Consider the following 51,830-nt stretch of genomic DNA (forward strand, 5'->3'; position numbering starts at 1 on the left):
AGCATGCGCGCCCACTGAAGTGGGGGAAGCCCAGCGTCGCTTTGCCTGAACTGGTTATGAGGATAGTTTGAACCTCTCCAAAACTTTTGCAGCCACTTGCCCCTGCCCGGCGATTGTATTTTCCGTGTGTTGCATTGGAGAGATCTCATCATCTTGATACCACATTCCCCAGCTTTCCTTAGCAGCATCATACTCTGTTTGGCTATCTCTCAGATATTCCTCAAAAAGTTTGGAGTCTGATCTACTCAAATAGAGCTTCAATTTATGGCCAACGGAATGAAGCTCTTTAATTAACCGCATGATCTCTTCGTCAGCTTCGTGAAGGCCAAGTCCAGACATCGAAAATTTTTCCTCATACTCACCTTTCAAATAATGGTCAGCAATAAAACGTACGCGAGAGACGGTTTCAAAGAATAGCTCTTTCGCCCACAGTTCCTTTTCCCAGCGCCATTCTCTACGTTTTAATCGAAATGGGAAAAATGAGTTTGTTAACCAAGCCCCAACCACCACGCCGAGAAGCGGCAATCCCATGAAGGGTAGAATGTAATTTGTAATGAGCGAAAGAAAACTATCCCAAGTCATAATTTCTCATTTCCAGACCTTCCGGCCATCCTTCATAACGCGAAGCGGCATAAAGGACATCCGCGTGACGCGTATTGTTATATATTGGCATCGCTAGGAATCGGGTTTACAGAAACCAAGGTCTTTTCTTCTGAGTCCCACGCCACTAAATACGGCTGCATTCGACTGCTTTTAGAAGAAAATAGCTTGGAAACGGAACTGGAACCGACACCGTCATTCACGAATTCAACCATGGCTTCTATATAAACTTGGGTAGCCTCATCAAACTGACCTTTATCCCAGCCAGTTTCATACAAGAACTTAACCCTCTCATTGCTCTGCCCAACACAGTAAAGGGCCAATACTAGGGAGTACTTGGTATCAGGTGATTTATTTTCGGATGTTGAGATCACCTGGACGCGATGTTTGGGATTTTCCCCAAAATACTTTTCATACACGCCCAGCAGTGCACGTTTAAGGTATCGGTAACAGTCTTCCGCCGCTTTATCACCAAGTTTTTTTACAAAAGCTACACCGAACACAAGCGCGATCGACGTAAACCCATACAAGAGCATCGAGGCCTGGGGACCGCTCTTTGGGATCTCGTGAATTTCCGCTTCATCACCGAACAAGGAAATTCCTGACCTCAGTTGATCTACAGCCTCTCTGTCTACTCCTTCTTCAACTGCAACATTCAGGATCTCCCTATTCACGTGTACCTCCTAAACATATAACATTTGGATAGTGGTACCCACGACCATCTCCCCAATGACCCACATCTCAACTTAAAACATCCTCAAAGCTTGTCAGAAAATCCCTTAAGGTCAATGAGTTCCGGACTCTTTCTGATCTACATTTCGAGGGAAAATGAGAGGAGCGACCACTATCTCATTTTCAAAGGCTTCGCCAACCTGCTGATTTAAAACAAAAACCTCGTTTTACAAATTCTTTACAGATCATGGTCACCGCGAGCATTTTTCCGGTTGCGCGAAAGCACTGTTTTGGGGTCCGCTCTATGGTCAATTCGATCATTTTTGAATGTCCGCTTCTGTTTAGGAGATTGGGGAGATCGGCCTGGTCGCAAAGCGAACATTCAGGCGGAGCGCAGAACCCCAGTCATTTGGCAAGGAATCACTCGAAAATCAAAGCCGCCCTCCCCCCTAGCTCAGAATATAGTGCGTCTCCTCGCATGCGACTGGTCACCTTATCTCGAATAACTCTACAGTCACCGTTCCGCAATTCCTCAGTCCAATTCCAACCAAAGATTATTTCCTAGAATCGATGAATTGCCCCCCAGATTCATGTAGCACCATCCAGACTCAGGTCTGAGTAGCCGAGATGCCGTGTGTGTTGGACTGGCTTGTAGAACGCTGACATTTCCCTATTGCCCCAGCGATGTATCTGTCTCCACTTGCGTCTTTACGAGTCCCAGGAGTGGCCTTTGACATTTTCTTGACAAAACCTTCAACAAGTTTTGACTGCCCACCCAATACCCTATGCGGAAATCTCCAAAAGCCTCAGTTGCATAGGTGCGACGGCCAGAATGAACAAGGTTTCCTTTAAACGAATAAGTGGATTTATTGCTGCTGGAGGAATGGCAACGCTATTCCATTGGGCGGCCATGTCCGGCTTGATTTTCCTTGGAATGGAACCAGTAGGGGCCACCTTTTCTGGAAGTGTCGTTGGTGCTGTTACCAATTACGGATTGCAGCGGGCCCTCGCTTTTCCAAATGCGCGACCACACATCCAAGCGGTCTGGCGATACATTTTCTCCTGTTCACTCGCATCTCTCCTGAACGTTCTAATTTTTTTCATTTTGCATCAACTACTTGAATTCCCAGTTGTTCCTGCACAGCTCCTAACCACTGTAGCTGTCGCTGCATTTAACTATGTTGTCTACCAAAGGCTGGTGTTCCATGAACAAACCTCTTAAGACTTCGCACGTACCGAATGAGTCAGACCTACTTTCTCTGGTAGTTCCGGTTTTCAATGAACGGTCGATGCTCCCCATATTCTTTGAGCATGTATTGCCAATCCTTGCGAGCCTGGATATACGTTCGGAAATTGTGGTTGTGGATGATGGCAGCGAAGATGGCAGTGCCGAATTTGTGAAAACGGTTATTGAAAAGAGGTCGAGCATCCGCCTGGTTAAGTTAAGCCGCAATTTTGGCAAAGAAGCCGCCTTGACGGCTGGCCTGGAGCATGCCCGGGGGGAGGCGGTGATCGTTCTGGATGCAGACCTTCAGGACCCACCTGAGTATATCCCCGAGATGGTCAGGAGCTGGAAGTCAGGCTTTGATGTCGTCCTGATGCAACGTCGATCGCGCGTAGGGGAGAGTTTTTTCAAGCGTTGGAGTGCACACCTTTTCTATCGTTTGCTTAATAGGACCAGTCGTACTGAAATACCAGTCGATACGGGTGATTTCCGATTGATGAGCAGGCGGGCGGTCGATGCTCTTCTAAGGTTAGGGGAGCGAAACCGCTACATGAAGGGGCTCTTCGCCTGGGTCGGTATGCCAACGACGATCATCGAATACGACCGGGCATTGAGAGCGGCTGGAGAAAGCAAGTGGGATTATCCGGGCCTGGTTGGCTTGGCTCTTGAAGGGTTGACCTCCTTTTCAGTGTCACCGCTCAGATGGGCAACGCTTGTTGGCTTGCTGGCCGCGTCTGTCGGTGGATTGTTCGGTTTATGGATCGTAGCGAAGGCGATAATGCTCGGAGATCCGACTGACGGTTATCCATCTTTAATCGCCCTCATCAGTTTTCTGGGCGGCATACAGCTGGTGAGCGTTGGCATCGTCGGTGAGTATGTGGGCAAAACCTACATCGAATCGAAACAGCGACCACTGTATCTGACCGAAGAAGTGGTCGAGAACCGGGAGGCTTCGAGCCGAGACCAAATCAGTAACTTTAGAGGCTTCAAGAATGCTAAAGCGATTTGAGCCCTGGTTCTGGGTACTGGCCGCCATATTGTTGAGTCGCTTTATCGGGATGGCACTGTTTCCCTTTGTGGATACGACAGAGCCCCGATATGCGGAGATTGCTCGTTTAATGGCTGAAACCGGGGACTGGATAACTCCCTGGTTCGAACCCGGAATTCCATTCTGGGGAAAGCCACCCCTGTCATTCTGGGCTCAGGCTGCTTCTCTAAAGCTATTTGGACTGTCTGAATTTTCCCTCCGGTTACCGGCATGGTTCGCCACGATTGGAATCATCTGGCTGACGTGGTGCCTTGCAAAACATGCGCGGGGTGCTGTGGTCGCGCGATGGTCTACTCTGGTGCTTTCTACCATGGCACTTACCTATATAAGTGCCGGCGCAGTAATGACTGATACATTCCTGGTTTTGGGAACGACCCTGTCACTGGTGAGCGTGTGGTTTGTGCTTTCAGGGCGCTCTGAGTACTGGCGCTGGTGGTTCTTCGTGGGCCTGGCTATCGGTTTGTTGTCAAAGGGACCGCTGGCTGTTGTATTGACGGTTACCCCCCTGGTGCTCTGGGCTGCTATTTTCAGGCAGCGGTTACAGCCGTTGAAAAAACTACCATGGCTCCTTGGTTCACTTCTTACACTTTTGATTGCGTTGCCATGGTACGTGCTCGCTGAACTGAAAACGCCGGGGTTCCTCAACTACTTCATTATTGGCGAGCACTTTAGCCGGTTTCTGGATCCAGGATGGGCCGGCGATTTATACGGTAGTGCCCACAACCGGCCTAAAGGCATGATATGGATATTCTGGCTTTGGGCTTCATTTCCGTGGGGGATCATTTGCTTGGTTGGCTTTGGATTTGCGGCAGCGAGAGGCACAACAAAGGGTATCTTCACTGATGCTGTTCGTGATGCCTCAACACTGTATCTGGTGTTTTGTGCGATAACGCCAATGCTATTTTTCACCCTGGCAGGCAACACGCTTTGGACGTACGTCCTGCCTTCTCTTCCCTTTTCGGCAATTCTGATTGCTGGATGGGTGTCGCAGCTCGATCTACGTCCTTGGTCCAGGATCAGGTCGGGGGCTGTTTGGCTTGCGCCCGTTCTCATCACCCTTTTTGTTTTCATCGGTGTTAGTGGCGTAAAGCCATTAAAAACCGAGAAGCAATTGATCAGCCGTTATGAGAGCATCCAGCGACAGGGAGACAGTCCAATTTTTTACATCGGTGAGATGCCGTTTTCGGCACGCTTTTATTCGTTGGGCGACGCAGTGGAAGTTACCTCAACAGAGTTCAACAGCCTGCTGGAAACTGATGGTTACGACAGGGTCTTTGCAGCGATACCAAATTATGAAGTGAATGAATTTCTCAATCGGCAATCCGCCGACGCTCAGAAGTTAGGGGAGAACAAAAGGTATCAGCTATTCTCTATCGATCTTCAGCCAACCAAGAGCCAGAATGGCATCGTTAGTCCCGAACTAAATTCGAAAAGTGGTTAACTACGATATGTTGAAATTATTGATCGTGGAAGATCAAGTCGACCTGGCGGAGAATATCTTTGAATATCTGGGGGAGGATCGTTTCTCGTTAGATTATGCAGCCGACGGTTTAACAGCTTTACACCTGTTGGCAACCCAAACGTATGACATCGTCATACTTGATCTGATGCTCCCCGGCGTCAATGGATTCGAGATTGCCAGAAAAATCCGAAAGGATCTTCACTGTCCCACCCCTATCATAATGATGACTGCCCTTAGTGACATTAATGATAAAGAAAAAGGTTTTGATGCCGGAGCAGACGACTATCTGGTTAAACCCTTTGAACTGAGAGAACTAAAATTAAGAATAGAGGCGCTTCACCGAAGACATGCTCCCCTTAAGCCAGTGTTGAAAGCGGGCGATATTTTGTTCAACCCCGGGACACTGGAAGCCGAATTCCATGGATTGAAAGCAGAGCTTTCAGGAACTCCTGCGAGACTGTTTGAGCTGCTCATCCGGGAGTATCCAAACTTTTTAAGCCATCAGTCTTTATGCGATGCCCTTTGGGGGACGGATGATGATTTTGAAGGTAAAAGTTTGAGAACGCATATTTACACTCTCCGAAAATCTCTCAAAGACAAACTGGGGCACGGGATGGTGAAGACCGTTCACGGTCGGGGATACAGGCTGGAACCACCCAATGCCGAATGAAAGCAGTTCATCCAAGAAGTCAGTGGCCAGCCGTCTTGCTAGGACGATTTTTATCCTCATTTCGGCGACGACCGCGATTGCCATGTTTGCCGTCGATTTCTTCATAGACGATGCGGATGACACCATACTGAACTTGGAATTGCGAGCGGATGCGGCGTTTTTCGAAGAGCAGCTCGCGGCAGGAACCTTTCGTCCGTTGGAAACACCCAGGCTGGAAGTGTTATTTCTGCCAGCTGGCGAATCAGAATCCGGACTTCCTTACTACTTCCAGGGGCTTTCTTTGCCCTACGCCGATGAGTTCGAGGAGAACGGTGTTACCAAACAAGTCATTGCTAGAAAAGTAGAGAAGCCCGCCGGCCAGCTCTACCTGGCACAGGACACTACAATCCTAGAAAGCAGGCAGGGGCTTATTCAATGGATTCTGCTTGGCATCACTAGCGTTATGTTTCTCGCAGCGTTTTTCATTTCCAGAGCCTCGGCAAATTACATCGTTCGGCCCTTGAAACGGCTTACTCATGAAATTCAGAGTATCGAGCCCTCCAAGAACATGCAGCGATGTCACAGCGACTACGACGACTCGGAGTTTGCCCACATTGCGGAGTCATTTAATCTGTTTCTCTCTGAACTTGAGAGCCACATTGAGAGGGAGCGCTCCTTCGTGAAACTCGCCAGCCATGAGCTTCGTACGCCCTTGGCGGTCATTTCCGGTGCTGTCGAAGTTCTCGAACAAAGAGGGGATCTTTCCGGAGCCAATCAGAAGACGATCGACCGAATCCGCACCACAACCCACGCAATGAAGGATGACATGGAAGTTCTTCTTGCACTTGCTCGCAGTGAAGATCGAGAAGAATCGAATCAACTATTCTCATTGTACCGGCTTGCAAGAGAGCTGATCGTTGATCTGGAGCAAAGCACTCCCGCTTATCGAGGCCGTGTCAAGCTTGAGGACGAAGACAGCGAGGCCATCTTTGCTGATCCGTCATTAGTCCGGCTGCTCTTACGTAACCTGATTCAGAATGCGCTTCGCCACACACGCTCGGGCGTTGAAATAACCATTAGGAAAGGAGAAATCGTCGTGCGCGATTTTGGCTCGGGATTGCCCCTCGAAAATAGGGAACAATTATTCAAACCTGACATACGTTCTTTGGGTGATAATCAAAAAGGCAACTTCAAGAATTCAACGTTTGGATTATTGATCGTTCGATTGGTGGCAGAACGTCTCGGGTGGACTCTGGAACTCATCCGGTCAAACAATGAAGGAACCTCCTTTCGAATTGTGATTGGAAATGCTGGTACTTAATGAAGAGACCGATGAAGGTACTCACCGTGTACAGTGAGCAATCGGACAAAGCTTCAGTTAAGTTGCTTATTCAGATGGATTTACTGATCAAGCAGACACGCAAATTGAACTTATATTTGTAGCTAGATTATTCCCGCGAGGCCCCAGAAGTTGATCGAAAAACTGAAAGCTGCTGCCTCGCGTGTCACAAATGATGCGTTAATCGTATATTTTGTGGCACGAGACCCAAATACTCCCCTATTCGTGCGCCTGCTTGCACTGGCTATCGCCGCCTACGCCATGAGTCCTATTGATCTCATCCCCGACTTTATACCGATCATCGGCTACCTTGATGACATCATCCTCCTTCCACTGGGAATCATGCTCGTCATCAAGCTGACGCCAAAGAATGTGATAGAAGCGAGTCGTTCGAAAGCCTCTGAAGTCATAGCCAAACCAGTTAGTCTCGCTGCGGCCGCAGCCGTTATTGTCATATGGCTTTCATGTGCCTCGGGTTTTGGCTTTTTGGTATGGAATGCCTCGGCGGGTCACTCATAATGTGTAAGGTGTGCAGCGCCTTGTAAATGAAACCGCAGAAAATTCGGTGTTCTTGGTTTTTTGTCACTACACCCCCACTTCATCGGCAGACGTTTTACAAACCAAGCTACCGGTCGCAACCGGGTCGATCGCAAGTTTCTGGGTACTCGAAGGTGTGGATTTCAGATAGGCGCAGAGGAAAGAAATGGGAGAAATTGGGTAGCTCTCGAATGTTCGCTTTTGTTTATGCAGCGGACAGATCGAACCGTCCGGTGGAGGCAGCAGGCCAGCACGGTCAGGGAGCGGTGGGCCTATAAGAGACAGATAGAAATTGATTTCTCTCGGCTCGGCAAGCCAAGCGCTCCACCAGACTAAGCTCTATTCCGAAAGAAGAAAAAAGACGCTAGGTATGGGGGTGTAGCCGAAGACTACACCCCCTACGTAAAGGATACTTGAGGCATCGGGGTCAAGGGGCCGAGTCCTCGCTGCGCTGCGGGCCGCACCAACCCCTTGACCCCGTGACCTACACTTCTGCTTCTACAGGTTTGGGACTATCCGTAAAATCGATTCTTCTTGCGTATAAGCAATTAGTTTTAGCTATTCAATTCGAGAGGAACGCAAAGGCATAACCAATGGGCTTAGGCATGGAAAAAGCACTCATTCTGTTAGCGGGCACAGTAATTGGCTGGCTGCTAAACACGTTGAAAGAGGCCTGGCTCAAATCGAGAGCAAAGAGCTGACATGTTGATTTCACGACGTGCTTCCTGTCGGTTCCGTATATCCATCACGATTTTGATGATCAAAAACACTGCGGTGATGGTCAGGACCTCTCTCATATCAAAAAACTCGAAAACGAAATCTGACAAAACTAGGCGCTCCTTCAGGGCATAGCATTAAAACTCTTCTTCTCTAAACCAGCGATACATCGATCTTTTTAGCTCGTCAGACAGATCTACAGATGCAATCCATTTTTTTACCTGTTCCGAATTGATAGCGTGATCAATGTCTTTGTACTGAACATTTGGGACAGGCTCTCCGATTTTGGAGAAGTGGTGTAGCAGGTCAAAAACCGCTCTACTCCAGTTTGCCGCAAGCGTTCCTTCTGGCGTTTCAGGAGCATAGCGCCGCAATATATCGGTGGCATCATATACCCCTTCACGCCCCAACAAACGGGCTGTAGATTCGATCTGAATATCTGACCACGTCCAGCGCTGACGATTAGCCAGCTGATGACTGTGCCAGCCTGGAGCCTCGCCAACTTCGTTGGGAATATTGAGAGCAGTGAGCCCGGTCACATAGACAAGCGGTCGGCGACGATGAGGGGGTAACCAGCTCCCTTCTGACCAGAGCTGCTCCCAGACCGTAGACTTCTCTTCTGGTCTCACACCCCTCGCCAAGATACTGTTGACTCGCTCAGCCTCGATTTTCTTCAGCTCGTGAATCTCTTCGATAGTCAGCGGCTCACCCTGCGGTTTCCGGTTGAGATATTCACGAATTTCGTTATTTGGTTTGTCGTCCATGAGTCAAACTAACCGTTGTAACAATGATAGCGCAGGTACTTTTTCACTTTCTCGATGTCGCCATCCACAATCGCATCAATAGGAGGAGTATTGCCGAACTCTCGATTTGGCCTAAGTGGCCACTGCAACGCACGCTCAAGGCTTTCTGAATAGATGCACTGTAGAGATTCATAAATCGAAAGCACCCCGAGAACCCTATCTTTGTCGTCTAAGATCTTCGCTTTCTGTGATGAGTCTAGCCCCCACGCATCGATGATCCGAGACACTACTTCAACGCGCCTTTCCCTGCTCACAGTATCCATGGTGCTCCTCCTTTTTCACTCCCTGTGCTGAAGATAGCATACCCACGTAACGTCGATTAGAGGATCGCCGCTATAAGCGCTGTTGCCAGCCCAAACCGTGTTCAAAAGACTGTAATGGTCCGCACCGGAGGCCGGTGCGAACTCGCCAGGGGCTGCTTGCTTGGAGATGCGGAGTGGAGATAAAGTAAGTTCGTAAGTAGGTATGTAAGGTCGAAAGTAAGTTAGGGTGTCTTTATTTCTTTATGTTCATCGATCTGTTTCTTCATTGATTCGATGCTCGCCTCAAGGTCTTTGATCTTTTGTTGCGCTGCCGTCAGTCTCTGGCTCAGGTCGTATCGTTCTTCTTCTTTCAGCTCGAACATCCGCTCGGTCGATCTGAGCTGTCCCTGAAGTTCAGCCTCTGCGTTTCTATGCCGTGCCTCCTCACGGTCCAACAGATTCTCTAATCGACGTTCCGCCTTTTCCGACACATCGGCTAACAACTTTTCAAAAACTCTTTCTACACTCGTTGCAGCGTCCTGAATAGGCCAAGATACGTCCATGGCAAACCTATCCTTGTCAGGGTCGGGAGTCTTCTTGAGCAATGATTCCTTTGGGTTTGCAGCTTCCTTTTCATTGAGGAAGGCATTCCAAATGTCGGCGATTCGTGATGCTTTACCGCTACCTAATATGTTTCTGATCGCATTTGGAGTTACTTCCTTACCTTCGTCCTGAAGCCGCTTTCCAGTCGCAATGATCTCCTCTTCGCTGTGCTTGGGCTTCCTCATATCGCACCGGTCTCCAGTAATAAGTAAGTGATAAAGTAAGTAAGTTAGCAATATAAATAGATGGATTTATCAGGATTGGCAACTACCAAATCTCGCAACACTGAACCTATGAACATTCACCCTGATCAGTTTGCAGATAGTTTATTAGGTTCGTCAGCATGGTCTTGCGGCGAAACGCCTTTGGTGGCGCTTTCACCACTCGCTCAAAAACGCTGGGATCACCGACTATGTGGACCTCGGAAACTGCTCTTGTGATCGCTGTGTAAATCCAGCTTCGATCCAATAAGTGAATGTCATGCACCAAGACGACGACTCGCGGGAATTGGCTTCCCTGAGCTTTATGGAGTGTCATGGCGTACCCCAAGCTAAGGGCATCAATTAAGCTTCCTTGCAGATCAACCCTTTCACCTGTATCCAGCATCACAGTTCCAATAACATCATCCACTTGCTCAATGCTGATTAGCTCGCCAAGAGACCCATTCTGCACCCCAAAACTGGGGTGATTCTCAGTGAACAAGATCTGATCATTCAGCTTCAACCGCAGATAGAAGTCTTCGGCATCCAGATTGAAGTTGAGCAATGGTGAGTCACCGTTAATCTTTTCCTGAATCTCTTCATTGATCTCTTTTACAAGATTGTTTGTTGGCGCGATTACGCGGGAGTCGCGAGGCTGCTGGACGTAGAGTTCGACAGCTTTTTCTTTAGCCAGTTGTGGGTCTAAAACCTCATGGAAGTAGATGTTGCCTGAACTGAGTGACGTCGGAACCTCTCCAGAGTTAATAGCCTTTGAATATTCAGGTATTCCGGTGCATCCCTCTTGGCGCTTGACGATATTTAGCATCGTATTTGGCACGTGTTCAGAGAGCACTAGGTCGTGCAAAATCTTTCCGATACCAATCGGTGGCAACTGGCTAGGGTCTCCCGTTAACACCACCTTACAGCTAGGATAGATGTGGTTGATGATGCGAAACATTGTCGGAAGATCGGTCATAGAAGCTTCATCGATGACCAGCATAGCTTTTTCATCGGTCACCGGGTCTTCTCGCAGGAACCGTGCAATGGTCATCGTTTGGTAGCCGACCGACTCATGCAGACGCATTGCAGCACGACCCGATAGGGCAACAGCGTGAATGCTGTATCCGAGACGATCAGCGGCCCTCAGGAAGGTCGCAAGTACTGTCGTTTTGCCAGTTCCGGCACCTCCGGTGATCGCACTAACGCCCTCGGTTAGACTCGTAAAAATGGCAAGCTCTTGCTGGCTGGTCAGCTCATAGGGCAGCTCGCCAATGACACCATTTACAATCTCTTCCTCAAACTCGGTGAGTGGCTCTCTGAAATTAATCAGGTGCGTTATGCGCTTCGCTACAGCCAACTCCTGGATGGCAGTGGCGGTGGCGTGAAAGCGTCCATCTTCGTGATAGAGGGCAGTATCCGGTGAGCTTTTCAGCCACTCAATACCCTCTTCTAAGTGGGAGGGAGCTTTAAGATAATCAGAAGCTCTTGTCTTTAGCTGACTCGCTTTGACCCACGTACTACCGTCACGCATTTTATCCTTGAGGGCCTGGATCATCCCGGCCTGGATGCGTTCTTTGGGATATTTTTCCTGTTCCCAGGCGTGTCCAAAACGATTGTTCAAGATGCTGTCTACGTCTTTGAAGTCCAAACCGAAATGCAGCAGCTTATATGGGTCAGCCTTGATCGCCTCAACAGTTCCAAGTCCGTGGTGCTTGAGAATTCGCTTTTGGACTCCGTGCGGTATTCTAGCTTTTGACATCCAGACGGTATGGCGAAGATTCGCGTACTTTTCGTAACCGGCATGCAACGCACGAATAGACTGTGTGGACAGTAGCTCGGAGAGAGCATCAAAGTCATTTGGGGTGCCAGAGGTCAGCATCCGGTGTATGTCTTCACCGAACATGGCCCATAGCTGCCGTGCCTTACCAGCACCTATGCCCTTAAATGCCTTGTCATAGCTGATAAATTGGATGAAAGCTTCTCCAGTATCCGGCAAGCAAAACTCTAAAGTATCAGGCTCCCGGTACTGATGTTCTTGAGTTCTGACCTTTCCGTGATCTTGGACATAAGCACGCCTGAAACCCTCGACACGCCATATCTGGCCAGGAGTGGGATCGACAGGTAAGTATTCCCGACTGGTGACGATATTCACATTGTAAGTTGCGGATGCAAGAGTCTGGTCCTCTCGAACGGGCACACCTCGGATCACAGTGGATTTCGAGCGCCGGAAAGGCACCTGCGTAACTCGAAACAACTGAGACGCTTGCGTTAACTCGGACATTTGAGAAACACCATCAAGCCATCAGTTACCGCATCCAACGTCTCTTGGCTCGATACCATCTTCGCCTTCAGTTCCTCATTCTCTCGACGTAGTCTTTCGACCTGCACCCTGAGATCCTGATTCTCGGCCTCAAGCTTTCCCAACCGACGATGATCCACGCCACTCCCATGTGCAGAGGCATCATAAAGCTTTGGTTTTGAGAGAGACTCCTCTCCTGCTTCAGTCAATGGAGGTAGCACGCCTCTCTCAGGTTTACGAAGCTCATTCTCCAAGTCTCGCAACTCGGCTTTAATATTCTCGTTTTTTTTGATCGCCTGGTCTGAAATGCCTGCTAGCTTTTTTATGTGCTGTCTGTTCAGGATGCCTTTAGGGGCGTATACGATCTGGCGGAATTCGTCATCGGACGTGGAGTTGACCCACTCGCGAAATTTTTCAAGATAGATTAGTCCCTGCTCTTGTGGGCTCGCCATCACGCCTCCTGGTTCTCAATCAACGTCTATTCCGACGATTAGACAACGGCTGATTAAGCATTGATTCTGTTAATCCATGCATATCAGCATTAGCCTGCCAGATCACAAATCGCGCATGCATATCCCGCAGAGCGCTCATAAGCTTTTGATTGTCGTTGGTCAACTTCTCGATGCGCTCGTTCGCCTCGTGAATATCGCTAACCCAACCAGGCTTCAGCGTAGGAGCTTTCAATGCAGCCTTGCGATTCTTCATCGCCATATCGACAGCGGGTAACTTCATCAGAGACTGCCGAACACGAACAATGCCTAGCTTTTCCTCGCATGCTTTCACTAGCAGTGGCCAGGTCAACTTTGGCTCAGACCATTCCTCAATCAATCTGATAATGCGTTTTTCATCCTTGTCGGTTAAATGCCCCATTTCTATACCTCGATCTCATCGAGCATTGCTGACACCTCATCCAGGGACGGCAAAGCCTCTTGATCATTCTTATCTTCGATGACCTTGGCATCGATGAGCCCTACCATCGCTGCCGCGTTTTTTGTCAGTGTCCAGCCGTTGTCGGCGTTCCATACGATATCGCCGTTTTCGAGTTCAGGGTTCTCTAAGGTCTTAATCAGGGCCTCACATTTAAAGAGATTAACACCCACTTTTTCCACCCACTCGGAAGCTCCAACTTCGTCGCGAGATTGGGCATCAAGCGCTTTCTCGTATCGGCGCTTTAGGTCATCACGCTCTTCTTTTAGATTGTTGAGCTTTACGTCATCACCTTTAACACACCCAAGTCTCCCGCAGCTCAAACAGGCCCCCATCTTTGGGCAGGGTTCGGATGCAAAGTTGTGTACACAGATTCCGACGTGGGTCTGGTGGATGATTCGGTCCTGATCACCCTCATACAGATCTCTCACATCACTGAGACTCAATGGCTGATTGGTTTTGACTTTTTCCAGCCGTTGAGCGGAATTCCCATGCTTTGTTTTGGGGTGGTAGGCGGCAACTGCCTGGGTGCGCTCTTCGACAGTCTGATGATTGTAGACAGAGCCCATCGTGGCACGCCCGGAGAACGCATCGATCAGGAGCTGTGACAGGCCTGCTTGATGCATCCGAGTGTTTAACTCATGACGAAAAGCATGTGTATTAACCGTCAGACCTGAATAGCCATAGCGCTCAAATATGCTGACATTTTTGTCATTCTTTGCACCTGCTAATTGGCGCGAGAGACGCCCCCCACTGGGCGCGATCTCTACTCCAAAGTCTTTTAGTGCTGCGAAAGAGTTCTTTGTTTCATCCTGCAAAGTTGGTCCTGTGCGGCAAGTGAACAGCGCGTCACGGTACTTCACCCGCGCCTTGCCCTCTTCATAGGCCGTAGTGTATGGAAAATGCTTAGGCAGGTATTTCTCCCGCATCAGGATATTGAGTTTGCGCAGAGTTAGCACAAACCGGTCGTCGAACTCATAAGCCTCCATTCCTAATCTGTCCTCCACGGGGATTCGCTTTTTCCTTTTGCCCCACCCCTCACTTATCTCGTCCAATATCGCTTTCGCGGCTTGACTGAGCTTAACCGCCCGCCGAGGCCCCTTAAAGGTGTCCAAAACGCCTTTTTTGAAAAGGGTCCGTGGAGACCCATGAACGGCTAGTTTAAATGCGCGGCAGGCTTCCTCGTAGTTAAGCGGATCATCAAGCCCCTTATCCGGCAGCCCTTCATGAGGAGGAAACTCATCGGGATGATCTTCCAGCCATGCGGCATATGACCGAGCTTCATCAGTGATCGGTTTCAGTAATGCAATGGCACGCTTGGCGACCGATTCCATTTCAGGTTTGATGACGGGCTTGAGAGTTGTCTCTTGAATCTTTTCAGAATACCAGCGCAAAAACATGCGCCGATTGCCATGATTATCCTCTTTATACACCACGCAATCATATTCAATATCAGCCAACTCGCCGATTCGACTCGGAGTACAAAGCAAAAGTGCGCATGCTGACGTCACAACAATATCTAGTGGGCTAGTCAAATCGTTATTAAAAATCTCCCCTAAAGCTTTAATCGATTCAGGGCTGGGAAGCTTCTTTTCACGATCTGCTTTTTGCTGCTTGAGCGTGCCGCTAGACTTCTGATGAAGAGGAGAAGTCCATCGAAAATCAGTCTTGAGCAGCTTCTTCTCTCTCATCAGCGTGATTATTTGCCCGAGGCACTTGCTATATCCGTATGCGCTCCGCCCCTTCGTCCAGTGCATTTCCATGTGTTCACAGGCTCGGTTACACACAGCCGCTGAAACTCTTGTCACATCCGCGTCACCGTTAATTTCGACCAGTGCGACCTCAAGGGCTTTTAGTGGGCGAAGCCAGCTCGATAGGCTCTTTTTCATCTGATAAATACGGCGATACACCAACAAGGCCTTGGCGAAGTCCATGATTAGAGGCCGCATGTTCATGGTCGATCCCAAAGCCTTGAAGGCACAGCCTTCCGCGCCATGAGCATGCCAGCTCTCGTCTTCCCACTTAATACTGTCGTAAAACCGATCTGGAACGCCCTTTGGTATTGTCTCCTTCGCCCACTGAATGAAATCGTGCAAATTAGCCTCAGCGTCTACCTGACTCTTCGGCTTGAAATCTACTACTTTGCTCATGCGTCAACTCCTTCTGGCTGCGATGATTGACGCAAAGCCTCACAATCAAGAATAACCTTACGGCAGGCCAATATGGCACGGTCCCAGAGAACGCCAGTAGTCTTGTCAGTGGCGATGGTTTGCGCTCGACGACGCTCCAGTCGCTCAAGGGCGGCACTATGATCCGCGTCCACCAGTGGCTGAAATTTACCGCATCCGTAACATGTGAAAGGCGCATCCAGTTGGCACACCGCATCGGCACCACAAACCGCCAAATCTTCAATCTGTCGATCTGCTCGATCTCCATTCTTTGCTGAGGCACGATCCGACACAATGGTTCCTGTAAATGCGTTCACAACAAGCGCGAGGTGATCACTCATCTTCTCGTCAATCAAATTCATTAACTCAGCGGAAACTGATCGGTACTTTCGAACGGACCGAGTGTCTTTTTGCAGGAGAGCATGTGCCATCCCCCACTCATCCAGCCCCGCATTTGAGAGGTCTGTGCCTAACGTATGCCTGAAGCGATGCCCTCGTGTGATTATCAGGGGCTGATGCGTGCGATGAGAAATCGGAAACCCATCGGCACGTTCGAGGCGCTCAAACCAATTCGCTGCCGTTTTCCTCAAAACGTGGAATTCCTCCTGAGGCGCGACCTCCAATGCTTTCTGGCTGGGGAGGTCAATTAAAACCGGGAGGTCGTTGCGTCTACCTCTATCTTCTAATTTGCGTCGAAATAGCGGCACATGCTTGATTGCCTTATCCCAGTCGGCACGCTGTGGATACTCTCGCCAAAGTCTGGCGAGAGTTATCGCCTTAAAGCCTTGTACGACGTTGTAGAGGTCATCGTCTAAATTGAAAATCTCTGACTTTTCTCTCCAGCCCGCATCGTCGCCTTGTTGTTTCGCCCAAAAGATCCTTATTTTGCAACCCTGATCGGTCTTCATAAAATCATCAAAGACGAACATTCTCACCTGCACGCCGCGCTGCCCGTAAATCATTTGTAGACGCAAATAAAGGTACTTCTCGGCATCTAACTGACCGTCACAAAACTTCTCATGTATCCATTGGTACAGTGAGTCCTGCTCCGTTTGTGTAAAAGGTCCTTCTTCAGGGTCCAAGTTAAGAACGACGTCTTTCTTGGTATCTTTTTTCCTTGGCAGCGATTTATAGGCATCCACCAGGGCACGCGAGGGTCTATTTTCAATAGATTCGCATTCGTGCCAAAATTCTATAAAAGCAGAAAGAGCCGAAAACTCTCCATTGTTAAAGCGCTCTCGAAGATCGATGAGGCAATCCTCATTGAGCGGATCAAAACCTGATTGCGCAGCTCTCGACATAACGCTTGCAGCAACATCAACAGTTCCCTGCGCCACATCTGCCATGCGGTATGCCAAGGCTGCGTGCAACCAGCGCTGCCAATCAGGTGTGACACAGGCAATGGCGGCTTTCCAGTTGACGGCGTTTTGATGAGACTGATCGGGACGCCATGTTGGATCGTTCGGCGTGAAAACCTTCCCACATTTTGCAAAGCGAGGAGTGTCCAGCCAGGCATCGAGGGTATCTTCCGTTGGCGCTTCGAGCGCTTCGACTGCAATACTCACTTTGCATCTCCTTTTCGTCTTGTAGGCCCTGCTTTCAAACGGGCCTTCTTTAATCTCTCTGAGCGTTTTTGTATCGCTTTATCGGCCTCCTCATGCCAAAACTTGGCCCCATAGAGACCAGGCATATCCGATTCTTCACTCCAACCAAACATGTACGTTAGGGTTTTTTGAGTTTGAGTGGTGCGGTCCTCTGGCGAGAGCAATTCAAGTTCCTCACGCATGCTTTCAAGCATCGAAAATACTGCATCATGCCTCAGAACATGGAGGCTGATATGAGCCAGTTTAGGCTCTGATTCTCCGACTCGGGACAAAACGCCATCTGCCCCGTTTAGACTCAAAGCATGGCCCTCGTTTTTCCTATGGGATACAAGTAAAAAGGGGTGCTTTCTAGCCTCAGATGAACCGTTCCCGAGCTTTCTGGATCGATATTTCGCGTCATACTCACTAATCGCTTCATAGAGGTCATCGGTCATTACCAGCATGCGCTCGCTGGTTTTGAACTGGGGAGCTACTGTGCGCGGATCTAGGCTTTCATCCTCAAGATTGACGACTGCAAGTTGACGGCTGTGCCAGTGAATATCGCTTGTCTTGATTAAAAGCATTTCGGAGCGACGTAAGCCCAAATCGAGACCAAGCAGCAAAATGATGTAGTTCCGAAGCTTTAGAGCCTTATTCGCAAACGGATTCTCGGAACTTTCAGGGTGCATTACCTCCAACAGCCGATCTCGCTCTTCATTAGTCAGCCCTTTAATCTCGTCAATTCGCTTGCTTTTCCATCCCGGTCTAGCGGCCTTAATCTTGCGATTGAATCGCTTCCTTAAATCGTCAACTGCTTCCCTCTTGGTCGATTGATCACCCAGCTTGTCGTACAGGAAGTCCAGGTAGTCGCGCACTGCTTCGACACGCTGGGTGGCATAGGATCTGCCAACAGTTGCATACGCTGTCGGATGCAAGCTGACACCTGAATATTTCTTAGCTAAGGTTTCTTTGTTGAATCCCGCATCCGACACGAAACGAGCGATCTCGCTATCCGTCAGATACTGAGCTTTTGGGCGCTGTTCCAGGCGAGAAATCAGGTCAATCGATGAAAACTTCAGAAATTCCTCAAACAAAGCCAGGTGCTCAAGGTGTTTTTTGGTGGTATCCAGGGCCTTGCCAGAGAGATCGGTGGTGATATAGAGATTGGGGTAATAGACGGGAATGAGGTCTTGCACAAGCAGCTTTCTTCGCTCAGCATTCACTACTTGCTCGATAACTTGATACACCACATTCTTCTCCCGTGAAACGTTACTTTTTTTTATTATAGTTGGGAACACGGAACTTCGTAAACTAATTATTAACTTTTTATTTTGCGGCTTTGATTGGTATCAGTTGACTTGAAGCCCTATCGATAGTGACTTAGAGGCGAATCAGACTATGTCAAAAAATGACAAAACTGGTAAAACAGGTTCTTACGTATACACCATGAACCGCGTGGGCAAGGTGGTACCGCCCAAGCGGGAAATTCTGAAAGACATCTCTCTGAGCTTCTTCCCGGGCGCCAAAATCGGCGTGCTCGGTCTGAACGGCGCCGGTAAATCCACCCTGCTGCGTATTATGGCGGGTGTCGACCAGGATTACATCGGTGAGGCCCGGCCACAGCCCGGCATCAATGTGGGCTACCTGCCGCAGGAGCCGGAATTGGACGAAGAGAAGACCGTAAAGGAAATCGTTGACGAGTCCGTCGCGCACGTACACAACGCTCTGGCGGAGCTCGACAAGGTTTATGCCGCCTACGCCGAGCCAGACGCGGACTTTGACGAGCTGGCCAAGAAACAGGGCGAACTGGAAGCCATTATCCAGGCTACCGATGGCCACGACATAGAGCGGAAGATGGAAGTGGCGGCAGACGCCCTACGACTGCCGGCCTGGGACCAGAAGGTAAAAGTGCTGTCAGGTGGCGAGCGCCGCCGTGTGGCCCTGTGCCGCCTGCTGCTGTCCGGCCCGGACATGCTCCTGCTGGATGAGCCTACCAACCATCTGGATGCCGAATCCGTGGCCTGGCTGGAGCGCTTCCTGCACGATTACGACGGCACCGTTGTCGCCATCACTCACGACCGTTACTTCCTGGACAACGTCGCCGGCTGGATCCTGGAACTGGACCGTGGCCACGGCATTCCGTTCGAGGGCAACTACAGTCAGTGGCTGGAGAACAAAGAGAAGCGCCTGGAGATGGAGGCCAAGCAGGAGGCCGCTCACCAGAAAGCCATCAAGCACGAGCTGGAATGGGTACGCACCAACGCCAAGGGTCGCCAGTCCAAGAGCAAGGCGCGCCTGGCCCGCTTCGAGGAGATGAGCTCCCAGGAATTCCAGAAGCGCAACGAAACCAACGAACTGTATATCCCGCCCGGACCTCGCCTTGGCGACAAGGTGATCGAGGTGGACGGCATCAGCAAGGCCTTTGGCGACCGCCTGCTGTACGAAAATGTCTCGTTCCACGTTCCACCGGGTGCGATTGTTGGCATCATCGGTGGTAACGGCGCAGGCAAATCCACGCTGTTCAAGATGATCGCAGGCATGGACAAGCCGGACTCTGGCACCATCACCGTTGGTGAAACCGTGGAACTGGCCTATGTGGATCAGATGCGCGATCTCGACGGCAGCAAGACTGTATGGGAAGAGCTTTCCGACGGCCAGGACATCATCAAGGTCGGTAACTACGAGACCCCGTCCCGGGCCTACGTGGGCCGCTTCAACTTCAAGGGCACCGACCAGCAGAAACGGGTGGGCGACCTGTCCGGCGGTGAGCGCAATCGTCTGCACCTGGCCAAGCTGCTGAAACAGGGTGGCAACGTTCTGTTGCTGGACGAACCCACCAACGACCTGGACGTGGAAACGCTGCGCGCCCTGGAAGAAGCCCTGCTGAACTTCCCGGGCTCCGCGCTGGTGATTTCGCACGACCGCTGGTTCCTGGACCGGGTAGCGACCCACATCCTGGCGTTTGAAGACGACGGCGAAGTAGTCTACTTCGAAGGCAACTTCACCGATTACGACGCCGACTTCAAGAAGCGCAAAGGCGACTCCGCCATGCAGCCCAAGCGCATGAAGTACAAGAAACTGGCGTAACCGATGACCGGGCCGGCCTTCGCGTCGGCCCCTTGCCCTCCCCGATCTGCCCGACACGGAACCATGCCCATGGCCAAAGCCAAAACCGCCTTTGTATGCACCGAGTGTGGTGCCGACTATTCCAAGTGGCAGGGCCAATGTACCGCCTGCCAGGCCTGGAACACCATCAGCGAAGTACGCGGCGTCTCAGGCCCCGGCAAAGGTGCTCGCAGCGCCCGCTTTGAGGGTTATGCCGGCAGCTTGTCGGAGGTAAAAAGCCTGGACGAAGTCAGTCTGGCAGAGCAGGCACGCATCAGCACCGGCATGCAGGAATTCGACCGTGTCCTGGGTGGCGGCCTGGTGGAAGGCTCGGCGGTACTCATGGGCGGTCACCCCGGCGCGGGCAAAAGTACCCTGCTACTGCAGGCGGTTTGCCAACTGGCCGAGAAACACTCAGCGCTGTACGTCACCGGTGAAGAATCCCTACAACAGGTGGCCATGCGCGCCAAGCGCCTGGGCTTGCCCACCAAAGACCTGAAAATGCTCTCGGAAACCTCCGTAGAACGCCTGATGCAGGTGGCGGAAGCGGAGAAACCCCGCATTCTGGTAATCGACAGTATCCAGGTAATGCATGTGGCGGACATTGAATCCGCCCCAGGCTCGGTATCCCAGGTGCGGGAAAGCGCCGCCTTTCTGACCCGCTTCGCCAAGCAAACCGGCACCATCCTCTTGCTGGTGGGGCACGTCACCAAAGATGGCAGCCTGGCGGGGCCGAAGGTGCTCGAACACATGATTGACTGCTCGATCCTGCTAGAAGGCTCCAGCGACAGCCGCTACCGAACCCTGCGCGGCATCAAGAACCGCTTCGGCGCGGTTAATGAGCTGGGCGTGTTCGCGATGCTGGAACAAGGTCTGAAGGAAGTGAAAAACCCCAGCGCCATCTTCCTCAATCGAGGCGAGGAAGCGGCGCCGGGTAGCGTGGTGATGGTGGTCTGGGAAGGCACTCGGCCGATGCTGGTGGAGATTCAGGCCCTCGTGGACATGGCCCAGGGGAGCTACCCTAGACGGGTAGCGGTAGGGACTGACCAGAACCGCTTAGCGATGCTTCTGGCCGTGCTGCACCGCCATGGCGGCATGCATGTGGCCGATCAGGATGTGTTTGTAAATGTGGTGGCCGGTGTGAAGGTCAACGAAACCAGTGCGGATCTTGCTTTGCTGTCAGCTGTGGTTTCGTCATTCCGGAACCGGGCGCTGCCGCAGGACCTGGTTATTTTTGGCGAAGTTGGCTTGTCTGGCGAGATCCGGCCGGTACCAAGCGGCCAGGAGCGTATCTACGAGGCGGCCAAGCACGGTTTTACCCGGGCTTTGGTGCCCAAGGCCAACGTTCCGCGTAAGCCCGTTGATGGCATGAAGGTGATTCCGGTGACAAAGCTTTCGGATGCTCTTTCGGCTCTTGAGGAGCTTTGAGTTGTGACCCTAGCCTTCTGGCTTTAGCGTCGGGCTGCTGTTGGAGAACGCTTCAAAAAACCGCTACGAGCCCCCGCAAGCGGGTCCGGCCAGCAATCATAGATTGCTGTCGTTCGGCTGCACATGAAGCTTCGCTTCATAAACGCTTGCCTCACCCATGTGCGCTTCTCTCCGGCCATCCATGGCCTCCGAAATTTTTTGAAGCGTTCTCCAACACCAGCCTAGCAACCTGAGTGAAATAGCCCGCAATAACCAAACATTGGACCTATCCACATCAAATCCCCGCAAAACTATCAATCAATGAGATGCGCAAACTCTCTCTCCAAAAGCGCCTGATCCCCCAGATTCAGCTCTACCAACCGCTTCAAATGCGATGCACTGTCCAGATCAATGTACTGGCAGCGAAATCCCAGCCGATGATCCTCCACATGCTTCAGCTCCACCGCCATCACAATCGCAGCTTCATGTTCATTCAGGTGAATCACCACCTCACAGGGCTTATTCAACGGAACCTTCCAGCCTTCTGGCCGCTGAACCAACACACCCTTCAGGGAAATATCCAACACCTCCGTTGACCACACCTGGTCCTGACAATGCAGCTCACAGGGGGCATCGAAACTGATTCGGTGAAACCGGCGTTTTTCTGAGGTTTTAGCAGACAAGGGAATGCTCCGGATCAAAAGTCATTGCTTTCTATGACTATAGACCGGGCACAAAAGGGAGTACAGCAAAGAACCTCCAGCAACCACAGCGAGAGAAGCCACCGTCCGAAAACGCTGCATCCATTCTAGAGAGGATACTTCCAGAGGGTTGATTAGCGGGCTGGTGGAACGGCCTCCGAAAAATGTCGGAGGCCATGGATGGCCGGAGAGAAGCGCACAGGGAAGTGCTCGTAGCGGTTTTTCGGAGGCCGTTCCACCAGCCCGCAAGCACCAAGCTCGCAGGCTACAAATGACGGCAATCTCCTAGTTTAGCTTCGCTGGTGATACTGCCCACTAAGCTCAACAACCGCCTCAATAAACGCCCCGGCATGCTCCGGATCCACATCCGGCGTAATCCCATGCCCAAGGTTGAACACATGCCCCGAGCCAAAACCATAGCGCTTCAGGATATCCGCCACCTCCTGACGAATCCGCGCCTTCGGCGCATACAGCATGGCCGGGTCCATGTTGCCCTGCAGGGCCACCTTGTCGCCCACGCGGGCACGGGCGTTGCCGATGTCCGTCGTCCAGTCCAGCCCCACAGCATCGGCGCCACAATCAGCGATAGACTCCAGCCACTGACCACCGTTCTTGGTGAAAACAATCACCGGCACACGGCGACCTTCGCTCTCACGAATCAGACCATCAACAATCTTCTTCATGTAGCGCAGGGAAAACTCTTCATAGGCCCAGCTGCTCAACACACCACCCCAGGTATCAAAAATCTGCACAGCCTGGGCGCCGGCCTTGATCTGGCCATTGAGGTAGTCAATGACCGAATCCGCCAGATGGTCCAACAGACGATGCATCACCTCCGGCTGACCGTACATCAACTTCTTGGCCTCCGAGAAGGTCTTGGAAGATCCACCTTCAATCATGTAGGTAGCCAGAGTCCAGGGACTGCCAGAGAAACCGATCAGCGGCACGCGGCCATTCAGCTCCCGGCGAATGGTAGACACCGCATTCATCACGTAGTCCAGATCAGACTCGGCATTCATCCTGGGCAGTGCATCCACATCTGCTTCCGAACGAATGACCTTACGGAATTTCGGGCCTTCGCCGGTTTCGAAATAGAGACCCAGCCCAAGAGCATCGGGAACGGTCAGAATGTCCGAAAACAGGATGGCGGCATCCAGGGGGTAACGCTCCAGCGGCTGCAGGGTAACCTCACAGGCCAGCGGGGTGTTTTTGCACAGACTGAGGAAGTCGCCGGCCTTGGCCCGGGTTGCGCGGTATTCCGGCAGGTAGCGGCCTGCCTGGCGCATCATCCACACCGGGGTGCGGTCTACAGGCTGGCGCATCAGGGCACGCAGGAAGCGATCGTTCTTCAGCTCGGTCATAGAGTTTCCCGTTCTCGTCGGTAAAAATTGGTCAGAGACAATGGGGAGCAATGATACCCCGTTTGCACGAATAAAAAAGGGCGGCTTACCCTTAGCAAGCCGCCCTTTCTGACTCTGGTCAATCCAGCGTTAAACGTCCAGGTAGTCCAGGATGCCTTCGGCCGCCTGACGTCCTTCCCAGATTGCGGTAACCACCAGATCCGAGCCACGCACCATGTCGCCACCAGCGAAAATCTTGGCATTGCTGGTCTGGAACGGGAATTCGGCTTCTTCTGCCGCAGTAACCCGACCGGAGTCGTCCGTGTTCACGCCCAGCTCTTCAAACCAGGGTGCAGGGCTCGGGCGGAAGCCGAACGCTACCAGCACGGCATCAGCCGGAATCACTTCCTCACTGCCCGGAACCACTTCCGGACGGCGACGGCCGTTTTCGTCCGGCTCACCCAGCTCCGTGGTGACTACCTTTACACCCTCAACGCGGTCTTCACCGATGATGGCGATGGGCTGACGGTTGAACAGGAACTTGACTCCCTCCTCTTTCGCGTTGGCCACTTCCCGACGGGAACCAGGCATGTTGGCCTCATCGCGGCGATAGGCACAGGTCACGCTCTCGGCCTGCTGGCGAATGGAAGTCCGGTTACAGTCCATAGCGGTGTCACCACCACCCAGCACCACAACACGCTTGCCTTTCATATCGATGAAGTCAGATTCCTTTTTCTCGAAACCCAGGCGACGGTTAACATTCGAAATCAGGAACGGCAGGGCGTCATAGACACCCGGCAGCTCCTCACCGGGGAACCCACCTTTCATGTAGGTGTAGGTACCCATGCCCATAAAGACGGCATCGAACTCTTCCAGGATCTTGTTCAACTGAACGTCTTTACCCACCTCGGTACTCAGACGGAACTCCACGCCCATCTCCTCGAACACCTTGCGGCGGCGGGACATGACGGATTTTTCCAGCTTGAACTCAGGAATACCGAAGGTCAGCAGGCCACCGATCTCCGGGTAACGATCAAACACCACAGGCTTGACGCCGTTGCGCACCAGAACATCAGCACAACCAAGCCCTGCGGGGCCAGCGCCAATCACAGCCACCTTCTTGTCAGTCCAGGTGACATTGGACATATCCGGTTTCCAGCCCAGCGCAAATGCGGTGTCGGTAATGTACTTCTCAACAGAACCGATGGTAACCGCGCCGTAGCCATCATTCAGGGTGCAGGCACCTTCACACAGGCGATCCTGCGGGCACACACGACCACAGACTTCCGGCAGGGAGTTAGTCTGGTGACACAGCTCCACCGCCTTCATGATGTTGCCCTCCGACACCAGCTTCAGCCAGTTCGGAATATAGTTGTGTACCGGGCACTTCCATTCACAGTACGGGTTACCACACGCCAGGCAGCGATGGGACTGGGAGGCCGCATGGGTTTCGCTGAACGGGTGATAGATTTCCCCGAATTCCTTTTTGCGCTTCTTGGCAGGCACCTTCTTCGGGTCTACCCGCCCAACTTCCACAAACTGAAAGTCATTGTTGAGACGTTCTTTCATGTTGCCACTCTCATCAGCTCGATTTCGACGGGGGCCGCACCGGAGTGCAACCCGTCAACCTTGTTGGACCTGCCCGTTATTCCGGACGGGCGCGGGTGCTTGCCAGCAGGCTGCGAAGGTTCGCGGCCTTGGGCTTGACCAGCCAGAAACGGCCGATGTAATCGTCGAAATCTTCAAGTAGGTGCTCTGCCCAGGCACTTCCGGTTTCGGAGATGTGCTCCCGGATCACGCCACGCAGGTGGTTCCGGTAGGCTTCCATGTCTTCACGGGAAATACGCTGGATCTCAACCAGTTCATGGTTGTACTTGTCCACAAAGGTGTTGTCCAGGTCCAGCACATAGGCGAACCCGCCGGTCATGCCGGCACCAAAGTTGTAGCCGGTGGACCCCAGCACGGTGACCAGACCACCCGTCATGTATTCGCAGCAGTGATCGCCAGCACCTTCAACCACGGCATGGGCGCCGGAGTTACGAACCGCAAAGCGCTCACCGGCGGTGCCGGCCGCAAACAGCTTGCCACCAGTTGCGCCATACAGACAGGTGTTCCCGACAATGGAGGTTTCCTGGGTCTCGAAATCACTACCACGGGGCGGCTTGACTACCAGCTTACCGCCGGTCATGCCTTTACCCACGTAATCGTTAGCATCACCCTCCAGAATCAGGTTCAGACCACCGACGTTCCAGACACCGAAACTCTGGCCAGCGGTGCCGGTCAGGTCCAGGGTGATGGGCGCATCGGTCATGCCCTGATTGCCGTAACGGGCGGCAATCTCGCCAGACAGGCGTGCACCAATGGAACGGTCACAGTTGGTCACCCGGTAACTCCAGGCACCGCCGGACTTCTCGGCGATGGCAGCAGCGGTGTCCTGCACCATTTGCTCCGCCAGCTTACCTTCATCGAAGGGCTTGTTGCGTTCAATCTGACAGGTGTGCGGCTTGTCAGCCGGAATGTGGTCATTCTGCAGCAGACGGGTCAGATCCAGCTTCTTCTGGCGCTCGGTATTACCCGGCAGACGCTCCAGCAGGTCAACACGGCCGACCAACTCTTCCAGAGAACGCACACCCAGCTTCGCCAGCCATTCGCGAGTTTCCTCCGCCACAAAGCGGAAGAAGTTCATGGCCATTTCCACGGTGCCCTTGAAGTGCTCTTCGCGCAGATAGTCGTTCTGTGTCGCGACCCCCGTCGCACAGTTATTCAGGTGGCAGATCCGCAGGTATTTACAACCCAACGCCACCATCGGAGTGGTACCGAAGCCAAAGCTCTCCGCGCCCAGAATCGCGGCTTTCACCACGTCCAGACCAGTCTTGATGCCGCCGTCGGTCTGCAGGCGAATCTTGCCTCGCAGATCATTGGCGCGCAGCGCCTGCTGGGTTTCCGTCAGGCCCAGCTCCCAGGGGGAGCCTGCGTAGCGGATTGAGGTCAGCGGACTGGCTGCGGTACCGCCGTCATAACCGGAAACCGTAATCAGGTCGGCATAAGCCTTGGCAACGCCCGCGGCAATCGTGCCCACCCCGGGCTCTGATACCAGCTTGACCGACACCAGCGCCTCCGGGTTCACCTGTTTCAGGTCGAAGATCAGCTGCGCCAGATCTTCAATGGAGTAGATGTCGTGGTGCGGCGGTGGCGAAATCAGGGTGACACCCGGCACCGAGTAACGCAGGCGCGCGATCAGGTCATTCACCTTACCGCCCGGCAACTGGCCGCCTTCACCCGGCTTGGCACCCTGAGCCACCTTGATCTGCATAACATCGGCGCTACGCAGGTACTCAGCGGTCACACCGAAACGACCGGAAGCCACCTGTTTGATCTTGGAACGCTTGTTAGTGCCGTGACGAGCCGGGTCTTCGCCGCCCTCACCGGAGTTGGAACGACCACCCAGCGTGTTCATGGCCACGGCCAGAGCCTCGTGCGCCTCCGGCGACAGGGCACCGAGAGACATCGCCGCAGAGTCAAAACGCGGGAAAATGTTTTCCACTGGCTCCACGTCGCTCAGGTCAATTGACTGGATGCCCTCACGGAACACCAACAGGTCGCGCAGGGTGGCAACCGGGCGCTCATTGACCAGACCGGCGTATTCCTTGTAGGTGCCATAGTCGCCACTGATCACGGCATCCTGCAGTTTGCCCACCACATCCGGGTTGAAGGCGTGGTATTCCTGACCATGCACGTACTTGAGCAGGCCGCCCTGGGAAATAGGCTTACGGGGCTTCCAGGCAACCGCGGCCAACTGCTCCTGATCCTGCTGGAAATCGAAGAAGTCGGCGCCCTGAATCCGGCTCGGGACGCCTTTGAAACACAGGTCTACCACATTGTCGGCAAGACCAATGGCTTCAAACAGTTGGGCACCGCGATAGGAGGTAATGGTGGAGATACCCATCTTCGACAGGATCTTCAGCAAGCCCTTGTTGATGCCCTTACGGTAATTGTTCTTGGCTTCGATCGGATCCATCAGCATTTCGCCGGTGCGAATCAGATCGTTCAGGATCTGGTACGCCAGGTACGGGTAGACCGCCGTAGCACCAAATCCGAACAGTACCGCAAAGTGATGCGGGTCCCGAGCCCAGCCGGTCTCAACGATGATGTTGGAATCACAGCGCAGACCTCTCGCCACCAGGTGATGGTGCACAGCTCCGGTGGCCATCAGGGCATTGATGGGGAGATCGCCCTGAGCCAGGTCCTTATCGCTTAGAATCAGCAACACCTTGCCATCACGCACAACTTTTTCGGCTTCGTCGCATACCCGACGAACCGCCTGCTCCAAGCCCTCTTCCGGGCGATAGCTCAGGGCGATTTTTGCCACCTCAAATCCCGGGCGATCGTTATTGCTGATCTTCAGGAACTTGGCCGGCGACAGCACCGGCGTGGTCAGGATAATCCGGTTAGCGTGCTCCGGAGACTCCTCGAAAACGTTCTGTTCCGCGCCCAGACAGGTCTCCAGAGACATGACGATGGTCTCACGGAGAGGATCAATGGGCGGGTTGGTGACCTGCGCGAATTTCTGCCGGAAGTAATCCGCCACATGGCGCACCTTGCTGGACAGAACCGCCATCGGGGTATCGTCCCCCATGGAACCGACCGCCTCCTGGGCACTCTCAGCCAGTGGGCGCAGCACCTGGTCCCGCTCTTCAAACGAGATATTGAACATCTTCTGATGAACCAGAAGCTCTTCGGATTCCATCAGCTTGAATTCCGGGGTCGCCTGATTCAGCGTGGTCTCGACTCGCAGTGCATTGTCCTTGAGCCAGCGCTTGTAGGGCTGGGCTTTTTTGAGCCGCTGGTCGATATCCCCGGTATGCAGGACCTCGCCGGATTCGGTATCGATGGCCAGCATCTGGCCAGGACCAACACGCCCCTTGGCCACCACATCGTCCGGTGAGTAGCTGTAGGTACCCACTTCCGAGGCCAGGGTGATGAAATCGTCCTTGGTAATCACCCAGCGTGCGGGACGCAGACCGTTACGGTCCAGCATACACAGCGCATAACGGCCATCTGACATTACCAGGCCCGCAGGGCCATCCCAAGGCTCCATATGCATGGAGTTGTACTCGTAAAAGGCCCGCAGCTCAGAATCCATGGTATCAACATTCTGCCAGGCAGGCGGAATCATCATGCGCACCGCCCGGAACAGGTCAACACCACCTGCCAGCAGCACTTCCAGCATGTTGTCCATGCTTGAGGAGTCAGAGCCAGTCAGGTTAACCAGCGGCTGCAGGGTCTGCAGATCCGGCAAATCCGGTGAGCTGAACTTGGCTGCGCGGGCAATTGCCCAGTTACGGTTACCGTCGATGGTGTTTATCTCACCATTATGGGCCAGGAACCGGAACGGCTGCGCCAGTGGCCAACGCGGCATGGTGTTGGTCGAGAAGCGCTGGTGGAAAACACAGATGGCCGTTTGCAGATCCGGATCACCAAGATCCTTGTAGAAGTTGGCCAGATCTGCGGGCATCATCAGGCCTTTGTAGGCCAATGTCTTGTGGGAAAGACTGCAGATATAGAATTCCGGGTCTTCCGCCATATCCCGCTCGGCATGACGGCGCCCCACAAACAGGCTGATCGCGAATTCTTTCTCGGCCTTACCGCCAGGCTCTACAAACACCTGTTCAATGCGCGGCAGACAGTCCAAAGCCATCGGCCCCAGGCAGCTGTCATCAACCGGCACTTCCCGCCAGCCCATAACCTCAAGCCCCTGATCTGTGAGCCTTTTTTCTATAGCTGCTCGACCTGCAGAAGCTTTTGCGTCGTCCTTAGCCAAAAAAACCTGGCCAACTGCAAACAAGTCGCCAGGTTTTTTGCCGAAGGCTGCCTGGGCAGCTTTATAGAGGAAGGCCTTGGGGCTCTGAATAAGCAGGCCACAACCATCACCGGTCTTGCCATCGGCAGCAATGCCGCCCCGGTGGGTCATGCAGGTCAGAGATTCAATGGCTGTCTGCAACAGCTTATGGCTCGCTTCGCCCTTCATGTGGGCAATCAGGCCAAAACCGCAGTTGTCCCTGAACTCATCAGGATGATACAAGCCTGTTGTCATAAGCGTTCTCTCGCGTGTAAATGCTTCCCGCCAGCGACACTCCTGCACCAAAAAAGTGCAAAAAATACGCTGACACCGAAAAAAAGGGGGAAGGGATTTTACACACGTGAAACTACGTATACAATTTTTTTCGTAGTTTGGGACCTAAAGCGCACCGGAATGGTGCAGACATCAGTAATCCTCGTAGGGTCGAATCCAAGGATTCGAGATCCTCAGCGCGTCGGGCAGACTAGCCGCCGCCGCACCTGCCTCTTCTCGGCTAGAGTATTGACCATAAACCAGCATAAACCAAGGTAAGCCCAGGCGCTCACCCTTGGTGTAGCTCAAATTCGCATCCTCGAGCGCTCGACGCAGTACATTCAACACCGTTTGTTCCTGATTGCCTGCAACAAGCTGCAGCGTCCAACCTTTACGCTGGCGTAACTGCTCAAGTGCCACAAATTTAACGGGGTTAGCTGGCACAAACTCTGGCTCTGGCTCTGGCTCTGGCTCTGGCTCTGGCTCTGGCTCTGGCTCTGGCTCTGGCTCTGGCTCTGGCTCTGGCTCTGGCTCTGGCTCTGGCTCTGGCTCTGGCTCTGGCTCTGGCTCTGGGACAATCTCTGTTTCAGGCAGAGGCTGTGTCAAATCTTCAGTAGCATTGGTTTCGCCCGGAACGCCAGACTCATCTTTGCCCGCAGGCGCAATCAAAGTCGCTATTTCCGGCTCAGGCTCCTCAGTACCCGGACCAATGGTAATGCTCTTACGGACTGGCTCAGGCTCAACCTCGGCGCCAGCCTGTCGCTGAACCGTGCTCTCGTATTGCTGGGAAACAAACCACCAGGATGCCGCCAGCAATAGCAGCCCCAGCGCAGGCCACCGCAAATGCGCAACCGTAAAACCAGCTTTTGAGGAGGCCGTTGCAGACGACGGCACCATGTCCAGCCAAACACCCGGTGCAACACGTTTGAGTCGACCAAAGCTGCCCTGGCTCAACACCTCAAGCTTTTTCAGCCGAGAGGCCGACAGCAGCTCAGACAGAGAACCACCCGCCCGGTGAACCCTGGGTTCGAGATAAGCCTTGATATCTTCGCGGCTTAACGGAGGCAGGTTCAGGTGATGCGCATAAGCGGAATCCGGACGATCTTCCAACTGGCGCCAGACCTGCTCGGTTCCGGCCAGAATCGGAACGGCAGAAACAGACCGTTCTGATGCCACAAAGCCTGCTACCAGAAGATTCAGAACATCCGACTCAACCCGGTCTGCATCGTCAATCAGCAGCACTTGCCGGTGACCTCGGCGGAGGCCGGATTCGGACCAGCGAAAAAAGCGATAAACGGCCTCTCTGGGCTCAGAGTCTGCCGGTATCCCGGATTTTGCCAGTTGTTTCAGGTAACGCGCGAGAGCCTGGCGGCTGGTAAGCGCCGACGCGGGAATTCGATGAAAATCAAGCCTTGAGGACTCGCTGCGCACCAACTCTGCCAATACCCGGGTCTTACCGGCCCCCGGCGCACCGGTCAGAACCAGCACCATGTCCCCGAACCCACAAAGATGGCGCAACGTCTCCAAAGCGTGCTGACGCATGGCATCCGGGAAAAACGGCGTTTCCATCTCGAGAGGATTGTCTCGAAGACCGTATCGCTGCTGGAGTCGAGGGAAAAGCCCCCCACCATCGGAACTGTTCAAGGATTCTTGAGTCACACGCTGTCCCTGTTTCGAAACTCAGAGCCCATCAGCCTGCCTGTGGCAGGAATGCCCTCAAGGTATCACGGATGTTGTCAGCGGAGGCATTCTCGGTGATAAAGGCATCACCTATTGCTTTCAGGAGAACCAACCGTAGCCGACCATCCACATTCTTCTTGTCCACGGACATCAGATTCATGAAGTCCTCTGATGTCATGCCGCTCGGTGCCCACTCAGGCAAACGAGCGCGCCGAATCAGGGCAACCGCCCGGGCCCGGTCGTCCGCCGAGATCAGCCCCTCTCTCACAGAGAGATCGGCTGCCATCATCATACCCGTGCCCACGGCTTCACCGTGCAACCAGTTGCCGTAGCCAGCAAAGGTTTCAATGGCATGACCAAAGGTATGACCAAGATTGAGGATTGCACGCAACCCACCCTCTCGTTCGTCAAGCGCAACAACTTCCGCCTTACAGACACAGGAACGATAGATGGCCTCACCTAATGCCTCAGCATCAAGTCGCAACAGGCTCTCCATGGAATCCTCAAGCCAGGCCAGGAAAGACTCGTCCCGAATCAGGCCATATTTGATCACCTCTGCGAGACCGGCAGACACCTCCCTCTCCGGCAGTGTTTGCAAGCTGTTGGTATCGATCAGCACCGCCTGCGGCTGATGGAAAGCACCGATCATGTTCTTGCCAAGCGGGTGATTTATCCCTGTTTTCCCCCCAACAGACGAGTCCACTTGAGAGAGCAGCGTGGTTGGAACCTGTATGAAGGGAACGCCACGCTGGTAACAGGCCGCCGCGAAACCCGCCATATCACCCACAACGCCGCCGCCCAGGGCAACGAGTGTCGTTTTGCGGGTATGTCGTTTTTCCAGAAGCGCGTCGAAAATGAGGTTAAGCGTCTGCCAATCCTTGAACTGTTCTCCATCGGGCAAGGTCACTACGTCAATGGCCTTGCCGGGAAAACAGCCTTTCACCTTCTCAAGATACAGGGGGCCAACGGTATCGTTAGTTACGATCATGACCTGCTGGCCTGCCACCCAGGGTGTCAGGTCAAACGAGCCCAGCAGCCCCTGCCCGATAATGATCGGATAGCTGCGCTCCCCGAGCTCAACCTTCAGCTCTCGAAGTGCCTTGTGCATTATGCCTGCCCTCTTTCCGCCGCTGTCTTCTGTGGCGGGGCGTTTTAGGATTGATTCGGTTCACCAGTTGCCGAACCACAAGACGGGGGCTTTTACGATCGGTAAACATAACGATATCCGCCAACTCGGTATAGAGCGGGTCCCGAATCGCAAACAGCCTGCGCAACACGCCTTCCGGATCGTCGTTCTGCAACAACGGTCGGTTCCTGTCCTTGCGTGTGCGCTCAACCTGTTGGTCTATGGACGTTTTAAGGTAAACCACCACAGCGTTCTTTTTCAGCAATCCGTGGTTTTCAGCACGCATGACGGCACCGCCCCCGGTCGCCAGCACCGTGCCCACCTCATTGGACAGCTCTTCAAGCATTGAGGTTTCACGCTGACGAAAACCGTCCTCACCTTCAACATCGAAGATCCAGGGAATATTGGCACCACATCGCTCTTCGATAATCCGGTCCGAGTCCAGGAATCGATAGCCGAGCTCCCTGGCCAGCAACCGGCCAATGGTGCTTTTTCCAGCCCCCATGGGCCCAACCAGAACAACACGTTTGGGCAAAGACATAATTTCCGCTCAACAGGTTTCAGGCGGGTGAGAATAGCACAAGGACCGGCAATCCATAAGCGGCTCGGTATCGGGCAACAAGCCCGGAACAAAAAAACCGCCGGGGTTACCCGGCGGCTTTTTTACTTACACCAATCTTACTGCAAGATATCGTTCTTGATGATCTTCGGCGTTATAAAGATCAACAGCTCGCTGCGCTCATCAACATGCTCGGTGCGCTTGAACAGACGCCCGAGATAGGGGATGTCACCCAGGAACGGAGTTTTTGTGGTCTGCGTGGCAACTTCAGACTGGAAGATACCACCCAGGACAACCGTCTCGCCGTTAGCAACCAATACTTGTGTTGTCACTTCATTAGTATTGATAGACGGGATACCTGCGGTTACTTCGCCCCGGGAATCCTGGTTGACCACGAGATCCATAATGATTTTGTCATCGGGCGTAATCTGCGGGGTCACCTCAAGAGAAAGCACCGCTTCCTTGAACGATACAGAAGTCGCACCACTGGAAGACGCTTCCTGATAAGGGATCTCTTCACCAGATTTGATCGACGCGCTCTGGCGATCTGCAGTCACCACTCTGGGCTGGGACACGACTTCCGCACGACCATCACTTTCAAGCGCTGACAACTCGAGATCGACGAGGAAATCATCGCTACCCCAACCAATCGCAAAAGATGAGGCTCCCTCACCAGTCACACCGAGATCTACCCCCAACGCTCCCGGGAAGGAAATAGTGTTGCTTCCGCCGCTTGCCGCATCCCGAGCTTCTTGCAGAGTACCGAGAGACCCGCCAACCGTAACAACATCATCACCGTCAACGTTATACGCTGCGCCACCCCAACGAACGCCAAGGTCCTCAGCCACGTTGGTTTGAGCCCTGACGATTCTCGCTTCAATAGAAACCTGACGGACAGGAACGTCCCATGTCGATACCAGTCGACGGATTTCATCGAGCTTCTCAGCAGTTTCCCGGACACTGATTGTGTTCGTACGGGCATCAGATGAAACAAAGCCTCTGGAAGAAATGAGCTCTTCGTCCGCCTGGATCAGCTCAACAATGTCAGCCGCCTTGGCGTAATTCACCTGAATAATATCCAACCGAACCGGAGCCAACTCCGCAATTTGCTTGTTGGTCTCGAGCTCAAGCTTTTCCCTGGCCGCAATTTCTTCGGCAGGCGCGACCAACAGAACGTTGCCGATCTGACGCTTATCCAGGCCTTTGGTCTTCAAGATCAGATCCAGCGCCTGATCCCACGGCACGTTCTGCAGTCGCAGAGTGATGCTTCCACCCACTGTGTCACTGGCGACCAGGTTCAGGCCGGTAAAATCAGCAATCAACTGAAGCACCGAACGCACCTCAATGTCCTGGAAATTCAGGGAGAGCTTGTCACCGGTGTATGGGAATTTCTCCTCACGGCGCGCCTCTGCTTCTTCACGCGAGAGCTCTTCAATGCTTACGGTAAACTCACGACCTGACTGATAGGCAATATAGTCATATTCCCCCTGTGGTCTGATCTCGACTACCGCACTGCCATCTTCCACAAAAGTATCGATGCGAGTAACCGGCGTCGCAAAATCGGTCACATCCAGACGACGTCTCAGATCGGCAGGAACCTGAAGGTCAGGCATGGTCAGACGGATGCGGCCACCCAGCTCGTTCAGATTAACGGTCGCCGTGCTGCTACCCAGATCGACGATCACCCGACCTTCGCCCTCTTTACCACGACGAAAATCAACACCGGCCAACGCATTCGACGATGCAGGAGAAGCCGTTGTCGTACGCTGTGCTGGCTGAGAAGAGGTGGAGGCGACGGCATCGGACTCACCACCAATGGTCATTACCAGAGAGTTGTTGGTGCGTACGGTGTCGTGAGGCACCAATTCAACCAGATTAAAGATCAAGCGGGTGCGATCTTTGGTTTCGACCACGGTCACACTTTGAGCGTTGCCGGTGCCCAACGGGATACTCCGCTGGTTCAAGGCACTGGTTGTGTCCTTGAGATCTACCGCAATCCGGGCAGGTCGCTCTATAGTATAGCCCGACGGTTCCGGCGGCGTGCCATCAAACTGCATGGTGACTTCCAGCCGCTCCCCCGGCAGCGAAGAAAACGACAAGTCCTGCAGCGTGACCGCGCTGGCCAGGCCGCTCCATAACCCGATGGCAATCACGCCTACGCAGACATTGAGTTTTTTGAACATCGCTAGCCTCGACCCTAAACCTGTTTGTTCGTGCATGTTTCTTGAATTCATACCGTTACCGCTCCTCAGCCTTCATCCAAAGACAGGGAGCGCGGGCGTTCTACCCAACCACCCCGGCCATTCGGAACGATTTCAATCAGTTCAATGCGGGTTTCACTGACCCCCACAATACGGCCATAGTTCTGGCCCATGTAATTACCGGTGCGCACCCGGTGAATGCCGCCCGAGTTATCTCTAATCAGAGCGAACAGGTTGCCCTCAACCCCCTGTAGCGTGCCCACCATGGCCAGAGACTTGAGGTCAAAGTTCTCAAGCACTTCCCGGGGCCGGTCCAGATCCGGCTCAACGTCACTGACTGGCTCCTCATCGACCATGGTCAGCTGGACATCTACCGGCGGCTCAAACGGTGCGCGCCGATCTGCAGCCGAATAACTGAAGGCCTCGTAGGCCTTGAACTCCGGCAAAGGTTCCACGTGCCCTCGGGGTTTTGCCCGGGTATCTGCCATGAACTTGTCGAGATCCGAGAAACCGTTTCCCTGGGAACAAGCCGTCAGCAAAGACGCCAGACACACACCCAGCCAGGCTTTTCCCGCATGCTTTCCTGTCATGCTCATTCTCCAGCCCGGTAGCGGTAAGTACGGGCAACCACCTGCATGTCCAGCTGGTCTCCGTCTCCGCCAATTGGTTTGATGGTTAAATCGTGCAGCGTCACGATACGTGGCAGGCTCGCCACACTGCTTACGAAAGAGGCCAGCTCATGATAGGAGCCGGACACCCGAATATTAATGGGAAGCTCCGAATAGAAGTCTCGCTGCTGCTCCGGCTGCAGCTTCACTTCCTGCAGCGCCAAACCGCTCCCTAACGCCGTATTGGTAATATCTTCCAGCAGGCCAGGCACCTCGGTCTCACTGGGCAACTGACGCACCAGTGCTCCAAAGGTTTCTTCCATTTCTTCCATCTGGGCCTTGAATACATCCAGGTTCGCCACCTGATAGGCCTTTTGCTCGTAGCGCTGCTTGAGTTCCTGCTCCTGCTGCTCCACCCGATCGAGCTGGGCATACTGATCCTTGATAAAGAACCAGTAACCACCACCAAGTATCAGGCCGAAGACAATTAACGCCACAATAGCCTTGACTGGTGCCGGCCAGATGCCGGCATTGTTGATATCAAGATCATTGATATCGAATTCGTTAAGACTTTTCAGAGAGTCCGCGAGGCTCATCAGTTATCCTCCCCTTCGGGCTCAGGTGTCCGCTGCTGGACAGAGAGATTGAACTGGCTGTAGCCGGATCGGGCACTGTCTGCTGCGGCCACATTGGTCAGATTGGGATTGGCAAACCATTCGGAATCCTCAAATTGACGCATCAGGTTCGAGATTCGGCTGTTGGACTCTGCCATACCCACGATGTCGAGTCGCTCGCCAGTCTTCTTGAGATCGGTGTAGTACAGCCCGTCTGGAAGGGTTCTCACCAATTCATCGAACACCCGCACAATCACCGGCCGCTTGCCCTGAAGATCCTGAATCACCTGCATGCGTGCCAGCAATTCATCGCGCTGACGCTTGAGGTTTTCGATCTCCTTGATCTGCTTGTCCAGCTCTTTGGTTGCAGTCTCGATATAGGCATTACGGGATTGCTGGTAGGCAATCCGGCTGTCCATATCCGATTTCCAGAGGAAAGCCAGGCCACCCGCGATAATCACGGCGCCCAGTATCATCACGACAAACTGCTTCTGCTTCTCCGCGCGAAGCTCTTCCCGCCAGGGCCTGAGGTTAATCTTTGCCATCAGTCGAAACTCCTCATTGCCAGACCGCAGGCAATCATCAACGAGGGGGCATCATTGCTGAGCGCAGAGGCGTTGACCCGGGAACCCACCGCCATGTTGGCAAACGGATTGGCCACCAGGGTTGGCGTTCCGGTTTTCTCTTCCACCATTTCCGTGAGCCCCTGAATCGACGCTGTTCCACCGGCGAGCACCACGTAATCCACCACGTTGTACTGACTGGCGCCGAAGAAAAACTGCAGCGCCCGTGCCACTTGCTGAACAACCGCTTCCCGGAACGGGGTCAGGACTTCCTCGTTGTAGTCGTCCGGCAAACCACCCTGCTTCTTGGCCAGACCCGCCTCTTCAAACGAAAGCCCGTAACGACGCTGAATTTCTTCCGTCAGCTGTTTTCCGCCAAAAATCTGCTCACGGGTATAGACTGTCTTACCCTCTGCCAGCACACTCAGAGTTGTCATGGTCGCGCCAATATCAACGATGGCAACCACCAACTCTTCTCCCTGAGAGTCGAGCTGAGGCTCAATCAGGCTGTAAGCCCGCTCCAGAGCATAGGCTTCCACGTCGACAATCTTGGTTGTCAGCCCTGCAATTTCCAGGGCATCTTCGCGGATGTCGACGTTTTCCTTACGGCAGGCCGCCAGCAGCACATCCACCTGATCCGGGTTGGATTCAGACGGGCCCTGGACTTCGAAATCGATCGCCACTTCATCGAGGGGGTAAGGAATGTACTGATCGGCTTCCAGCGCAATCTGGTCTTCCATTTCAAACTCGTTGAGACCACCGTCCATCTGGATAACCTTGGTGATCACCGCCGAGCCGGAAACAGCAACAGCCACCTGCTTCACACTGGTACGTGACTTGGACGCGACACGCTTGAGCACTTCCCCAACCGCTTCGACGTCTGTGATGTTTTTTTCAACAACTGCATTGGCCGGCAACGGCTCTACCGCATAGCTCTCGACCTTGTATCGATCGCCATGTTTTGACAGCTCTAGCAGCTTGACCGAACTGGAGCTTACATCCACTCCAAGGACGGCACTGGATTTTTTTCCTAGTAATCCGAACACGCGCTCACCCTATACCTGGTTAAATGCACCCGGCGTTGGAACCCCTGAACCACTCCCTGTAAAGGCGATCATTTCAGAGGCGTTCTATGTGTTTTTTATGTAAGAGAATTTCTTATTTATTCCGTCTACAATGCAATCTCTCGAATTTCGGGAGACATTGCAGACGGCGAGGCGACCGAACCTTCCTAAAGCAATTTCTCAAATAATAGACCTATATCCAACAGTTGTCAGAAAAAAATGTCTCATTTGTTGCGTACATCTCGCGTTTTTGCCTGGTTCTTTCTTACCGGCCTGAGTGTCGCCATTATTATTTCCTCAAGCCTGTATCTCTATCTTCGGCCCAATCTGCCACCGGTCGAGCAATTGCTGGATGTCCGGCTGCAGACGCCGCTTCGGGTGTATAGCAAAGACAACAGATTAATAGCAGAATTCGGTGAAAAGAGAAGGGCACCGATCACAATAGAACAGATCCCTACAATTCAGTTACAAGCCTTCCTGGCAGCGGAAGACGCGCGGTTTTACGAGCACTTCGGAGTCGACATTAAAGGCCTGACGCGGGCTGCAGTGGAACTGATCACCACCGGAGAAATCCAGTCTGGCGGCAGTACCATCACCATGCAGGTTGCAAAAAATTACTTTTTGTCACGCGACCGGACCTTCATACGAAAGTTCAACGAGATACTGCTGGCTCTTCAGATTGAACGTGAACTGGATAAAAACAGGATTCTTGAGCTCTATCTGAACAAGATCTACCTCGGCAACCGGGCCTACGGAATCGCCGCTGCCGCCCAGGTTTACTACGACAAACCGGTCACAGAACTTTCACTGGCCCAGATGGCAATGTTGGCAGGTCTCCCCAAAGCCCCCTCTGCCTACAACCCCCTGGCAAATCCGGAGCGAGCCCTGATTCGCCGTAACTGGATTCTCGGCAGAATGAAAGACCTGGGCTACATCACCGAAGACGCCTGGTCTCTGGCCAGCAAAGCACCGCTGACCGCCAGCTATAACACTCGTGACGCCGAAGTGGATGCCGACTATGTGGCCGAGATGGCCCGAGCTGAAATGGTTCGCCGCTACGGAGAGAATGCATACACCGATGGCTACAGCGTGACCCTGACCGTCGACAGCGACAAGCAACAAACCGCTACCGAAGCCCTGAGGGCAGGCCTCGAAGCCTATGACCGCCGGCACGGTTTCCGGGGCCCCATCGGACAGTTCGACATTGAAGGCCTGACCCCGGCCGAACTGTCGGACAAGATGCAGAACTACCCGCGGGTTGAAACGCTGGTGCCAGCCGTTGTGACATCAATAGACGACGAAAAGAACGAAGTAAAAGTACACGCCCGGCGCCTGGGCCCCGGCGTCATGCCCTTTGAAACCATGACCTGGGCACGCCGATTCCGAACCGAGAGCATCACCGGCCCCGAACCAGAAAAACCTTCGGATGTGGTCAACCCCGGGGACGTCATCTATGTAAAAGTTGACCAACTGCCACAGATTAAAGACTCTGAGGCAGAATCTGGCAGCGAGAGCGCATCCGCGCAGGCCGTCACCGAACTGCGAGTTTCCCTGGCGCAAGCACCCCGAATCGAGGGCGCACTCATCTCCCTGGAAGCCAAAACCGGCGCCATTGAAGCTTTGGCGGGCGGCTACAGCTTTAACCAGAGCAAGTACAATCGCGCCACCCAGGCCAGCCGCCAACCAGGCTCAACGTTCAAGCCGTTCCTGTACCTTTCCGCGCTGGAAAACGGCCGAACACCGGCGACCATCTACAACGACGCTCCGATCGTATTCGAAGACTCCGAACTTGAAACCGCATGGCGACCACAGAACTCATCGGGCCAGTTCTACGGACCAACCACCTTGCGCGAGGGCCTTTACCGCTCCCGCAACCTGGTTTCCATCCGCCTGCTGAGAGACCTGGGCATCAACACCACCCTCAGCTACCTGAAGCAACTCAAACTCCCGACTGAAAACATGCCCTCCAACCTCTCGCTCTCTCTGGGCAGCGGCCTGCTGACACCCATGGAGCTGGCACGAGGCTTTGCGGTGATAGCCAATGGCGGTTACGACGTACAGCCTTACCTGATTGAACGAATCGAGGAATGGGACGGCACCGTGGTCTATGAAGCCCCGAAGACCATATTATGCGACGAGAACTGCGACGCCTCCCAGAGGCAGGTCGCCGATGCCGAACAAAGCACTTCGGAGCAACCACCCGAAATTGAAGGCATGACACTGCCAGCCTCCGCAGCCGAGGAGAACACAACCGAACCACGGATTATGCAACGCCTGGCCGACGAACGATCAATCTACATCATGCACTCGATGATGCAGGACGTGGTTCGCCGGGGAACGGGACGTCGCGCCCTGGCCCTGAATCGCAGCGACATTGCCGGCAAGACGGGCACCACCAACGAGCAGAAAGACACCTGGTTCGCAGGCTTCAACCACGATATCGCAACTACCGTCTGGGTCGGATTTGACCAACCCTCCCCTCTGGGTCGGGGCGAGTATGGCGCCAGTACCGCACTGCCGATATGGGTCGACTATATGAAAGTAGCACTGGCAGACCAGCCAGCAGCCACCATGCCCAGGCCCAACGGCATCGTGAATATCCGCATCAATCCGGAAACCGGAGAAAGAGCCAGGCCCGGCGAAGAAGCCGTGTTCGAGATATTCAAGGAAGAAGACGCACCCTCGCCTCTGCCAGCGGAGAGTATCGGAGGGAACGGCGACAACGGTAACGGGGACGACCTGTCACGGCAGATCTTCTGATCTGTCGCAGCACCACCCAAGCAGGACGCACAAAAAAACCGGCGGGATCTCCGCCGGTTTTTTTTGAAGCCAGACTACATCACGATCAGATGATGTCGTCCATAGACTTCAGCGGGTAATGCGCAGGGTACGGATTACGCGCAACACCGGAATCTACCGCAGCACGGGCCACGGCGGCCGGCACCACTTCCAGCAGACGAACATCCATCGGCTTTGGAATGATGTATTCCTTACCGAATTCGAACGAATCAACACCGTAGGCTTCACAGATTTCCTGCGGCACCGGCTCTTTGGCCAGTTCACGGATTGCGTTAACCGCGGCAACCTTCATTTCCTCGTTGATAGCGGTTGCACGTACATCCAGTGCACCACGGAAAATGAACGGGAAGCCAAGCACGTTGTTCACCTGGTTCGGATAGTCAGAGCGACCTGTCGCCATGATCAGATCATCACGGGTAGCCAGAGCCACTTCCGGGCTGATTTCCGGATCCGGGTTGGAACAGGCAAACACCACCGGGTTCGGCGCCATTTTCGCCAATTGCTCGGCAGACAGAAGGTCCGGGCCAGACAGACCCAGGAACACGTCGGCACCGTCGATGGCGTCGTCCAGAGTACGCCTGTCGGTATCGTTGGCGAACATCGCCTTGTACTGGTTCAGATCATCACGACCAGAGTGGATCACACCCTTACGGTCGAGCATGAAGATGTTCTCAGAGCGCATACCGCAGCTGATCAGCAACTTCATGCAGGCAATGGCGGCCGCACCGGCGCCCAGACATACCACCTTTGCCTCTTCAATTTTCTTGCCCTGCAGCTCAAGAGCATTGATCATGCCGGCCGCAGTTACAATAGCGGTACCGTGCTGGTCATCGTGGAAGATGGGCACGTTACACTTTTCAATCAGCGCACGCTCAATCTCGAAGCACTCCGGTGCTTTGATGTCCTCGAGGTTGATACCACCGAAGGTATCGGCGATGCGCTCAACAGTTTCAATAAACGCTTGCGGGCTTTCGGAATTAACCTCGATGTCGAAGACGTCAATTCCGGCAAAGCGCTTGAACAGTACGCCCTTGCCTTCCATAACCGGCTTGCTCGCCAGAGGGCCGAGATTACCCAGACCCAGGATAGCGGTACCGTCAGAAATCACGGCAACCAGGTTACCCTTGGCTGTGTATTTGTAAGCGTTCTCGGGGTCCTTCGCGATCTCGCGGACCGGTTCGGCAACCCCGGGGCTGTACGCCAGGGAGAGGTCGCGGGAAGTCTGGGTCGGCTTCGTGATTTCAACACTCAGCTTACCCGGCCGCGGTTTGGCGTGATATTCAAGGGCTGCTTCTTTCAGATCTTGAGACATTGCCACTGTTCCGTTTGTCACGTTTAAAGGTAAATCCCGCTGGAGCTCGCCCAACGGAGCGCGCCATTATGGCGCGCCCGACCCAAAACGACAAGCCGAAATCGAATATTTTATGAACAGTCAATAGTGCATTTTGCGTATATAGCAAACTTTATTTTTCATTGGCGCACAAAAAAAGCGCCAAAAGGCGCTTTTTTCAACATCCCGGCGCGGATCAGTCTTTCTTGCCACCGATACGGCTGCCGAAACGCTTCTGGAAGCGATCGATACGACCACCGGTGTCCATAACCTTCTGCTTGCCGGTGTAGAACGGGTGGCACTGGGAGCATACGTCCAGCTGCAGATCGTGACCGATGGTAGAACGGGTCTTGATCACATTACCGCAGGAACAGGTAGCGGTGATGTCTTCGTACTTCGGGTGAATACCTTCTTTCATGGCGAACCTCGTTAGGTCATGCCGCTACCTGATCACGGGGCATCTTTGCTGCCCAGGTGCCAGGCACCGCATGTTTGAATCAATTGAAAAGACCGTGCACAATCAAGCCCGGCCAGAAACAGACCGCGAATCTTACTGACAAACCCGACCACAGGCAAGTATCTTGGCCATCCGGAACAGTCCGGATACCATGCAACCAGCCTACTTTTGCCCGCTTTCAGGATACGCAGTTACCGTGACACGGCCCTCAACCGCTCGCATCGCCCTGAATCGCCCGCTCCGGCGACTCTTTGATTACCGAATCCCGGAGACCATGACCGTCTCCCCCGGGCAACGCGTGAAAGTACCCTTTGGCAGGCAAACCCTCACCGGCCTTGTGGTGGAAACCGGCGTGACACCACCAGACGGCATTACCCTCAAGCCCATCCTGGAAGTGCTGGAGCCGTGGCTCGCCTTACCCACAGCCACCTTCCAACTCCTTAGCTGGGCCAGCCACTACTATCAGCACCCCTTGGGTGAGTGCCTGTTTACCGCCCTGCCTCCCGCATTACGCCGAGGCCGGCCGTCACAGCAGAAACAGGATGAACACTGGCAAGGCACCCAAAACATCGCCCCACTGCCGGCCAACGCCCATCGACAGAAAGCCTTGCTGGAATCCATCCAGCGCGCACCCGGCATATCGACCGGCGAACTGGTTAAAGCCGGCTTCAACCGCCCTCAGATCAAAAGCCTTCGCGATAAAGGCCTCATCGAACTTAGCGATCCACAGCATCCGACTTTCAGCGAGAGCATCGTCACAGTAGACGGCCCCAGACTCTCACCCGCGCAACTGGCAGCGGCCAAAGAATTACCGCAGGTTACAGATCGCTTCAGCGCCACACTTCTTTATGGCATCACCGGGAGCGGCAAAACCGAGCTCTATCTTCATTACCTGACACAAAAACTGCAGGACGACCAACAGGCTCTGGTACTGGTTCCCGAAATCAACCTCACGCCCCAGACCCTCGAGCGCTTCCGGCGTTACTTCGGCCACCGGATTGTGGCCTGGCACTCGGCCCTGAACGACAGCGAACGCCTGGCTACCTGGCTGAGAATCCGACATGGGGAACCGGTTATTCTGATCGGCACCCGCTCCGCCGTCTTGCTGCCGTTCACGAACCTTCGCGCCATTGTTGTGGACGAAGAACATGACAACTCCTACAAGCAGGGCGAAGGGTTTCGCTACTCGGGGCGGGACGTTGCTGTCTATCGGGCTCACCTGAATCAATGCCCCGTCATCCTGGGCTCAGCAACGCCTTCGCTGGAATCCTGGCACAACGCCAGGCAAGGCAAATACCACCTTATCCGGCTGGAACAACGGGCTGGCAATGCCTCACCTCCGGAAGTGGAATTGCTCGACATCCGCAGCCGCCCTCTGGAGGCCGGCCTTTCGCGCCCCACCCTGAACGCTATAAAGGAAACACTGGTACGAGGTGAGCAGGCACTGGTATTTGTGAACCGGCGGGGATTCGCCCCCATCATGATGTGCTTCGATTGTGGCCACATGGAGGAATGCCCGCGCTGCGATACCCGACTGACATACCATCGCCGGGACAGAGCCATGCGTTGCCATCACTGCGACTTCCAGATGGCCGCAAGCCACAGCTGCCCCAAATGCCGGAGTGAAAATTTCAAACCCGTGGGCCAAGGCACAGAGCGCACCGAAGAAACCCTGGCCGAACAGTTTCCGGACACCCCCATTGTACGGGTAGACAGGGACAGCACCCAGCGCAAAGGGAGTATCCAGAATATACTGGCTCAGGTTAACAGCGGTGCCCCCTGCATACTGGTGGGCACCCAGATGCTCGCCAAGGGCCATGACTTTCCCAACGTGACCCTGGTTGCCGTCGTCAACGCCGATGGTGGCCTGTTCAGTGTCGATTTTCGGGCGCCGGAACAGATGGTGCAGACACTTTTGCAAGTGAGCGGCCGCGCTGGCCGGGGCGAAAAACCCGGCAAAGTGCTTATCCAGACCTGCCACAGCGACCACCCGCTGTTGAAGTCGCTCTGCCAGGGTAATTATGCCGCGCTGGCAGACCAACTTCTGACTGAACGCCAAACCGGCGCCCTGCCACCATTCCGCGCCATGGCCATACTCCGCGCGGAAGCCGACACCATGCAGGCAAGCCTGCAACTGTTAGACAGCATTAAACCAATGACGGCCGCGAACGGCATAGAAACCTGGGGGCCGCTACCGGCGGTAATTGCACGCAAAGCCGACCGACACCGGGCGCAGCTGATCCTGTGCAGTAACCACCGGCGCCAACTCAACCATCTGCTCACTCACATTTGCCAGTACCTGGACCAATGCAAGCTGCCAACGAGCACCAAATGGATTGTTGATGTTGACCCTCAGGAGACTGGCTGAAGATCATCATCCCGAATCGTGACACAGTCCATATTCTGCAATTCGTTACAATCTTTTTCAGAATTCACCATTCATACTCATTCAGTTTGAACTGACTGTGCTATGATTTTCAGCACTATAACCACTACTCTTGGATCAAAACCTGAGGTTGCGGTTCTCGTGCGGGAATGCGCAGGTTTATGGCTTTTGCTGTCGATGAAAACTGGAGAAATAAAATGGCATGGAAATTCCTTGCGCGTGCGGCCGCATTGTCGCTGAGCCTCTTGCTCATAGCTTGTGGAGGCGACAGTGGCTCCACACCATTAGCGGGCGGTAGTAATAACAACGGTGGAGATAACGGCTCCGGGACACCAACCACTCCGGGCGTCACGGTGGGCTCCATACAACTTATTACCAGCACACCCTCCATCGGCTCTTCCGGACAGGACAAGGCTCAGATCACCGCACTTGTACGGGATCAGAATGGCATTCTTACGCCTGGTCTTGACGTGGCCTTCAATGCCTCCAATAACGGATCCCTGACCGTTACCACGCAAACCACGACGGACGCAGGCCAGGCGAGCGCAGAACTCTCGACTCAGGGAGACGCCCGCAACCGCACCATTTCCGTGACCGCATCTACGGGTGGCGTTTCAAACTCCGTGAATATCGCCGTCACCGGAACTAACATGAGCCTCACCGGGCCTTCAGCCATCAGTAATGGCGCAAATGCCAGCTACGAGGCCCGGCTGCTTGACTCTTCAGGCCAAGGCATCGGAAACACCGCCGTGTCAGTATCGAGCCAGAAGAACACCGTCTCAAGCCCAACACTGACAACCGATGCTTCCGGCCGGGTTCAGTTCCAACTGACTGCTTCGAGCGGCGGTTCAGATACCGTTGTCGTATCCGCCTATGAAGGCGAGTCAAGGGTTTCGGCACAGATCAACATCAACGTTTCTGCGGACAGCTTTGCTTTCGGCACTCTGGCTGACAATGAAGTTGAAATCGACACTCCACAAGCACTGTCCGTCACCTGGACTCAGAACGGAGCCCCCGTGGTCGGCCAGACGGTACGCTTCTCCACAACCCGTGGGACACTCTCCAACAGCTCCGTGACAACCAACGCTCAGGGAACCGCTCAAGTCAGCATTTCCTCTTCCGACGTGGGTATTGCTGAAGTCACTGCAAGCGCTGATGCCGCCGGTGGCAGCCAGATTCAGGCAAACACCACCATTGAGTTTGTCTCTTCTGCGCCCCACGAAGTGAACATCCGTGCCTCGAAGACCCAGGTATCAACCAACGACGAGGCGAGCATCATTACCACCGTTCGCGATGTAAACGGTAACCTGGTTAAAAACGCGACCGTGGAATTCACGCTGGTAGATCCCACCGGCGGCACCCTGTCACCAGGCACCGTCAACACCGACAGCCAGGGCCGGGCGATCTCGACCTACCGGTCCACCAGCAGTATCAGCGATAAAGACGGCGTGCAGGTGACCGCCCGCATCACCCGTCAGGACAGCTCAACCGACGAGGCCTCTATTTCTTTGACCGTTGCCGGGCGAGCACTCACTCTCATCCTTGGCACCGGCAACACCATCGCAGCACCCAATGAAACCGTGTATGACATGCCATGGAGCGTGCTGGTTACCGATGCAAATGGTAACGCCAGCACCAACCAGCCAGTCCAACTGAGCGTTTTGCCGCTGGAATTCTACAAGGGCACTTACAGCTACAACGGAGACCTCTGGGTTACCAACGTAAGTCAAAGCTGCCAGACCAATCATGCGGACCCGGTAAACGGTACTGAAATCGCCAACCCGGCATCAGCGCCTACCTCGGTATCCACAGACGCCAGCGGCTCTGTTGAATTCGATATTCGCTATCCAAAAGGCGAGTGTAGCTGGGTAAGGGTTCGTCTGACCGCGACCTCCAATGTTGAGGGTTTCACAAGCTCTAACTCCAGGGAATTTATACTCCCGTGCTTGTCCGCAGACCTTACCAATGAGGACGTACGCCCGCCGGGTGGCACAGAGAGCCCCTATAACCCAACCGCTTGTAACTAATATTGTCTGATACAAAATGGGCCTGGAAAGGCCCATTTTCTTTTAAAACCCCCGCTAAACCTCACCGCCTGTCATCGCCGTCACTGGCCAAGCGTGTTTTCCTGAGTCTTTTTGCTTACACACCAACTTTCCGCGATAATACGCCCCTTCTGTTTTTAACGGGCGCCCTGCCCTGACACCCATTCTTCTGCAAACCGAGTCATTCGACAGCATGAAAGAGACCGTATCCGAGCTTCTCCAGTCTGCACTGGCGACCCTGCAGTCTGACGGCACACTGCCGGCAGACCAGAGCTTCACCCCTCAGGTGGGCAACACCAAAGACAAGTCCCACGGGGACTATGCCTGTAATATTGCCCTGGTGGCCTCCAAAGCCGCCGGCTGCCCGCCTCGCAAGCTGGCCGAAGCACTGGTGGCGGCATTGCCTGAGAACTCCGCCGTGGAAAAAGTGGAGATTGCCGGACCGGGGTTTATCAATTTTTTCATGAGCACCGCCAGCGCCTTCGGTATTGTGAACACTATCCTGGACGAAGCTCAGCAGTTCGGCCGCAACAACTCCGGTAACGGCGAAAAGGTTCAGGTGGAGTTTGTGTCTGCCAACCCCACCGGCCCTCTGCACGTGGGTCACGGACGGGGCGCCGCCATTGGCGATTGCCTGTGCCGCTTGCTGGAAGCCAACGGTTACGACGTCACCCGGGAGTTCTACTACAACGACGCCGGAGCGCAGATCAACAATCTGGCCCTTTCGGTGCAGTCCCGCGTTAAGGGCCTGACGCCGGAAGATGAAAGCTGGCCGGAAGATGGCTACCGGGGCGATTACATTGTCGATGTAGCAAACGCCTACCTTGCTGGCGAAACCGTGGTGGCCGACGACCGCGAGGTAACCGCAAAAGCAGATCCGGAAGACCGGGATGCCATCCGGGAATTCGCCGTCGCCTACCTGCGCCGTGAACAGGACCTGGACCTGAAAGCCTTCGGGGTTCAGTTCGATGTGTATTTCCTGGAATCCTCTCTGTACGAGGATGGCAAGGTGGAAGCCACCGTTGAGCGCCTCAAGGCCAACGGTTACACCTATGAGCGGGATGGCGCCATGTGGCTGAAAACCACCGAGTTCGGCGACGACAAAGACCGGGTAATGCGCAAGAAAGACGGCGGCTACACCTACTTCCTGCCCGATGTCGCCTACCACCTGGACAAGTGGCAGCGCGGTTTTACCACCGTAATTAACGAGCAGGGCGCTGACCACCACTCCACCGTAACCCGTGTTCGCGCGGGACTGCAGGCCCTGAAGGCAGATATCCCCCAGGGATGGCCGGATTACGTTCTGCACCAGATGGTGATGGTGACCCGCTCTGGCCAGGAAGTAAAAATCTCCAAGCGCGCAGGCAGCTACGTTACCGTGCGGGATCTGATCGACGAAGTGGGCCGGGATGCCACCCGCTTCTTCCTGGCGGCACGTCGAGTGGATTCACAGTTGACTTTCGATATCGACCTGGCGCGCTCCCAGACCAATGAAAACCCGGTGTATTACATCCAGTATGCCCATGCCCGGATTTGCAGCGTGCTGCGCAAGCTGGCCGCCGAGGGCGTACAGCGTGGCATGAACGAATGCGCCGGCGAACTGAGCCTGCTGACTCTGGATGAAGAAAAAGAGCTGGCCAACCAGTTGGCGAAGTATCCGGAACTGATTGCCAACTCCGCTGCCCAGCGCGAGCCGCATCACCTCACCCATTACCTGCGTGAGCTGGCGGGCCAGTTCCATACTTACTACAACGCCCACAAGGTGCTGATTGAAGATACCGCCCTGCGGGACGCAAGAGTCAGCCTGTACCTGGCCGTGCGCCAGGTGATTGCCAACGGCCTGGACCTGCTCGGCGTAAGCGCACCAGAGGAGATGTAATCAGGCCATGGCCAGAGATTACGCCAGGAAAGATCGCCCTGCGGGCAAAGGGGCCGCCGCCAGCAAGCCTGCGGCCAGGCCCCGCAAGCCGTCCAAACCCCAAAAGAGTGCACCATCACACTCACAGCATGGCGCGTTGTCTATGAAAACCATCCTGTCTCTGGCCGCCGTGGGTGGCTTCATCGGCTTTATCGTCTACCTGAACACCTTGCCCGGCGGGCCGGAAACTGCCAGGCAAACCCCGATTCAGGAGCAAATCCCGGTAGCGCCCAAGCAACCCGCCAACACCACGGCTAAACAGGATGGCCGGCCGAAAGAGCAGAACTTCCGGTTCTATGAAATGCTGCCGGAATCCGAGGTCGTTCCGCCCAAAGTGGAAGAATATACCCCGGGCCCGGCCATGCAGGAGTTCGATTATGTCGTACAGTCTGGCTCGTTCAGGAGTAAGGAAGACGCCGAGCGACAGCGCGCGCAGATCGCCTTCCAGGGACTCAGGGCTCATGTACAGCGTATTGATCTCGACAACGGAAGTGTTTGGTACCGCGTAAATGTGGGACCATTCAACTCACGCAGCCAGATGAACTCGGCGGTCGACAAACTGGTTACTATCAATATCCAGCCTCTGGTGCGGAAGATCCCGAAAGAAGGCTGAACTTTGTTCAGCCACCTCCCCTGCTCTTGAAATCCCGCCCAGCGCCTCCATAAAGCCAAAATACAAATTCAAACAGGCAACTGGAGCGCCAATGACCACGATAGTTTCCGTACGCCGGGAGAATGAAGTCGCCATGGGCGGTGATGGCCAGGTATCCCTTGGCAACACCGTTATGAAAGGCAATGCCCGAAAGGTACGCCGCCTGTACAACGGCCAGGTAATCGCTGGTTTTGCCGGTGGCACCGCCGATGCCTTCACCTTGTTCGAGCGATTCGAGGCCCAGCTGGAAAAGCACCAGGGCAACCTCACCCGTGCCGCTGTTGAACTGGCCAAAGACTGGCGCACGGACCGAGCCCTGCGCAAACTGGAAGCCCTGCTGGCCGTTGCGGACAAAACCGCCTCCCTGATCATTACCGGCAACGGCGACGTAATCGAGCCGGAGCAGGGGCTGATCGCTATCGGCTCCGGCGGGCCGTTTGCCCAGGCCGCCGCCCGGGCGCTGCTGGAAAATACCGAGCTCAGCGCCCACGAAATCGCCGAGAAGGCGCTCGAAATTGCCGGCGATATCTGCATTTACACCAATCAGAACCGCACTCTGGAAGTGCTGCCCATTAAAGACTGACGACCGGAGCGACCATGTCTGCAATGACTCCCCGAGAGATTGTCCACGAACTGAACAAACATATCGTGGGCCAGGAAGAAGCAAAACGCGCCGTCGCCATTGCCCTGCGTAACCGCTGGCGCCGCATGCAACTGGACAGCAGCCTGCGGGATGAAATCACCCCGAAAAATATCCTGATGATCGGCCCCACCGGTGTCGGCAAAACGGAAATCGCCCGCCGGTTAGCCAAACTGGCGGATGCTCCCTTTCTGAAAGTGGAAGCCACCAAATTTACCGAAGTGGGCTATGTAGGCCGGGATGTTGAGTCCATCATCCGCGACCTGGCCGACATGGCGGTGAAAATGCTGCGCGAACAGGAAATGAAGCGGCATGAACACCGTGCACTGGATGCCGCCGAAGACCGCATTCTGGATGCCCTGCTGCCGCCCCCCAGGGATTTTAACGAAGACAGCCAGCGCACCAATGCGGACTCCTCGACCCGACAGCTGTTCCGCAAGAAACTGAGGGAAGGCGAGCTGGACGACAAGGAAATCGAGATCGATTTGCGCAGCAGTGGAGCCGGCGTGGAGATCATGGCACCTCCGGGTATGGAAGAGATGACCTCCCAGTTGCAGAGCATGTTCTCCAACCTGTCTTCGGACAAGCGCAAAACCCGCAAGATGAAAGTGGCGGATGCCATGAAGCGGGTGAAGGACGAAGAAGCCGCCAAGCTGGTGAATGAGGAAGAGATCAAGCAGAAGGCCATTCAGGCGGTTGAGCAGAACGGGATTGTCTTTATCGATGAGATCGACAAGGTTGCCAAACGCTCGGAAAACACCTCCTCGGATGTGTCCCGGGAAGGCGTTCAGCGCGACCTGTTGCCTCTGATTGAAGGCAGCACCGTAAGCACCAAATACGGTTCCATTCGGACCGACCACATTCTGTTCATTGCCTCTGGCGCCTTCCACCTGTCCAAGCCTTCTGACCTGATTCCGGAACTGCAGGGCCGCCTGCCGATTCGCGTGGAGCTGCAGGCGCTGACGCCGGACGACTTCAAGCGCATTCTGACCGAACCGGATGCCTCGCTGGTGCAGCAGTATGAAGCGCTGATGGGCACCGAAGGTGTGAAACTGACCTTCGCCGACGATGCCATCGCCCGCATTGCGGAAGTGGCTTACAAGGTGAACGAAACCACCGAGAATATCGGTGCGCGCCGCCTGCATACCGTGCTTGAGCGCTTGCTGGAAAGTCTGTCCTACGACGCTGGCGACCAGGTCACCGATACCTTTGAGGTGACAGCGGACTACGTTGACGAGAAGCTCGGCGAGCTATCTGAAGACGAAGACCTGAGCCGCTACATTCTCTGATTCGCGGTTTCCTGAAATGTGTCTAGTCCTGAAATAGGTTTACACCTATTTCTATTGAAACGCCCGGTGCACCGCATCGGGCGTTTTGTATTTCAAGGCAAGATGTGGTCGCCTTGTGTTATAGGTCTGCACGGACTGATCGACCATCTTTTGGGCTTCC

At 54.2% G+C, this 51,830-nt stretch carries 41 protein-coding genes; 15 read left to right on the forward strand and 26 right to left on the reverse strand.

What is annotated here, in order from left to right:
• Positions 1-54: 54 nt before the first annotated feature.
• Entirely contained in the window at positions 55-582 is a 528-nt protein-coding gene (locus tag JIF53_RS12185; protein WP_199452576.1) for a hypothetical protein, read from the reverse strand.
• A 77-nt stretch (positions 583-659) separates the two neighbouring features.
• The gene (locus tag JIF53_RS12190) at positions 660-1,274 is read right to left on the reverse strand and encodes a hypothetical protein (protein WP_199452577.1); all 615 of its coding nucleotides are present in this window, start codon (positions 1,272-1,274) and stop codon (positions 660-662) included.
• A gap of 830 nt (positions 1,275-2,104) precedes the next feature.
• Here JIF53_RS12190 and JIF53_RS12195 point away from each other — a divergent pair.
• The 6 genes from JIF53_RS12195 to JIF53_RS12220 all read left to right on the forward strand — a co-directional run bounded on the left by JIF53_RS12195 (position 2,105) and on the right by JIF53_RS12220 (position 7,514).
• On the forward strand, positions 2,105-2,494 hold the full coding sequence (locus tag JIF53_RS12195; protein WP_199452578.1) for a GtrA family protein: 390 nt from the start codon (positions 2,105-2,107) through the stop codon (positions 2,492-2,494).
• Entirely contained in the window at positions 2,478-3,506 is a 1,029-nt protein-coding gene (locus JIF53_RS12200) for a glycosyltransferase family 2 protein (RefSeq protein ID WP_199452579.1), read from the forward strand. Before JIF53_RS12195 ends, JIF53_RS12200 begins: the two co-directional genes overlap by 17 nt.
• Positions 3,490-4,986 carry an ArnT family glycosyltransferase gene (locus tag JIF53_RS12205; protein ID WP_199452580.1) on the forward strand — a complete coding sequence of 499 codons (1,497 nt, stop codon included), beginning with the start codon at positions 3,490-3,492 and terminating at the stop codon, positions 4,984-4,986. The genes JIF53_RS12200 and JIF53_RS12205 overlap by 17 nt, the downstream gene beginning before the upstream one ends.
• A 7-nt stretch (positions 4,987-4,993) precedes the next feature.
• Positions 4,994-5,677: a response regulator transcription factor gene (locus JIF53_RS12210; RefSeq protein ID WP_199452581.1), complete on the forward strand. Its 684-nt coding sequence runs from the start codon at positions 4,994-4,996 to the stop codon at positions 5,675-5,677.
• A complete protein-coding gene (locus JIF53_RS12215; RefSeq protein ID WP_199452582.1) occupies positions 5,667-6,977 on the forward strand; it encodes a sensor histidine kinase in 1,311 nt (436 codons plus the stop codon). The genes JIF53_RS12210 and JIF53_RS12215 overlap by 11 nt, the downstream gene beginning before the upstream one ends.
• A 150-nt stretch (positions 6,978-7,127) precedes the next feature.
• Positions 7,128-7,514, forward strand: a complete 387-nt coding sequence (locus tag JIF53_RS12220; protein ID WP_199452583.1) for a YkvA family protein — start codon at positions 7,128-7,130, stop codon at positions 7,512-7,514.
• Positions 7,515-8,386: 872 nt separating this feature from the next.
• On the opposite strand, the gene JIF53_RS12225 is transcribed toward JIF53_RS12220, so the two are convergent.
• The 9 genes from JIF53_RS12225 to JIF53_RS12265 form a co-directional block, all read right to left on the reverse strand.
• Positions 8,387-9,013 (reverse strand): hypothetical protein, encoded by a 627-nt coding sequence (locus JIF53_RS12225; RefSeq protein WP_199452584.1) that lies wholly within the window; start codon positions 9,011-9,013, stop codon positions 8,387-8,389.
• Between the two features lie 8 nt (positions 9,014-9,021).
• Entirely contained in the window at positions 9,022-9,315 is a 294-nt protein-coding gene (locus JIF53_RS12230; RefSeq protein WP_199452585.1) for a hypothetical protein, read from the reverse strand.
• A gap of 221 nt (positions 9,316-9,536) precedes the next feature.
• Positions 9,537-10,082 (reverse strand): DNA-binding protein, encoded by a 546-nt coding sequence (locus tag JIF53_RS12235; RefSeq protein ID WP_199452586.1) that lies wholly within the window; start codon positions 10,080-10,082, stop codon positions 9,537-9,539.
• Between the two features lie 106 nt (positions 10,083-10,188).
• Positions 10,189-12,249: an AAA family ATPase gene (locus JIF53_RS12240; RefSeq protein WP_199452587.1), complete on the reverse strand. Its 2,061-nt coding sequence runs from the start codon at positions 12,247-12,249 to the stop codon at positions 10,189-10,191.
• 116 nt (positions 12,250-12,365) lie between these two features.
• Positions 12,366-12,848 carry a VPA1267 family protein gene (locus JIF53_RS12245; protein ID WP_199452588.1) on the reverse strand — a complete coding sequence of 161 codons (483 nt, stop codon included), beginning with the start codon at positions 12,846-12,848 and terminating at the stop codon, positions 12,366-12,368.
• Positions 12,849-12,867: 19 nt separating this feature from the next.
• Positions 12,868-13,266, reverse strand: coding sequence for a hypothetical protein (locus JIF53_RS12250; RefSeq protein WP_199452589.1), 399 nt, complete (start codon positions 13,264-13,266; stop codon positions 12,868-12,870).
• A 2-nt stretch (positions 13,267-13,268) separates the two neighbouring features.
• Entirely contained in the window at positions 13,269-15,473 is a 2,205-nt protein-coding gene (locus tag JIF53_RS12255; protein WP_199452590.1) for a hypothetical protein, read from the reverse strand.
• Entirely contained in the window at positions 15,470-17,056 is a 1,587-nt protein-coding gene (locus JIF53_RS12260) for a site-specific integrase (RefSeq protein WP_199452591.1), read from the reverse strand. The genes JIF53_RS12255 and JIF53_RS12260 overlap by 4 nt, the downstream gene beginning before the upstream one ends.
• Positions 17,053-18,324, reverse strand: coding sequence for a tyrosine-type recombinase/integrase (locus JIF53_RS12265; RefSeq protein WP_199452592.1), 1,272 nt, complete (start codon positions 18,322-18,324; stop codon positions 17,053-17,055). The genes JIF53_RS12260 and JIF53_RS12265 overlap by 4 nt, the downstream gene beginning before the upstream one ends.
• A 148-nt stretch (positions 18,325-18,472) precedes the next feature.
• Between JIF53_RS12265 and ettA the strand changes: the two genes are divergently transcribed.
• Both ettA and radA read left to right on the forward strand, forming a co-directional pair.
• Positions 18,473-20,161, forward strand: a complete 1,689-nt coding sequence (gene ettA / locus JIF53_RS12270; protein ID WP_199452593.1) for an energy-dependent translational throttle protein EttA — start codon at positions 18,473-18,475, stop codon at positions 20,159-20,161.
• 69 nt (positions 20,162-20,230) lie between these two features.
• Positions 20,231-21,607 (forward strand): DNA repair protein RadA, encoded by a 1,377-nt coding sequence (gene radA / locus JIF53_RS12275; protein ID WP_011784357.1) that lies wholly within the window; start codon positions 20,231-20,233, stop codon positions 21,605-21,607.
• Positions 21,608-21,900: 293 nt separating this feature from the next.
• On the opposite strand, the gene JIF53_RS12280 is transcribed toward radA, so the two are convergent.
• From JIF53_RS12280 to JIF53_RS12335, 12 genes are all read right to left on the reverse strand, one after another.
• Positions 21,901-22,269: a PilZ domain-containing protein gene (locus JIF53_RS12280; RefSeq protein WP_023011676.1), complete on the reverse strand. Its 369-nt coding sequence runs from the start codon at positions 22,267-22,269 to the stop codon at positions 21,901-21,903.
• Between the two features lie 308 nt (positions 22,270-22,577).
• On the reverse strand, positions 22,578-23,648 hold the full coding sequence (hemE, locus tag JIF53_RS12285; protein WP_199452594.1) for a uroporphyrinogen decarboxylase: 1,071 nt from the start codon (positions 23,646-23,648) through the stop codon (positions 22,578-22,580).
• Between the two features lie 129 nt (positions 23,649-23,777).
• A complete protein-coding gene (locus JIF53_RS12290; RefSeq protein ID WP_011784353.1) occupies positions 23,778-25,196 on the reverse strand; it encodes an FAD-dependent oxidoreductase in 1,419 nt (472 codons plus the stop codon).
• Positions 25,197-25,272: 76 nt separating this feature from the next.
• Positions 25,273-29,721, reverse strand: coding sequence for a glutamate synthase large subunit (gene gltB / locus JIF53_RS12295; protein WP_199452595.1), 4,449 nt, complete (start codon positions 29,719-29,721; stop codon positions 25,273-25,275).
• A 171-nt stretch (positions 29,722-29,892) separates the two neighbouring features.
• Entirely contained in the window at positions 29,893-31,398 is a 1,506-nt protein-coding gene (locus JIF53_RS12300) for an AAA family ATPase (RefSeq protein ID WP_199452596.1), read from the reverse strand.
• Positions 31,399-31,429: 31 nt separating this feature from the next.
• Entirely contained in the window at positions 31,430-32,527 is a 1,098-nt protein-coding gene (gene aroB / locus JIF53_RS12305) for a 3-dehydroquinate synthase (RefSeq protein WP_199452597.1), read from the reverse strand.
• Positions 32,496-33,086: a shikimate kinase AroK gene (gene aroK, locus JIF53_RS12310; RefSeq protein ID WP_014420573.1), complete on the reverse strand. Its 591-nt coding sequence runs from the start codon at positions 33,084-33,086 to the stop codon at positions 32,496-32,498. Before aroK ends, aroB begins: the two co-directional genes overlap by 32 nt.
• Before the next feature lie 137 nt (positions 33,087-33,223).
• Positions 33,224-35,338 (reverse strand): type IV pilus secretin PilQ family protein, encoded by a 2,115-nt coding sequence (pilQ, locus tag JIF53_RS12315; RefSeq protein ID WP_199452598.1) that lies wholly within the window; start codon positions 35,336-35,338, stop codon positions 33,224-33,226.
• A 14-nt stretch (positions 35,339-35,352) separates the two neighbouring features.
• Positions 35,353-35,895, reverse strand: a complete 543-nt coding sequence (locus JIF53_RS12320; RefSeq protein ID WP_153741467.1) for a pilus assembly protein PilP — start codon at positions 35,893-35,895, stop codon at positions 35,353-35,355.
• Between the two features lie 2 nt (positions 35,896-35,897).
• Positions 35,898-36,509 carry a type 4a pilus biogenesis protein PilO gene (locus JIF53_RS12325; RefSeq protein WP_023010977.1) on the reverse strand — a complete coding sequence of 204 codons (612 nt, stop codon included), beginning with the start codon at positions 36,507-36,509 and terminating at the stop codon, positions 35,898-35,900.
• Positions 36,509-37,072 (reverse strand): PilN domain-containing protein, encoded by a 564-nt coding sequence (locus tag JIF53_RS12330; protein WP_011784346.1) that lies wholly within the window; start codon positions 37,070-37,072, stop codon positions 36,509-36,511. Before JIF53_RS12330 ends, JIF53_RS12325 begins: the two co-directional genes overlap by 1 nt.
• Complete coding sequence (locus JIF53_RS12335; protein WP_199452599.1) at positions 37,072-38,136, reverse strand: pilus assembly protein PilM; 1,065 nt, start codon at positions 38,134-38,136, stop codon at positions 37,072-37,074. Before JIF53_RS12335 ends, JIF53_RS12330 begins: the two co-directional genes overlap by 1 nt.
• A 237-nt stretch (positions 38,137-38,373) precedes the next feature.
• Here JIF53_RS12335 and JIF53_RS12340 point away from each other — a divergent pair, with 237 nt between their 5' ends.
• Entirely contained in the window at positions 38,374-40,914 is a 2,541-nt protein-coding gene (locus tag JIF53_RS12340; protein ID WP_199452600.1) for a penicillin-binding protein 1A, read from the forward strand.
• Positions 40,915-40,999: 85 nt separating this feature from the next.
• Here JIF53_RS12340 and JIF53_RS12345 read toward each other — a convergent pair whose 3' ends face one another.
• Together JIF53_RS12345 and rpmE are read right to left on the reverse strand one after the other, a co-directional pair.
• Positions 41,000-42,265 (reverse strand): malic enzyme-like NAD(P)-binding protein, encoded by a 1,266-nt coding sequence (locus JIF53_RS12345; protein WP_011784343.1) that lies wholly within the window; start codon positions 42,263-42,265, stop codon positions 41,000-41,002.
• A gap of 214 nt (positions 42,266-42,479) precedes the next feature.
• Positions 42,480-42,701, reverse strand: coding sequence for a 50S ribosomal protein L31 (rpmE, locus tag JIF53_RS12350; RefSeq protein WP_014420566.1), 222 nt, complete (start codon positions 42,699-42,701; stop codon positions 42,480-42,482).
• Positions 42,702-42,891: 190 nt separating this feature from the next.
• Here rpmE and JIF53_RS12355 point away from each other — a divergent pair, with 190 nt between their 5' ends.
• The 6 genes from JIF53_RS12355 (at position 42,892) to hslU (ending at position 51,670) form a co-directional block, all read left to right on the forward strand.
• A complete protein-coding gene (locus JIF53_RS12355) occupies positions 42,892-45,108 on the forward strand; it encodes a primosomal protein N' (protein ID WP_206769592.1) in 2,217 nt (738 codons plus the stop codon).
• Between the two features lie 215 nt (positions 45,109-45,323).
• Entirely contained in the window at positions 45,324-47,153 is a 1,830-nt protein-coding gene (locus tag JIF53_RS12360) for an Ig-like domain-containing protein (RefSeq protein WP_228285549.1), read from the forward strand.
• A 211-nt stretch (positions 47,154-47,364) separates the two neighbouring features.
• Entirely contained in the window at positions 47,365-49,050 is a 1,686-nt protein-coding gene (gene argS / locus JIF53_RS12365; RefSeq protein ID WP_199452603.1) for an arginine--tRNA ligase, read from the forward strand.
• 7 nt (positions 49,051-49,057) lie between these two features.
• Positions 49,058-49,702, forward strand: a complete 645-nt coding sequence (locus tag JIF53_RS12370) for an SPOR domain-containing protein (RefSeq protein ID WP_199452604.1) — start codon at positions 49,058-49,060, stop codon at positions 49,700-49,702.
• A gap of 91 nt (positions 49,703-49,793) precedes the next feature.
• Positions 49,794-50,324, forward strand: a complete 531-nt coding sequence (hslV, locus tag JIF53_RS12375; RefSeq protein WP_011784337.1) for an ATP-dependent protease subunit HslV — start codon at positions 49,794-49,796, stop codon at positions 50,322-50,324.
• A gap of 14 nt (positions 50,325-50,338) precedes the next feature.
• A complete protein-coding gene (hslU, locus tag JIF53_RS12380) occupies positions 50,339-51,670 on the forward strand; it encodes an HslU--HslV peptidase ATPase subunit (RefSeq protein ID WP_011784336.1) in 1,332 nt (443 codons plus the stop codon).
• Positions 51,671-51,721: 51 nt separating this feature from the next.
• On the opposite strand, the gene JIF53_RS12385 is transcribed toward hslU, so the two are convergent.
• A partial coding sequence (locus JIF53_RS12385) for an integrase core domain-containing protein (protein WP_199452605.1) occupies positions 51,722-51,830 on the reverse strand: 109 nt, incomplete at its 5' end.

It is taken from the genome of Marinobacter sp. bablab_jr008 (genome assembly GCF_016464145.1).
In the GTDB taxonomy this organism is placed as follows: Bacteria; Pseudomonadota; Gammaproteobacteria; order Pseudomonadales; family Oleiphilaceae; genus Marinobacter; species Marinobacter nauticus.

Excerpts from the sequence above, each read along its gene's own strand:
- JIF53_RS12185 (WP_199452576.1), bottom strand. The coding sequence starts at position 582 with ATGACTTGGGATAGTTTTCTTTCGCTCATTACAAATTACATTCTACCC.
- JIF53_RS12195 (WP_199452578.1), top strand. The coding sequence starts at position 2,105 with ATGAACAAGGTTTCCTTTAAACGAATAAGTGGATTTATTGCTGCTGGA.
- JIF53_RS12200 (WP_199452579.1), top strand. The coding sequence starts at position 2,478 with ATGAACAAACCTCTTAAGACTTCGCACGTACCGAATGAGTCAGACCTA.
- JIF53_RS12205 (WP_199452580.1), top strand. The coding sequence starts at position 3,490 with ATGCTAAAGCGATTTGAGCCCTGGTTCTGGGTACTGGCCGCCATATTG.
- JIF53_RS12210 (WP_199452581.1), top strand. The coding sequence starts at position 4,994 with ATGTTGAAATTATTGATCGTGGAAGATCAAGTCGACCTGGCGGAGAAT.
- JIF53_RS12215 (WP_199452582.1), top strand. The coding sequence starts at position 5,667 with ATGCCGAATGAAAGCAGTTCATCCAAGAAGTCAGTGGCCAGCCGTCTT.
- JIF53_RS12225 (WP_199452584.1), bottom strand. The coding sequence starts at position 9,013 with ATGGACGACAAACCAAATAACGAAATTCGTGAATATCTCAACCGGAAA.
- JIF53_RS12230 (WP_199452585.1), bottom strand. The coding sequence starts at position 9,315 with ATGGATACTGTGAGCAGGGAAAGGCGCGTTGAAGTAGTGTCTCGGATC.
- JIF53_RS12235 (WP_199452586.1), bottom strand. The coding sequence starts at position 10,082 with ATGAGGAAGCCCAAGCACAGCGAAGAGGAGATCATTGCGACTGGAAAG.
- JIF53_RS12245 (WP_199452588.1), bottom strand. The coding sequence starts at position 12,848 with ATGGCGAGCCCACAAGAGCAGGGACTAATCTATCTTGAAAAATTTCGC.
- JIF53_RS12250 (WP_199452589.1), bottom strand. The coding sequence starts at position 13,266 with ATGGGGCATTTAACCGACAAGGATGAAAAACGCATTATCAGATTGATT.
- JIF53_RS12255 (WP_199452590.1), bottom strand. The coding sequence starts at position 15,473 with ATGAGCAAAGTAGTAGATTTCAAGCCGAAGAGTCAGGTAGACGCTGAG.
- ettA (WP_199452593.1), top strand. The coding sequence starts at position 18,473 with ATGTCAAAAAATGACAAAACTGGTAAAACAGGTTCTTACGTATACACC.
- radA (WP_011784357.1), top strand. The coding sequence starts at position 20,231 with ATGGCCAAAGCCAAAACCGCCTTTGTATGCACCGAGTGTGGTGCCGAC.
- hemE (WP_199452594.1), bottom strand. The coding sequence starts at position 23,648 with ATGACCGAGCTGAAGAACGATCGCTTCCTGCGTGCCCTGATGCGCCAG.
- JIF53_RS12290 (WP_011784353.1), bottom strand. The coding sequence starts at position 25,196 with ATGAAAGAACGTCTCAACAATGACTTTCAGTTTGTGGAAGTTGGGCGG.
- gltB (WP_199452595.1), bottom strand. The coding sequence starts at position 29,721 with ATGACAACAGGCTTGTATCATCCTGATGAGTTCAGGGACAACTGCGGT.
- aroB (WP_199452597.1), bottom strand. The coding sequence starts at position 32,527 with ATGCACAAGGCACTTCGAGAGCTGAAGGTTGAGCTCGGGGAGCGCAGC.
- aroK (WP_014420573.1), bottom strand. The coding sequence starts at position 33,086 with ATGTCTTTGCCCAAACGTGTTGTTCTGGTTGGGCCCATGGGGGCTGGA.
- pilQ (WP_199452598.1), bottom strand. The coding sequence starts at position 35,338 with ATGAATTCAAGAAACATGCACGAACAAACAGGTTTAGGGTCGAGGCTA.
- JIF53_RS12320 (WP_153741467.1), bottom strand. The coding sequence starts at position 35,895 with ATGACAGGAAAGCATGCGGGAAAAGCCTGGCTGGGTGTGTGTCTGGCG.
- JIF53_RS12325 (WP_023010977.1), bottom strand. The coding sequence starts at position 36,509 with ATGAGCCTCGCGGACTCTCTGAAAAGTCTTAACGAATTCGATATCAAT.
- JIF53_RS12330 (WP_011784346.1), bottom strand. The coding sequence starts at position 37,072 with ATGGCAAAGATTAACCTCAGGCCCTGGCGGGAAGAGCTTCGCGCGGAG.
- JIF53_RS12340 (WP_199452600.1), top strand. The coding sequence starts at position 38,374 with ATGTCTCATTTGTTGCGTACATCTCGCGTTTTTGCCTGGTTCTTTCTT.
- JIF53_RS12345 (WP_011784343.1), bottom strand. The coding sequence starts at position 42,265 with ATGTCTCAAGATCTGAAAGAAGCAGCCCTTGAATATCACGCCAAACCG.
- rpmE (WP_014420566.1), bottom strand. The coding sequence starts at position 42,701 with ATGAAAGAAGGTATTCACCCGAAGTACGAAGACATCACCGCTACCTGT.
- JIF53_RS12355 (WP_206769592.1), top strand. The coding sequence starts at position 42,892 with ATGCAACCAGCCTACTTTTGCCCGCTTTCAGGATACGCAGTTACCGTG.
- JIF53_RS12360 (WP_228285549.1), top strand. The coding sequence starts at position 45,324 with ATGGCATGGAAATTCCTTGCGCGTGCGGCCGCATTGTCGCTGAGCCTC.
- argS (WP_199452603.1), top strand. The coding sequence starts at position 47,365 with ATGAAAGAGACCGTATCCGAGCTTCTCCAGTCTGCACTGGCGACCCTG.
- JIF53_RS12370 (WP_199452604.1), top strand. The coding sequence starts at position 49,058 with ATGGCCAGAGATTACGCCAGGAAAGATCGCCCTGCGGGCAAAGGGGCC.
- hslV (WP_011784337.1), top strand. The coding sequence starts at position 49,794 with ATGACCACGATAGTTTCCGTACGCCGGGAGAATGAAGTCGCCATGGGC.
- hslU (WP_011784336.1), top strand. The coding sequence starts at position 50,339 with ATGTCTGCAATGACTCCCCGAGAGATTGTCCACGAACTGAACAAACAT.